Here is a 57,550-nt window from a genome sequence, read left to right on the forward strand (position 1 = left end):
CTGGACGGCCCGGTGGAGTGCAGGCGTCACAACCCGTTCGAACCACCTCACCGACCGGCGAGGGCCGGTGAGCTCCTTACAGGGGAATTAGGTGGGGTGTGGTGATCGCGCGCCAGCGAGCCTGGGCGGACTCGGCGAGCTTGAACACCATCGCCAGGGCCGCGGCCGGGCTGCCGACGCCGCGGGTGACCTTGGTCCGCAGCTTTACCGTGCTGGAGGTCGACTCGATCGGATTTGTCCGCCCGACACACCACCTCATGCTGCATCCCGTCCTGAACGTTCGGGGCTGAAAAACTCTCCGTCGCACCTCGTCTCACACATCTCTCACAGACGAGAGCGCACGGGAGCACACGAGAGCCTCTGACCTGGATAATCGCTGTCGCCACGGACCACGGCGGACCAGGTGGACATTACATAGGCTAGGGAGCATGGCCTACGAGATTCCGGTGACGCAAGCCCGAGCTGAGCTCGCCGAACTGATCAACCGCGTTGTCTACGGCGGCGAGCGAGTGGTCGTGACGCGGCACGGCAAGCCGCTCGTGGCGCTCGTTTCGGCAGCTGACCTGGAGCGACTCGAAAACGACGAGGCGGCTGCCGAGGAGCAGGTGATCAGCTCGGTCTCCTCGATCGGCTCCTCCGTGCCCGCTCCTGGCGAACGCCGGCGCTTCGGTATCGCGGCGGAACACAGGGGGCACCGCGAGCCGGGCAGCTGAGCGCCCCACTGACGTCCCGTAACGCGGAAATGCCGTGCACCCCCGCCCGTTGCGGCGGGGATGCACGGCATTCTCGAACGGGTCAGCCCGCCAGGACCGGCTCCGGGGTGCTGGGAGCGGGCGCGGCCGGAGGCCGGGCCCGGCGTCGGCCGCCGATGAGTACCGCTGTCAGCCCGAGCGCCGCCCACAGCGTGAGCGTGAGCAGCGCACCGCCCGCACCGCTGCCGTCGAAGAAGGCCACCGACCGCAGCAGTGAGCCGCCCGCACCCGGCGGCATCAGCCGGCCGATCGTCCCGATCGACCGGGGCAGCAGCTCGGGCGCGCTGGTCACGCCGGAGAACGGGTTTCCGAGCAGCACCATCAGCAGGGCGCCGATGCCGACGCCGGGCGGACCGATCAGTGCGGCGAGCCCCGCCACCGTCCCGCCGATGGCCAGGACGGTGAGGCCCAGCGTCCCTGCTTCGGCCCACCAGTCGCCGGTGATCACGCCGAGCCAGTTGTCGGTCAGTGCCGCCGCGCCGATCCCGACCAGCGTGGCCACGCCGATGAGCGCCAGTGCGGCCCGGTTCCCGCGCAGCCGCAGCATCGTGACCGCGGAGCCCGAGAGCACGCCGGCGATCGTCAGTGGCAGGAAGCTCGCACCGAGCGCGCTGCCGCGCGGATCCCCGGCGGGCGCCGCCACCACATCCGTGACCTGTACCTGAGTGCCCTCGGGGGCCTGGGCCGTGACCGCTTCGCGCAGCAGTTGGGCCACCACCGGGCTTGCCGCGGATGCGGTCAGCAGCTGCGGGCCCTGCGGGGTGACCACGACCGCGCCGTATACGGACCGGTCCTCTATAGCGCGGCGGGCATCGGCCGCGGAGGCGTAACGATGGACCTCGAAGGCGCCCTCGCGCTGCTCGAACTGCTGCTGGAGCCGATCGGCGACCGGTGCGGAACCGGCTACCCCGACGGGCAGATCGTGTGGTGCGATCCGGGCCGCGGGCCAGGCGAAGGCCCAGAGCGCGAGAATCACCACCACGGGGATCAGCAGGATGACCGCCACCATGCGGCGGTTCGGGGCAGCGGACACGAGAGGCCTCGATTCAAAAGAGAAGGATCGTTCGTTTTAGCTCATGGCCACACTGTCCGCCGGCGTTGGAATTTGTCAAGAAGGAACGTTCGTTTTAGTGTTGCGCCATGGCTCGCGTATCTCAGGAACACCTCGACGCCCGCCGTCGGCAGATCATCGACGGCGCGGCGCGCTGCTTCGCGCGCGACGGCTTCCACGGCACGTCGATGCAGGGGGTGCTGAAGGAGGTCGGCCTGTCGGCCGGTGCGGTCTACCGCTACTTCAGCGGGAAGGAAGACCTGATCGCGGCCATTGCCGATGAGGCGGTCGGCGGCGTCAGGCGGGCGTTCGAGGAGGCCGCCCGTGTTTCGCCGCCGCCTCCGCCCGATGTGCTGATCGGCCGTGTTGCCCGCTCGCTGTTCGAAAGTACCGGGCGGGGCATGGGCCGACAGGCCTATGCCGGGTTGATCGTGCAGGTGTGGTCCGAGACTCTGCGCAGTGAACGGCTGGCTGCCACGCTCGCCGAGGCCTTCGGGGGTCTGCGGGCGGTGTGGACGGAGCTGGTCGACGTGTACCGCGACATCGGCCTGCTCGGCTCCGATGTGTCCGCCGATCATGTGGCCCGCACGCTGATCGCCACCGCCCAGGGATTCATCGCCCAGTTGGCGATGTTCGGTGACGCCGAACCCGAAGTGCTGGAAAACGGCCTGCGCGGCCTGATGGCCATGGATCTGCAAAAGATCAGTTAACGCGCCGGAAAAACTTCGGCTCTAACGTGCAATACCTCGTCGCGAGAGACCGGTTCGGTGTTCAACAGTCTGTTGACGGCGGCTAGTGTCTCGCTGCGCCCAGGGCCGGTACTGGGCACAGGACTGTGAGGTGCAAGCATGCAACTGACCCCGCATGAGCAGGAACGCCTGCTCATCCATGTTGCTGCCGACGTGGCTCAGAAGCGTCGGGCGCGCGGACTGCGGCTCAACCACCCCGAGGCGGTCGCGCTGATCACCACCCATCTGCTGGAGGGCGCCCGCGACGGTCGTACGGTCTCCGAACTGATGGCATCGGGCCGCAAGGTGCTCTCCCGCGAGGATGTCATGGACGGGGTGCCCGAGATGATCCATGACGTCCAGGTCGAGGCCACCTTCCCGGACGGCACCAAGCTCGTGACCGTGCACGAGCCGATCGTCTGACGGGAGGTGTCACGGATGATTCCCGGAGAGATCCTGTACGGAGACGGGCCCGTACCGTTCAACGAGGGCCGGTCCGTCACCCGCCTCACCGTTCTCAACACGGCCGACCGGCCCGTCCAGGTCGGTTCGCACTATCACTTCGCCGAGGCCAACCCGGGCCTGGACTTCGACCGTTCGGCCGCCCGCGGGCTGAGGCTGAACATCGCCGCCGGGACCGCCGTGCGCTTCGAACCCGGCGTACCCGTCGACATCGAGCTCGTCCCCCTCGCCGGACGGCGCATCGTCCCCGGCCTGCGCGGCGAAACCGGAGGTGCCCTCGATGGCTGAACTCGACCGCGCGGTCTACGCCGACCTGTTCGGCCCCACGACCGGCGACCGCGTCCGACTCGCCGACACCGATCTGCTCGTCGAGATCGAGGAGGACCGCTCGGGCGGCCCCGGACTCGCGGGAGATGAGGCGGTTTTCGGCGGCGGCAAGGTGATCCGCGAGTCGATGGGCCAGGCTCGCACCACCCGCGCCGAAGGCGCCCCGGACACCGTCATCACCGGCGCCGTGATCATTGACCACTGGGGCATCGTCAAGGCGGACATCGGCATCCGCGACGGCCGGATCACCGGGATCGGCAAAGCCGGCAACCCGGACACCATGGACGGCGTCCACCCCGATCTGGTCATCGGCCCCGAGACCGAAATCATCGCGGGCAACGGCAAGTTCCTCACCGCGGGCGCCATCGACGCCCATGTCCACTTCATCTCCCCGACCATCGTCGACCAGGCGCTCTCCGCCGGTGTCACCACGCTCGTCGGAGGCGGCACCGGACCGGCCGAGGGCACGAAGGCGACCACGGTCACTCCGGGCGCCTGGCACCTCGCCCGGATGTTCGAGGCTCTGGAGGCCTACCCCGTCAACATCGGGCTGCTCGGCAAGGGCAACACGATGTCGGGCGATGCCATGCGCGCCCAACTGCGCGGCGGTGCCCTCGGATTCAAGATTCATGAGGACTGGGGTGCCACTCCCGCCGTCATCGACGCCTGTCTGAACGTGTGCGAGGAGAGCGGCGCGCAGCTCGCCATCCACACGGACACCCTCAACGAGGCCGGTTTCGTCGCCGATACGCTCGCGGCCATTGCCGGACGCTCCATCCACGCCTACCACACCGAGGGCGCCGGCGGCGGGCACGCCCCGGACATCATCACCGTGGTCTCGGAGTCGTACGTCCTGCCCAGTTCCACCAATCCGACCCGGCCGCACACCGTCAACACCATCGAGGAACACCTCGACATGCTGATGGTCTGTCACCACCTCAACCCCGCCGTGCCGGAGGACCTGGCCTTCGCCGAGTCCCGGATCCGTCCCTCCACCATCGCGGCCGAGGACATCCTCCACGACCTCGGGGCGATCTCGATCATCTCCTCCGACGCCCAGGCGATGGGCCGCGTCGGCGAGGTCGTCCTGCGCACCTGGCAGACCGCCCATGTGATGAAGAAGCGCCGCGGCGTCCTTCCTGGCGACGGTCGGGCCGACAACCACCGGGTTCGTCGTTATGTCGCCAAATACACCATCAACCCCGCGGTCGCCCAGGGCCTCGACCGGGAGATCGGTTCGGTCGAGACCGGCAAGCTCGCCGATCTGGTGCTGTGGGACCCGGCGTTCTTCGGCGTCAAGCCGCAGACCGTCATCAAGGGCGGGCAGATCGCGTACGCGCAGATGGGCGACGCCAACGCGTCCATCCCCACCCCGCAGCCGGTGATGCCGCGGCCGATGTTCGGCGCACTCGGCCGGGCGCCCGCCGCCAACTCGTTCAACTTCGTGGCGAGCGCGGCCATCGAGGACGGGCTGCCCGAACGCCTCGGTCTCGGCAAGCGGTTCGTTCCGATCACCAGCACGCGCGGCGTCACCAAGGCCGACATGCGGGAGAACGACACACTGCCGCAGGTCCACGTCGACCCCGACAGCTTCGCCGTGACGATCGACGGCGAACCGGTCGAACCGGCACCCGCCGCCGAACTGCCCATGGCCCAGCGCTACTTCCTCTTCTGATGCGGACCATGTGATGAGTCGCGCAGCTCTGCTCGTTCTCGCCGACGGCCGGTTCCCCGCAGGTGGCCACGCCCACTCCGGCGGCGCCGAACCGGCCGTGAAGGAAGGGCGTATCCGTAACGCCGAGGACCTCGCCGAGTTCTGCCGGGGCCGCCTCCACACCACCGGACTCACGGCCGCCGCACTCGCCGCGGCGGCCGCCCACGGCCATGACCCGCTCGCGCTCGACGAGGCCGCCGATGCCCGCACCCCGTCACCCGCGCTGCGGACCGTCGCGCGCAAACTCGGCCGGCAGCTGATGCGGGCGGCCCACGCCACCTGGCCCAGCCCCGAACTCGCCGCGCTCGCCCGGGCCCGGCCGCGCGGTGCCCACCAGCCCGTCGTGCTCGGCCTCACCGCACGCGCGGCGGGACTCGGGCCCGAGGACGCTGCGCACTGCGTCGCCTACGAGACCGTCAGCGGACCGGCCACCGCTGTCGTTCGGCTGCTCTCCCTCGACCCCTTCGAGGCCACCGCCGTCCTCGCCCGCCTCGCACCCGAACTCGACCGGATCGCCGAACAGGCCGCCGCTGCGGCGCACGGAACCATCGATGCGCTGCCCGCCGCCTCCGCCCCTCTCCTCGACATCACCGCCGAGGCGCACGCGGCCTGGCCTGTCCGCCTGTTCGCCTCGTAGACCTGCAAGAACCAGGAGCCGAACATCATGCACCTCGACCACGCCCAGCACGGGCCCGCCGCCGTGAGCGCCGATGCGGCCCGCCCCGACGGCACCCGCCGCGCTCTGCGCATCGGACTCGGCGGACCGGTCGGCTCCGGCAAGACCGCGACCGTCGCCGCCCTCTGCCGGGCCCTGCGCGACCAGCTCTCCATCGCTGTGGTCACCAACGACATCTACACCCGCGAGGACGCCGCCTTCCTGCTGCGCCATGCCGTCCTGCCGCCCGAGCGCATCCAGGCCGTGGAGACCGGCGCCTGCCCGCACACCGCGATCCGGGACGACATCTCCGCCAACCTCGAAGCCGTCGAGGACCTGGAGGACACCGTCGGGCCACTCGATCTGATCCTGGTCGAATCCGGCGGCGACAACCTCACCGCCACCTTCTCCAAAGGCCTGGTCGACGCCCAGATCTTCGTCATCGATGTGGCGGGCGGCGACGACATCCCGCGCAAGGGCGGCCCCGGCGTCACCACTTCCGACCTGCTCGTCATCAACAAGACCGACCTCGCCCCCTACGTCGGCTCCGATCTCGACCGGATGGCTCAGGACGCCGCACAGCAGCGCGGGCCGCTCCCCGTGGCCTTCACCTCACTCACCTCGGAGGAAGGTGCGGGGCCGGTCGCGGACTGGGTGCGGGGGCAGCTCGCCGCCTGGACCGCATGAGCGTCCAGGCCACCGCCCGGATCGCCGCGGTCCTCGACAGCCGGGGCGTCACCTCGCTCCCCGTGCTGGAGAGCGACGGGCCGCTCGCCCTGCGCCGCACCCGGGCCGCGAACGGCCCGAACGCCCGTGTCACCGTCGTCGGCGCCATGAGCGCGCCGCTCGGCGGCGACCGGCTCGCCATCGAGACACAGGTCGGGGAAGACGCCCGGCTCACCGTCGACTCGGCCGCGGCCACCGTCGCCCTGCCCGGACCGGGAGCGGTCGCCGGACCCGCCACATACGACATCAGGTTGAACGTGGGGGAGCGGGCCGGGCTCTGCTGGCTGCCGGAGCAACTCGTCTCGGCGCACGGCAGCGTCCTGCACATGACCACACGGGTCGAACTCGCACCCACCGCACGGCTGGTGCTGCGCGAGGAGCAGATTCTCGGACGCCACGGCGAGAGCACCGGCACCCTCACCAGCCGCCTCACAGTGCACCGCGCCGGCCGTCCGCTGATCGACCAGCAGGTGGCGTACGGGCCGGGAGCACCTGGCGGCTGGGACGGTGCGGCAGTCCTGGGCGGCCACCGGGCCGTCGGGCAGCTCCTCGTCGTGGACCCGTCGTTCGACGAAAAATGCCCCGAAGCACGCCTGCTGGGGCCGACCGCCGCCCTCACACCACTCGTCGGTCCGGCTGTGCTGGTGACAGCGGTCGCCCCCGATGCACGCCTGCTGCGCAGGGTCCTGGGCGACGCACTGAGCGACGTACTAGACACCCCGGCGGGGTGAATACCGCTCAGCGGGACACGGGTGTCCGGATATCGATTCGGTAAAGAAGTGAGTGTGTGGCCTGTTCTCAGGAACCTCACAGACGACAGGATCCGCAGGAGGTCTTGAATGAACTGCGCCGCCACCGGCGGCGCTTCAGATATGGGGGAGGTTCCACTTGAGACGCACAGCAGTGCTCGGCTCGGCCGGCGCTCTGATCGCGGGCACGCTCATAGCGGGCGCGGTGACCGCACCGGCGGCCACTGCCGAAGGCCGTCACCACCAAGGTTCCGAGGCGCGTGGCGTTCAGGTCGCCGCGGCACGGGCGGCCAGGTCCGGCATCGACTGGAAGGACTGTCCGGCCGACTGGGCCATAGCCAAGCCGATCAAGTGCGGCTGGGTGACCGTGCCGCTCGACTACGCCAGGCCCGACGGCAAGCAGATCAAGCTCGCCGTCGACCGGCACGTCAGCACCGGCACGGAGGACGAGCGACAGGGCGCTCTGCTCTACAACCCGGGCGGCCCCGGCGGTTCGGGCATGGCGTTCCCGAAGCGCATCATCAACAAGACCGCGATCTGGGCGAACGCGGCGAAGGCCTACGACTTTGTGGGCTTCGACCCTCGGGGCGTCGGCCACTCCGCGCCGATCTCCTGCATCGACCCCCAGGAGTACGCCAAGGCCCCCAAGGCCGACCCCGTACCCGACTCCGAGGCCGACAAGCGAGCCCAGCGGAAGCTCGCGGCCGAGTACGCGGACGGCTGCGCCGAACGCAGCGGCGACATGCTGCCGCACATGACCACGCCGAACACGGCACGCGACCTGGATGTCATCCGCGCCGCCCTCGGTGAGAAGCAGCTCAACTTCCTGGGTGTCTCCTACGGCACCTATCTGGGCGCGGTCTACGGCACGCTCTTCCCGACCCATGTCCGCCGCATGGTCGTCGACAGTGTCGTCAACCCGGCGAAGGACAACATCTGGTACCAGGCCAACCTCAACCAGGACATCGCCTTCCAGGGGCGTTGGGACGACTGGAAGGCATGGGTCGCCGAGAACGACTCCGCCTTCCACATCGGCGACACCCCCGAGAAGGTCGAGCAGGCGTGGCTGAAACTGCGCGCCGCCGCGAAGAAGAACCCGATCGGCGGCGTCGTCGGCCCCGCCGAGCTCATCGGCTTCTTCCAGAGCGCGCCCTACTACGACTCCGCCTGGGCGCGCGTCGCCCAGACCTGGAGCGACTACCTGGGCGGCGACACCCAGGCGCTGGTCAAGGCCGCGGGTCCGACCATGTCGGACATCGCGGGGAACATCTCCTCGGAGAACGGCAACGCCGTGTACACGGCGGTCGAGTGCGCGGACGCCAAGTGGCCCACCAGCTGGCAGAAGTGGGACCGCGACAACACCCGGCTGCACAAGGACTACCCGTTCATGACCTGGGCCAACGCCTGGATGAACCTGCCCTGTGCGACCTGGTCGGCCAAGCAGCAGACCCCGCTGGACGTGAAGACCGGCAAGGGCCTGCCGCCGGTGCTGATCATGCAGTCCACGCGTGACGCCGCAACCCCGTACGAGGGCGCTGTCGAACTGCACAAGCGCTTCAAGGGCTCGCGCCTCATCACGGAGCGGGACGCCGGTTCGCACGGTGTCACCGGCCTGGTCAACCCCTGCATCAACGAGCGGGTGGACGCCTACCTGCTCACCGGCAGGACCGACCGCAGCGACGTGACGTGCGCCCCGCACGCCACACCCAAGCCGTAACGGTCACACCTCACGGGCACGGGGGGGGGACCCCAACCTTCCCCTCGCCCGTCGTACACCCGAGCGCCTCCCCCCACCCGCTAAAAAAGTCCTCCCCCCCCGCCCTCCCACCAAATGGAAAGAGACACTAAAAGCGGGGGGCGGGCCCCCCCAAACCCAACAACCAATCCGAACAGACAAACCCCGGGGGGGGGGGGGGGGGGGTCCCCCCCCCCCCCCCCCCCCCCGTGCCCGCGTACGGGCTCCGCCTCACGCCTTCCGGTCGTACGTCTCCAGCCAGGCGTCCTCCGCCGCGTAGTCGAAGAGCTTCTTCCCGTATGCCCGCAGCATGAGGGGAAAGGCCTCCGTCCAGTCCTTGCCCTCCAGTTGCGCGCCGATCCACTCGACCGTCTCCGGAAGCGACTCCACATAGCCCGTCACCGGCCGGTACCCGAGTTCCCGCTCGGCGGCCGTCATGTCGTACACGATGGGATGGGCGGCGCTCCAGGGCGTCGAGCCGACGCCGTCGTCCCCGGGTGCGCCGGCCATCAGCAGGGTCTCGGTCCTCCGGCCGAGCACCGCGTCGACGGCCTCGCCGATCTCCGCGACCGTCGGCGCCTGCGGATCCCCGGCATTGAGCACCCGCGAACCGGGCCGCCCGGCGGCGAGCCGGATCAGCTCGGCCAGGTTGGATACATGGACCGGGTGGAAACGGGACGTCCCGCCGTACGAGAGGACCCGCCGCCCCCGGCCGTCCAGGAGCCGCTTCACGAAGTACAGCTCTCGGGGCGAGCGGCAGTACGCCCCGTGAATCGCCCCCGCACGCAGCAGCGTCACCGGCAGCGCGTCCCCCGCCGCGAGCAGATCCTGCTCCAGCTGTATCTTCCGCGTCCCGTACGTGGCATCGCCGGCCGGCACGGTGCGCTGTGTCTCCGGGACCGGCACGGGGTATCGCGGAGCTCCGTCGGGCTCGCCCTGTGTGTCGAAGCTGCGACCCTGATCGTCTTCGTACACCGCACCGCTGGAGATGACCACCGCCGAACCGATCAGGTCCGCCAGGCCGCTCAGCTGCCGGGCGTGATCCGCGCCGTACGCGACCATGTCGACCAGTACGTCACAACCGTCACCCAGCGACGCCGCCAGCGCCCCGTCCTCGTCCCGGTCGAGCGCCGTCGTGCGCACCGCGCCGTCCCATCGCGCGTCCCGGCTGCCGCCGCGTGAAGCGGCCGTCACCTCCCAGCCGTCCTCGACGAGCGCCTGCACGGCGACTCGCCCGATCTGTCCCGTCGCTCCCAGAACCCATGCGTTTCCCCTGCTCATGAGAGGCACGCTAGGACGAGGCCGTCGCCCGGACCAGTGGAGTTCACCCAGCGCGGATTCGCCGTCAGCGTCGCAGCTTCGGGAACTTCTTCGACTGCCCCACCTGCTCGGCCTGCGCGGCCTTCACCTTGGCCGCGTACTCGTCGACGTACTCCTGTCCGGAGAGGCCGAGGATCGCGTACATGATCTCGTCGGTGACTGCCCGGATCGCCGCCTTCTGGTTCTCAAGACCCGCGTAGCGGGAGAAGTCCAGTGGCTCACCGAAGCGGATGGTGACCCGCTTGATGCGCGGGACGACCTGTCCCGGCGGCTGGATCTCGAACGTACCGACCATCGCGCACGGCACCACCGGCACCTGCGCCCTGATCGCCATCACGGCCACGCCGACCTTGCCCTTGTACAGCCGGCCGTCGTGCGAACGGGTGCCCTCCGGATAGATCCCCAGCAGCTCGCCCCTGCTCAGCACCCCGAGCCCTTCGCGGATCGCCGCCTGCCCCGCGTCCTTGCCGGACCGGTTCACCGGAATCTGCCCGATGCTGCGGAAGAACGCGGCGGTCAGCCGACCCTTCACCCCTGGTCCGGTGAAGTACTCCGCCTTGGCGAGAAACGTGATGCGCCGTTTGAGGATCGTGGGCATCAGGAAATGGTCGGAGAACGACAGATGGTTACCGGCGACGATGGCCGCGCCGTCCTCCGGGATGTGTTCCAGGCCCTCGATCCTGGGGCGGAAGAACAGCCGGAGGAGCGGCCCGAGGATGACGTATTTGAGTACGTAATAGAACACGGGGCGGCTCCCAGCTCTGCCGGATCGGCTCCAGGGCTGCATTCTGTCAGGTGAGCGGATACCTGAGGGGAGGACAGCCCATGTGCAGCTGTCGTTCCGTGTAACCGTCTTTGGCCAGGTCAATGCTGACCCAATGCCGATTTTACTGGCAAGGCGTCAAGCCGGGCTCTCTGCGTCGGCGAGCCGAGCGTCGCGGCCGGGGTCTGGACATCGGCCGGCCACCGGACCACGACTCCGCGCAGCCTGCTGGACGCGGTCCTCTATGTGAACCGGACCAGGTTCCCCTGGGTCGCCGAGCTTCGCAACCGTTACGGCAGTGGCCACGGGCGGCTGGCCGCACCGACGGGCTCGGACCACGCCATGCGCGATTCGCGGTGGGTACCGCCTGTACGTGGTGCGAGCCCATGCTGGATACCCTCGCTGATCCCGCCGCGCCCTGGCGCAGGGCCGACGGCTCGCCGGGCTGTGCGCGACGCGCGGGGCCGGTCAGGTGGGAGGCCGGAGCCCGTTCGCCGACGACGAGTTGACGGGGCCCGGCCGCTCGGCGAGCTCCTTCACGGCCACGGTCTCGTCGCCCGCTCGCGCGTAGCGCACGATGCGCCGGGAGATGCCGCGGGGGAGCGGCACGAGGTACTCGTCGGGCCACTGCTCCAGGGGGATGTGTCAGGGCAGTTCGAGCAGGAGGGCCGGGTGTTCGGGGTTGGTGGCGCTGATCTGCAGAGTCATGCGGTCACAGTCACAGTCCCTGGGGCGCACGTCGGGTCGACGGATGGGCCGTTTCACGGTGGGGAACCCCGGAGGAGCCGTGCGGGTCAAGTCTTGGCGTCTCGACCCGCACCACTGTGTCTCCCTGTCCCCGTCGGGGTCCCGCCGCCCGCGGTCAGTCCTTCAGATGCTCCAGGATCCGGTGCATCCCGCTGTTCCAGTTCTCCTTGAGCGCCGCGACGGCCGCGTCGAGGTTGCCGCGCTGCAGGCACTCGGCGATCCGCTCGTGCTCCACCGCCGAACGCTCCAGGATGTCCTGGTCGCCCAGGGCCACCCGCTCGTAGCGGTGCATCGTCACCTTCAGGGAGGTGATCAGCTTCATCAGGCGGTCGTTCGTGCAGCCGGACAGGAGCAGGTCGTGCCACGCGTCGTCGTAACGCTCTATGACGTCGTGCGGCGCCTGCGGGGCCGAGAACGCACGCGCCTCCTCAAGGAGGCGGGGGGCTGTCGCCGCCAGGTGCTCGGGATCGCTGGACTCCAGGGCGAGCGCCTCCAGCGTCGCGACGATCGCGGACAGGTCACGGAACTCCTGCGCGCTGAGCGGTGTGAAGCGGAAGCCCTTGCCGCGCTCGCTGGTGATGACGCCCTCGCGCTCCAGCGTGATCAGTGCCTCGCGCAGCGGAGTGCGGCTGACGCCGAGTTCGGTGGCCAGCTGCCCCTCGTTGATCGGCTCGCTGGTTGCGATCGTGCCGCGCCCGAGGCGCTTGATCAGTTCCTCCTTGACCTGTTCGCGCAGCGGGCGATTTTCGATTGGCATGTGAGGCTGCCCTCCCCTTCGGTCCGGTCGATTATCCGCTACCGGCGGGTCACGCGGTACCGGCGCCGTCGACCGGGATGATCGCCCCGCTCAGGAACGCCGAGGCGTCGGAGGCGAGGAACGCCACGGTCTGGGCGATGTCGCGGGGCTGCCCGATCCGGCCGAGCGGCCGGTCGGCGGCGTCGGCGTAGAACGCGTCGGAGCTCTCGCCGAGCTGGCGGGCCTCCTCGGCGAGCATCCCGGTCGCCGTGTCACCGGGGCAGACACAGTTGACGCGGATGTTGTCGGGGCCGTGGTCGATGGCCATGGCGCGGGTCATGTTGACGACGGCGCCCTTCGACGCGCAGTACGAGACGGCCCGGCCGCCACCGCGGATGCCCCATCCGGAGCCGGTGTTGATGACGGAGCCGCCGCCCCGGGCCGCCATCCCCGGGATCACGAGGCGGCTCATCAGCATCACCGAGCGGATGTTCACGGCCATCACCAGGTCCCAGTCGTCCTCGGTGATCTCGCAGACCGTGGAGCGGCGGATGATGCCGGCGTTGTTGAAGAGGACGTCCACGCCGCCGAATTGCTCCTGCGCCGTGTGCACGACGGCCTCGCAGTCCTCGCGCCGTGACACGTCGCAGCGTACGAAGGTCCCTCCGGTGTCCTTCGCGGTGCGTTCGCCGCCGTCCGTGTCGATGTCGGCGATCACCACGCGGGCGCCGAGCTCCGCGAGGACCTGGGCGGTGGCGCGGCCGATTCCGGCTCCGCCGCCGGTCACGATGGCACGCTTGCCGTCAAGGGAGATCATCTTTGGCTCCTTCTGGGGGTGATGGGTGGCATAAGGGGTCATCCGGCCAGGCGGTACAGCGATGTGCGCCGCCTGCCGGTGATGACGGGCAGATGGCCGGACAGCTCCGCGTTGAGCGCGTCGTCGCCGGTGTCGAGGAGAAGAGGGCGGCCGCCGAGCGCGGCCAGTTTCTGTTCCGTGCACAGCACGAGCAGGCGCTCGCGGCCGCCCGCCGCGCGCAGGACGCGCGGCGAGATCTGCTGGTTGCCGCGGCCGAGAAGGAAGCCCTGGCCGCCGATGGGGGAGAGGGCGATCCAGGCCGGGCCGACGGAGAGGAGGGTGTCCTCGCCCGCGTCGCGGGCCACGATTCGCGGCCGGTGGCCGGGCCGCAGGCGGAGCACGTCGACCCCGGTGAGGGAGACGTCCGCGCCGAGCGCCGCCGCGACCGCCCTGGTGGTGCTGCCGGGGCCGAGCACGAGCAGTCCGTCCCCGACGCGCTCGGCGACCTCGGTCGCGATGCCGCCGACCGCATCGGGCGCGGTAGCGGTGCTGCCGGTCTTGCGCTGCTGTACGCGGGCCGGTACGTCGGGAACACGCAGCCACCCGAAGAGCTGTGAGGCGACGCGGCCCTCACTCAGGGCGTCCTCGTCGCGGTCCATCACCTCGGCGTCCCGCAGCCGAACAGTGCTCCTGCGGGCGAGCCACGCCGCCGCGACCTCACCTGCGGCGCGCGGGCTGATGGCGAAGACGGCCGAGTGCATCTTCACGCCGGTCGGTACGCCGAGGACCGGGCAGGGCACGTCGCAAAGGGCGCCGAGCACATCCCGTGCGGTGCCGTCGCCGCCGGCGAAGAGCAGGAGGTCGACGCCCTCGGCGACGACGGCCCGCACCGCGGCGGCCGTGTCCGCAGCCGAGGTGTCCCGCCCGGCCCCGGCGGCGTACACGACCCGCCCCGCAAGCCCTGCGGCGGCGACGGAGTCAGCGCCCAGGGGCCCGGCGGCGGTCACGACGAGGAGTCCGGAACCCGGCGGGTGACCGACCGGAGCGATGGCCGCCGCCCCGGCCTGTGTGTCGCTGAGTTCGTTCGGCGCGCGATCCCCGGTGGCGTCGGCCCGGTGGCCGGGCACGGGGTGTGGCGTGCGCCCCCGCGTGGTTGCGGGGGCGTACGCCGTGCCCTCCGACGCATCGGGGTGGCCATCCGGTGCGGAGGCCGTCGGAGCGGCGCTCGCCTGTGTGCGCCGGCTGGGTGCGGGGCGCGCCGCCGCTGTCGACCCACTGCCTCGCCCCTCCCACGCAGGACGGCCGGCCTCTGTCAACTGGCCCGAACGCGCAGCCAGTTCACCCAAGGCCGCAGCGGCGCGCGCCCCCGCCAAGGGGCGTGCGCCCAGCGAGAGTGCCGCGCGGGTCCGGTCCGGGCCGTCGGTACCGCCCAGGCCCACCCGGCCGCCGAGGCCGGCGACCGGGTTGACCACCAGGCCGATCCTCGTCACCGGCCGGCCTCACCGAGCACCTTGCGGCGGTAGGCGCGCCAGGAGACCGCCCAGGTCGCCGGGGAGTCCAGGGCTTCCGGGCGGACCCGGTGGATGGTCGAGCGGTGCGGCGCCGTGCGTACGGTCTCCGGGTCCTCGTACGCCTCACGGGCGATCTCCGCGAGGATCGCCGCGTACTCGTCGAGGTCGGCGCGCGTGTAGGACTCGGTCGGCTCCAGCGTCATGGGTTCCGGCACGACGTACGGGTGGTGGCTGGTCCAGTAGTGCGTACCGAAGTCCGCGGCACGCAGGCCGATGTCCTCGGAGTGCAGGCCGGTGTCCTCGTGGAGTTTCTCCCAGCTGTAGCGGACCTGCTCGACGCGCGGGCGCCCCGCCGCGTAGGGGATGGAGACGCCCCGGATCTGCCGGACCTTGTGGAGCAGGTAGTTGTTGTTGAGGACGGCCGTCTCGGCGGCGGCCCGCAGGCCCTGTGCGCCGAGCGACATGATCCAGGCGTAGGCACGGACCAGGTTCGGCACGACGCCGTAGAACGGCCGCATCTTGCCGACCGACTCGGGCCGGTCGTCGTCCAGCCGGTAGGCCGAACCGTCGAACTCGACGGTGGGGCGCGGCAGATACGGGGCGAGGTCCTCGGAGACCGCGCAGGCACCCGCCGCCGGGCCGCCGCACGCATGCGGCGTCGAGAACGTCTTGTGCAGATTGAAGTGGCACAGGTCGAAGCCCGCGTCCCGGGCGCGCGTGATGCCGAGGATGCCGTTCGCGTTGGCCTGGTCGTACGAGCACAGGCCGCCCGCTTCGTGCACGATCCGTACGAACTCCTCGATGCGCGGGTTGTAGATGCCCGTGTCCTCGGGGTTCGTGATGAGGAGCGCCGCCGTGCGCGGGCCGACCGCCGCCTTGAGGGCCTCGATGTCCGGGTAGCCGTCCGCGTCCGGGTGGAGCGTGATGACCTTGAAGCCCGCCGTCTTCGCGCAAGCCGCGTTCGACGGGTGGGAGAAGATCGTCGTGATGACCTCGTCGCGCTGCTCCAGCTCGCCGCGCGCGGCGAAGTAGGCGCGGATCATGGCGACGTTCGTGTAGATCGCGGCGGAGCCGGCGCCCGGCTGGAGCGAGACCCGGTCCATGCCGGAGATCTCCTTCAGGAGCTGCTCCAGGCTGTGGATGATCCCGAGGACGCCCTGGACCGTGTCCTCGTCCTGGAGGGGGTGCAGCGCCGCGATCCGCGGGTCACGGACGAACTGGTCGTTGACCTTGGGGCTGTACTTCATGGTGCAGGTGCCCTGGCCGACGTCGATGTTGAGATCGGCGCCCAGATTCTCCTGTGACAGGCGCAAGTAGTGGCGCAGTACCTGTTGTTGGGACATCTCCGGCAGTGCGGGCGGTTCGGCGCGGCGCAGGGCGGCGGGTATCTCGGCCTTCCCGATGGACGGGTCCGTGGCCGGTACGAGGACGCCTCGCTCGCCCGGCGAACCGAGCTCGAAGATCAGCTTCTCGTCCCAGGAGGCCTGCTGGAAACGGCGGAGGCGCGGCTTGTCGGCGATGCGCGCCTCCTCGGGGGAGACGGACACGGGCGCGTGCGGGGCGGTCACTTGACGATCTCCTCCAGGGTTGCGGCCAGCCGGTCGATGTCGGCCTTGGTGTGGACTTCGGTGACGCAGTACGCGGCCTCGTGCTCGCCGGTCGGTACGCCGCCGAAGATGCCCCGCTCCTTCAGGTCGGCGCGGATCTCGGCGGCGGTCCTGCCGCCCGTGTAGCGGATGGTGAAGTCGGCGAAGTGCAGGGCACCGCCGTACGGGACCTCGATGCCGGGTACCTCGGCGAGGCGCCTGCGGGCGTACGCGGTGAGCGCGAGGATCGTGTCGCCGATCTCCCGCATGCCCTGCGGTCCCATCAGCGCGAGATAGACCCCGGCGCCGATACCGTGCAGCGCGGCGGCCGTGCCGACCCACTCCTTGCCCTCCTCGCGCAGCGCGAACGAGGTCCGCTCGTAGGCGACGTCGCCGAAGCCGTACTCGCCCTCGACGATCGTCGGCACGAGGCCGAACAGGCGTGACGGGTACTCGGCGACCAGCGTCTCCTCGTCGCGCGTGGCGATGAAGCCCGCGTTGCCGCCGCCGAAGCTCTGGTGGAGGCCGAGTGGCTGGATGTCGCCGCACGCGATGTCGGCGCCGTACGCGGAGGGCGGTGCGAGCACGCCGAGCGTGAGTGGATTGCAGCCCACGACGAACAACGCCCCCGCTTCGTGGGCGAGTTCGGCGAGGCGGGGCAGCGCCTCGTCGACGATGCCGAGCGCGGAGGGCGTGTCCGCGTACACCGCCGCCGTGGCGCCGGCGGTGAGCGCTTCACGCACCGCGTCGAGGTCGGCGCAGCCGGTGTCCGGATCGACCGGGACCACCGTGACGTCGTGGTCGGGGCGTACGTAGTCGCGTATGCGGGAGAGCTTGTCGGCGTCGATCGCGGTGGCGACGAGCACGCGGCGGCGGCCCGTGATCCGGCCGGCCATGCGCAGGGCGGTTCCTGAGGCCTGGAAGCCGTCGTACACCGGGACGTTGACGATCTCGACGTCGAGCAGCTCGGCCATCATCGACTGGTATTCCCACAGTGCCTGGAAGCGGCCGTGGTCCTCGTAGGGCTCGCCCGCGTACGCCGTGAGGAACTCGCTGCGGTTGACCACTTCGTCCACGACCGCCGGTACGTGGTGTTGGTAGCAGCCGGAGCCGAGGAAGCTGAGCGCCTGGCGTGTTGAGGTGTTGCGGCTGAGCAACTCCTCCATGTGGCGGGTGAGTTCGGCTTCCGAACGCAGTGGGGCCGGCAGGTCGAGGGGGCGGTGCAGCCGGATGCCGTCCGGGATGTCGGCGTAGAAGTCCTCGACGCTCGCCGCGCCGATCTCCTCGAGCATGGCCTGCCGCACGGCCGGGACCGCGTTCGGGATGTAGGGGTGGGCGTAGGGGTGGACGGAGTCCTGGGATGACGTCATGCCGCGCCTTTCGCGTGAGCCGACTCAGTCAGGTCAGTCATGAACCACAGCAACAAAAGTCTTTGGGTGTACACCTCTTGACGGCGGGCTCCGTCATTCAGTGTTCTGAATACAGCATTAGGCATTCAGGCTCCAGGAGGCAAGAGTGTCAACAAGACCCACCCGACGGGTTGTTCTGGCCACAGGTCTCGCGACCGCGGCATCGCCACTGGTCAGCGGATGTGCCATGGGCGGCACGGGCGGCGGAGGCGCCCGTGACATCGGCGGCGGGAAGGATGACGAAGGGGGCAAGGTCAGCGGGAAGATCACCGTCTGGTCGTGGGACGTGGCCGCCAAGGCCATGAAGCGCTTCGCCCGCACCTTCGAGGAGCGCCACCCCGGCACCACCGTCGACGTCGTCGACATCGGCTACGACAACGCCTACGACAAGATCACCGTGGGCCTGCGCGGCGGCTCGGGCCTCGCCGACGTCCTCACGGTCGAGGGCAGCCACATGCCGCGCTACATAGGCAACTTCCCCAGCGGCTTCTACGACCTGACGAGCCTCGGCGGCCGCTACGGGGGCGACTTCGACCGCGCCGCGTGGCGCACCGTCACCGGCAAGGGCGGCGCGGTCTTCGCCCTGCCCTGGGACATCGGCCCCTGCGCGCTCTACTACCGCACGGACCACTTCCGCGCCGCCGGAGTCGACCCCAAGTCGCTGCTGACCTGGGACGACTACGTAGCGGCGGGCGTCCGCATCAAGAAGGCCACCGGCCGCAAGCTGCTCATCATGGACTCCTCGAACACGGACGCCGGGATCCTGCCGATGCTGCTCCAGCAGCAGGGCCAGTCCTACTTCAAGGGCGGCCGGGTCGCGGTCGACACCCCGGAGGCCGTCAAGGCCCTGACGCTGATGAAGACCCTCCACGACAAGGGGCTCGTCGACTACGAGAAGGGCTGGGACGGGCTCGTCACCGGCACCAAGGAGGGCAAGGCCACCACCACGCCCACCGCCGCCTGGTGGACGGGCACGCTCAGCGACGAGATGCCCGAACTGAAGGGAAAGTTCGGGGTGGTGCCACTGCCCGGATTCACCGACGACGGCATCCGCACCTCGAACATCGGCGGCTCCACGCTCTGCGTCCCAGGACAGAGCAAGAACCCCCGTCTGGCCTGGGCGTTCATCCAGTTCCTGCTCACCGGCAAGGCGAACCAGGTCTCCATGCTCAAGCGAGAGGGCCTGTTCCCCGCCTATCTGCCCGCGCTCGACGACTCGTATCTGAGCGCGAAACAGGAGTACTTCGGCGGACAGGCTGCCCTCGACGTGTTCGCCCGGCTCGCCCGCAACATCCCGCCGGTCGAGAACAACAAGGACGACGCGAAGGCCACCGACATCATGATCTCCGCCGTCACCGGCGTGATGCTCCGGGGCAAGGACCCGCGCGCCGCCCTGAACTCGGCCGCGCGGCAGCTCGCCACGGCCACCGGCCGCGAAAGGGTGAAGTAACCCGATGGCCGCCCACACCACCTACGACCGGCCGGTCGCCCCCGCCCGTGCCCCGGCCGGGGCACGCCGCAGGCGCCGACGTCCCACCGCCTGGATATTCGCCGGACCCGCAGCCGCCCTTTTCGCGCTCTTCTTCGCCTATCCGCTGGGCGCGAGCCTCCTGCAGAGCTTCACCACCGAGGACGCCGGCGCCACCCACTGGGTCGGACTCGACCAGTACCGGCGCATGATCCACGACCCCGCGTTCCTGGAGTCCCTGTTCAACACCGGGATCATCCTCGTCGTGCAGGTCCCCGTGATGATCGGCCTGGCACTCGTCCTCGCCGTCCTGCTCAACCAGTCCTGGCTGCGCTTCCGCGGCACCTGGCGAGCGGTCTATTTCCTGCCCGCCGTCACCACACTCGTCGCGTACGCCGTCGTCTTCCAGGTCCTCCTCAAGACCGACGGCGGCCTCGTCAACCAGATGCTCGGTGCCGTCGGCATCGGCCAGGTCGACTGGCTCAACAGCCCCACCTGGGCCCGCGTATCGCTGATCGCGTCCCTGACCTGGCGCTGGACCGGCTACAACGCCGTCATCCTGCTCGCCGGACTCCAGTCCATCGGCAAGGAACAGTACGAGGCCGCCGCCATCGACGGCGCCACCACCCTCTCCACGTACACCCGCGTGATCCTGCCGCAGCTGCGCCCGGTCGTCCTGTTCTGCGTGATCACCTCCACCATCGGAACACTCCAGCTCTTCGACGAGAACTACGTCCTCACCCGCGGCGGCCCCGACGACGCGACCCTCACCCCGGTCGTCTACCTCTACAAAGTCGGCTTCCAGCAGCTCGACTTCGGCTACGCCGCCGCCATCGCCTGGGTCGTCGTGGCCCTCATCGCCGCGATCTCCGCCCTCCAGTACGTCGCCTTCGGAAGGGAGCGCCGCCGGTGACCACCCTCCAGCAGGCCCCCGTACGTGTCCACCCGGCCCGGCGCGCCGGCCGGTACGCCGTACGCCTGTTCCTCGCGGCCGGCGCCGTCGTCAGCCTGGTGCCGTTCCTCTGGATGGCGATCGCCGCGACGCACTCCACGTCGGACCTGTTCCGCTCGCCGCCGCCGTTCCTGCCCGGTGGCCGTCTGCTCGACAACCTCGCGCGGCTCCAGGACACCATCGGCTTCGGGAGGGTCCTCCTCAACAGCGTCGGTATCGCCGTCGTGCACACCGTGCTCAGCTCGCTGATCTCCGCCATGTGCGGCTACGGGCTCGCCAAGTACCGCTTCCGCGGCCGGGGCCTGCTGCTCGGCGCCGTGCTCGCCACGATGATGATCCCGTTCCAGGTGCTGCTCGTGCCGCTGTTCCAGATGATGGCGAGCGTCGGCTGGATCGACTCCTACCAAGCGGTCGTCCTGCCGTTCCTGGCGAACTCCTTCGGTATCCTGCTGATGCGGCAGGGCTTCGTCGACTTCCCCGACGAGCTCCTCGAATCGGCCCGTATCGACGGCTCCGGCGAGCTGCGCACCTTCTACCAAGTCGTGCTGCCGTGCGTGCGCCCGCAGCTCGGCGCCCTGGTCATCTTCACGTTCATGGCGCAGTGGAACAGCTTCATCTGGCCACTGCTCATGCTCAACTCCGAGGACAAATACACCGTGCCTGTCGCGCTCAACACCCTCACCGGGCTCTCCCGTGTCGACTACTCGGGACTGATGCTCGGCTCACTCCTCGCCACCCTCCCGCTGATGGCCCTCTTCCTTCTCTTCCAGCGGCAGTTCGTGGCCGGACTCCTCGGCGGGGCGGTGAAGGGATGAGCCGCCTGACCCGAGTCCCGGGCGTCCTCTACGGCGGTGACTACAACCCCGAACAGTGGCCCGAGGACGTCTGGGCCGAGGACGCCAAGCTGATGCGCGAAGCCGGCGTCACGATGGTGACGGTCGGCGTCTTCTCCTGGGCGCGGCTCCAACCTGGCCCGGACACATGGGACTTCGCCTGGTTCGACCGACTTCTCGACCTGCTGCACGCCCACGGCATCGCCGTCGACCTGGCCACCGCGACCGCGTCACCGCCCGCGTGGCTGGTCCGCGCCCAACCCGGGATCCTGCCGGTCACGGCCGATGGCGTACGACTCGAATTCGGCTCGCGCCAGCACTACTGTCCGTCCTCGCACGAGTACCGTGCCGCTGCCCTCCGCCTCACTCGAGCCCTCGCCGAACGCTACGCACACCATCCGGCCCTCGCTCTGTGGCACATCCACAACGAGTACGGCGACCATGTCACCGAGTGCTTCTGCGCACGCTCCGCCGACCACTTCCGCGCCTGGCTCACCGACCGATACGGCACGATCGGCGGCCTCAACCACGCCTGGGGCACGGCCTTCTGGTCGCAGCGCTACGGCACGTACGACGAGATCGAACCGCCGCGCACCGCTCCGGGACCCGTCAACCCGACGCAACTCCTGGACTGGCGGCGCTTCTGCTCCGACGCCCTCCTCGAATGCCACCGCGCCGAGCGCGAGGCACTCAGGGAACTCAGCCCGGACATCCCGGCCACCACCAACTTCATGTCGATGTTCAAGGCACTCGACTACTGGAAATGGGCCGAGCACGAGGACCTCGTCTCCGACGACGCCTACCCCGACCCCGCCGACCCGCGCGCCCACGTCAACGCCTCGCTCAACTACGACCTGATGCGCTCCCTCAAGGGCGGCCGGCCCTGGCTGCTCCTCGAACAGGCGCCGTCCGCCGTCAGCTGGCGGCCGGTCAACGTCCCCAAGAAGCCCGGCCTGCAACGGCTCTGGTCCCTCCAGGCTCTGGCCCGCGGCGCCGACGGCATCATGTACTTCCAGTGGCGCGCCTCCCGCGCCGGCGCCGAGAAGTACCACAGCGCGCTGCTCCCGCACCGCGGCACCCTCTCCCGCGGCTGGCGCGAGACCGTGCGCTTCGGCGCCGAACTCGCACGGCTCGGCGAAGTCACCGGCGCCACCACCCGGGCCGACGTGGCGATCGTCCTGGACTGGGACTCCTGGTGGGCCCTCGAGGCCGACGACCACCCCTCCGCCCGCATGCGCTGGCCCGACCTCCTGCGCCCCTGGTACGCGGCTCTCCACGCCCGTGCCGTCACCGCCGACTTCGTGCCCCCGCACGCGGACCTCGACGGCTACCGGGCGGTGCTCGCGCCCAACCTCCACCTTCTGCGGCCCGAGAACGCCGTACGCATCGCCGCGTACGTACGCGGCGGCGGCCACCTCGTGTGCGGCCCCTTCAGCGGCGTCGTCGACGGCCACGACCACATCCACGACGGCGGCGCACCGGGACCGCTGCGGGACGTACTCGGCGTGTCCGTCGACGAGTTCTGGCCGATCCCCGACGGTGAGGCGGTGCGGCTCGACTCCGGTGCCGAGGCCACCCGGTGGAGCGAGTGGATCGAACCCGACGCCCTGGACACCGAGGTCGTCGACTCGTACGCGTCCGGAGAACTGACCGGCCGCCCCGCCGTCACCCGCCATCCCCACGGCGCCGGCACCGCGTGGTACGTGAGCGCCCACCTCGGCGACGGCATCGCAGCCGTGCTCGACGACGTGCTCCGGGCAGCGGGCGTACGCCCCGTGCTCGACGTCCCCGAAGGAGTCGAGGCGACCGTGCGCTCCGGCACGCAGGGCACGTACCTCTTCGTTCTCAATCACAGTGACCACGACACTCGGACGCAACTTACCGGCCCCTACGCGGCCGGCGGCACCGACCTGCTCACCGGAGCCGCCGTCCGCGACCACATCGGACTCGGCCCGCTCGGCGCCGCAGTCCTGCGCATCGCCACCGACTCCCTTGGAGAGACCGACCAGTGACCAGACACCGGCCCCTGTGCGCCCTGACCGCACTCCTCCTCGCCGGCGGCGCCCTCGCCGTGCCGCAGACGGCCTCCGCCCATCCGCACCCGAAGCCACCCTCCTCGTACGCCGACGTCCTCGACCTGCACGGCACCCCCGCTGCCGCCCAGCCGGGCGACGACGAGGACAACAACCCCGTCACCGTCTTCGCCGACCAGGGAGCCTGGCACGCCTACGCCCTGCCGAAGGCCGGCGACAAGGACGCCTACGGCGGCTTCTCCGGGCCCCTCTACATCGCACAGGAATACCCCTGGTGGCTCAGCAAGTCCTTCAGCCGCATCAGCCTCACCGAACACGGCCGCACCCTGGACCTGGCCGGGGGCGGCGCGCCACGCTTCACCTCGCTCCCAGGCCGGCTCCTCCAGTCGTACGACCTCGGCCGCGGCCTGCGCCTCACCCTCGAACTCCGCTTCGCCACCGGCCGCAGCGCCCTGGTGCGGGCCGAGGTCCGCAACACCGGCCCGGCGCCCCGCACGCTGGGTGCCGACTGGACGGGCAGCCTGTTGCGGCCCGCCGACCGGCCCATGCGCGACGCGCCCTCGCTGACCGCCACCGGCTCCGGTGTCGGCGTCGGCTTCGCGAGGGTCCGTGAGACCTGGGACTACCTGACCGACGGCACGGAACGCTTCGACGTCACGCACAAGGACGCCGTCCGCACGACGGTGGACGGCGACACGTACCGCACCGAGGCCGTGGAACCGGTGACCCTCGCGCCGGGCCGCTCGCACAGCTTCGACTGGACCGAGTCCTACACCTTCACCGCCGCCGAGCGCGCGAAGGAGAAGGCGAAGATCCGTGACGTACTCGCACACCCCGATGCCGTCGTCTCCGCCTCCGACGCCCGCTGGCGGGGCTATGTCGCCGGGGTGACCCGGGGCGTGCCGGCGGATCGGCGGCGCACGGCCGTGAAGTCGCTGGAGACCCTCGTCACCAACTGGCGAGGCGCGGCAGGGCAGATCAAGCACGACGGCATCACGCCGTCGATCTCCTACAAGTGGTTCACCGGTGGCATCTGGGCCTGGGACACCTGGAAGCAGGCTGTGGGCACGGCACGTTTTGCGCCCGACCTGGCAGAGTCGCAGATCCGCGCCATGTTCGACTGGCAGATAGGCCCGGACTCCACGACCCGCCCGCAGGACGCCGGGATGATCCCCGACGTCATTTTCTACAACGACCCCTCGCGCGGCGGCGGCAACTGGAACGAGCGCAACTCCAAGCCCCCGCTGGCCGCCTGGGCAGTCTGGGAGGTGTACGCGAAGAGCGGGGACAAGGCCTTCCTGCGTGAGATGTACCCGAAACTCTCCGCCTACCAAGCCTGGTGGTACCGCAACCGCGACCACGACCACAACGGCCTCGCCGAGTACGGCGCCACCGTCGACCCCGCCAACAACTCGCCCGAGGAGCGGCGCCTCGCCGCGGCCTGGGAGAGCGGCATGGACAACGCGCCCCGCTTCGACGCCGCCCTCGGCACCGGCATCGTCGCCAACCGAGCGGCCGACGGAACACTCCTCGGCCACTCCCTCAACCAGGAGTCCGTCGACCTGAACTCCTATCTCGCCGCTGACCAGGGCTACTTGGCGCGTATCGCGGGCACGCTGGGCCGCGGCGCCGACGCCAAGCGGTGGAAGCAGCGGTCCGCCGCCACGTCCGCCGTCGTCCGCACGAGGATGTACGACCCCGCGGACGGCTGGTTCCACGACACCGCGCTCGGCACCGGCGCACCGCTCACGGCCCGTGGACGCGGCATCGAGGGCGCCGTCCCGCTGTGGACCGGCACAGCGTCCGAGGCACAGGCCCGTGCCGTGCGCGACAAGCTGACGGACCCGGGGGAGTTCGCCACCACCGTCCCGTTCCCGACCGTGGCGAAGAGCTCCGCCTACTTCTCGCCGACCGCGTACTGGCGCGGCCCCGTCTGGCTCGACCAGGCATACTTCGCCCTCGGCGGCCTACGCCGCTACGGCTACGCCAAGGATGCGGACGCCCTGGCGGACCAGCTCCTCACCCACGCGTCGGGCCTCGCCGGCAACGGACCGATCATGGAGAACTACGACCCGACCACAGGGGCGCCGCTCAACGCGCCCAACTTCAGCTGGTCCGCGGCGCTGCTGCTGCCGATGCTGACAAGACAGCAGTAGGAGGCAGGCGGCCGCCGTCCGCACGGGGCGCCGCTCGGCGGGCGCCCCGATGCGTGAACTGGCGCTGTCCCGCCCCGGGCAGCGCTCCGGACAAGTTGGTCTCCACCTGGGCGCGGGCGCCATCGACCGGGCCCCGCGGATCACGGAGCGCCGGGTGAAGTTCCTCGAGTCCGGCGCGACTGTGTCCACCGGGGAGGGCGAAAAGGCCCACAGCGGCCCCGCCCGGTCTGCTGCCGGGCGGCGCCCGCCCTCAGCTGCGTTTGAAGAACTCGACCTCCCCGACCGCGATCGGCCGCCCCTCGCCCTGGCCGGACGCGGCCCTCAGTACGAGCCGGACGGAGACGACATCGCTGATGCCGGTCCGTACCGTCTGCGGGCCCGGCTTGTCGGCGAGTGTCAACGCCTTCTCGCTGACCTCGCCATCCGCCGTGGTGACGATCAGATCGGCCCGGGTGGGCCTGGCTCCCTGCCGGAATTCCTCGGGCTCCGTCGACACACCGGGGTACACCACGACGCCGACCAGCCGGAAGGGCTTGTCGAAGGTGCACGTCAGCGACGAGCCGAGCGTGGGTGCCCCCCAGTATTTATTGGTCAGTCCGTCGACGGCGGCGGACGCCGGATGGCCGGGAGCGTGTGCGCTCGCGGTGACGCCGGTCGGGCTGATGTCCGCCGTTCCGCCGAGCTTGTCCCGCACGTCCTCGAAGACGTAGCGCCCGGCCGGCAGGAGCAGGAAGCCCGCGAACAGCAGCCCGACGACCACCAGCACCAGCACGGTCCGCCGCAGCGCCCGGCCCGATCCTCTTCTCACCCGGCGGCGGAACGGCCACACCGTACGCCACCACGGCAGCGGCGCGGGCTGCTCCCTGGTCTGCAACGGTGCGGCGCAGCGGCGGCAGAACTTGCATCCCGGCAGGTTTGGGGTGCCGCATGCCGGGCACGGCGGCCCGTCCGGCTCCTCGTCCTTTGTCACGGGCCTCACGACGGGCCGCCGGGCGATCGGCTTGGCCGGCTGCACCGCGACCACGGGCGCGTCCGGGGCCGGTGGTTGCGGCCGTACGGGGGCGGGCTGCGCCGGTCGCGGGGACGGATCCGGGACCGGCGCGGGCTGCGCGGGGGGCGGCCCGGCAGGTTCCGATGTGCGCGACCGCGGCGGTTCCACCGGCGGCTCGGGGCGCGGGGAGGGCGGGGCCTCGGCCGGGGGACCCGCGGTCTCCGGGGCGGTACCGGTCGCGGGACCGGCTGGAGCACCGGTCGTGGGCTCGGCTGCCGCGCCTGCCGCGCCTGCTGGTTCCGCTGGTTCCGCTGGGCCTTCAGGTTCCGCAGCGGCGGGAGGATTCCGCGACGCCCCGGAGGACCAGCCCAGATAGGAACCGCAGTTCCCGCAGAAGTCGTCGTCCTCGCCGTTGGCCGTACCGCACGCCGGACACGAGCGCATCGCGTCAGCCTCCTGTCTCGTCTGGCGGGCCCGGCAGGATCTCCACCCGGCACGTGAGGTGTACGGGGCACGAGGCCGCGACGACGTCCCGGACGCGGCTCGCGTCCACCGGCCCCCCGCGCACCGCCCAGACCCGCACCAGCAGCTCTCCGGTCGGGGCCGGGGGCAGTTCCGCGCCCGGCTCGGCCGACCACGCGACGCCGCCGCCGTCTTGGACATCGGCATGCACGCCGAAGCAGAGCCGGAGGTGTTCGACCAGGCCGCGGCGGGTGCCGCGCCACCGGTGCAGCTCGACGGCGCGGGCGACGACGGCCCGCCGCAGCCCCTCGGGCCACGCCGGATCGATGTCGGCGCCCACCCAGGTCGACAGCCAGGGCAGGAAGTCGGCCGGGGCCAGCGACGGGTCGAAGTAGGCCGGGAGGTTGTCCAGGGTGGACAGGACAGGCGCCAGGACGGTGTCGAGGCCCGCCGTGAACCGCTGGGCCAGGTCGTCGTCCGCGTACAGCGCGGGCAGCAGCCCGCCGATCGGATAGCGGCTGGCGAGCCCGGGTATCGCAGCCCTCGTCATGAGCCGTCACCGGCCCCGCTCGCGGTGACCACGACCTGGTGCTGGTGCGAGAAGACCAGGGCGCCCGGGGCGACGTCGATCCGCTCCACCGCCGCCCCGCGCCGGCCGGTGATCGGGTCCGCGGGGAACAGCCGTACCTCCTCCACCAGGCCCACCCCCCGCACGCCCTGGAGTACGGCGAAGACCTCGCCGTACTGCACCGGCCTGCCGAACGGCCACCCGGTCCCCTCCGCTCCGCCTCGCAGCGGGTCGATGTGGCGGAACAGCGCCGCAAGCGCCTCCGTGCGGACCCGGTCCACGTCACCACCGGCCGTCACCAGCCTGGCGACCACGGTGACGCCCTGGTACGCGGGCGGTTCCACCACCAGCCGGGTGCCGACCAGCCGCCGTTCGTCGAGCCGCGCCGCGACCGTCGAGAGCACGGAGTCCGACGGGATCAGCTGCTCGAACCGCAGTTGCCCACCCTCGTCGGCGACCGCGTCGGGCACCACCAGGACCCGTACCGCACCACCCTCGCCCGCAACGGCGGGCAGGCATCGGACCCTGCGCAGGGAGGGCGCGGCCTCGCGGGCGATGACCTCGTAGTCCTCGGCCGTGACCGCCCGCTCCTGCACCCGAAGGATGTTGGGCGCCCGGACCTTCGCGTTCTCCACGGTCTCGCCGTCGACCCCGCCCCGGGCCGCCTCGCGGTTGTCCACGCCGGCCACGTACGGCGCCGAGCTGCGCAGCACACTGATCGCGCCCCGGGCGACGTTCCCGGCCGCGCCGCCGCCGGTCCGGTAGCGCGGGACCCGCAGCTGTGCGCCCTTCTCGGGCACCGCTCCGTAGGCGCGCATCGTTCCGTCCGGTTCGCGTACCTCCGGCGGGAACGCGAACTCTCCGGAGACGGCGTCGATCCGCACATGCCGGTCGTGCGGCAAGGAGGTGCCGAAGTGCTCCACCGTGGTCCAGTCCTGCCAGCCGTCCGCTGAGGACACCTGGACGACCGGCGGCTCCCCGTCCAGCAGCAGCGGTGCCCGGCTCACGGAGAACCGCTGCCCGGCGACGCCTTCGGAGGTGCCGAGCGGGACGTCGAGGATGGTCTCCGCGTGTTCGACGTCCGCCGTGCCGCCGACGGTGAACACCTCGGCCTCCCGGATCGTCGGCGACTCGGAGTAGAACGGCTGGCCCGGTTCCGGCGCGGTGACCCGGCAGCGCAGCCATCCCGCCCGGGTCCCCGCGGTCACCGACGTGGTGTGTCCGGCAGGGACGAACACGATCACCTCGCCGGGCCTGTTCAGCCCGCCGGTGCTGTCGGTGCCGGTCTGGCAGGTGACCCAGCGGGCACCGTCCCACGCCTCCCACACCAGCGGGGGCTGGCGCGGGTCGACGCCGACGCCCTCCACCCGGCTGTCCAGGCGTACGGCGACGATGCAGCGGGGCACGGCGGTGGGCAGCCCGAACAGCAGGGCGTCACCGGGCTCCGGGCGGGGCTGGAAGCACGGGATGTCCTTGCCGGCGCCGAGCGGTGCGGTGCGGTCGGTCTGGTCGCCGGACACCGGCGCGGTGACCAGCCGGACCAGCGAACTCGGCACGATCGGCAGCTCTTCGGAGGTGGAGAACACCACCGCCTCCTCGGACTCGCCGCGTGAGGTGGCGACCTCCGTGCCCGCCGGGAGCCGTACGGTCTCCGGCTGCGGCGCGGACAGCCAGAAGTCGACCTCTGCCCGCGCCACCGACGGCGGGAACAGGGTGACGCCCAGCAGGTCGAGGAAGGCCGAGTAGTTCTTGTCCGGCACCCGGTTCAGCCGGTACAGCAGCTGGTCGACCATGTACGCGAACGTCTCGATGAGCGTGACCCCGGGGTCCGACACATTGTGGTCGGTCCACTCGGGTGAGCGCTGCTGGACGTAACGCTTGGCCTCGTCGACGAGCTGCTGGAAGCGGCGGTCGTCCAGGTTGGGTGAGGGCAGGGCCATCAGCGCACTCCCGATTCTTCGGAGCCCTCGGAGGACGGAATGGTGTAAAAGGGGAAGACGAGGTTGCGCAGGTCGTTCGTGGCCCGCACGGTGTAGTGCACGTCGATGTACAAGGTGCCCTCCTCGATGGCGTCGAACGCGATCACCACGTCGGTCACCTCGATGCGTGGCTCCCACCGCTCCAGCGAGGTGCGGACTTCGTGGGCGATGCGCCCGGCGGTGGCGCCGTCACCGGGTGCGAAGACGTAGTCGTGGATGCCGCAGCCGAACTCCGGGCGCATCGGCCGCTCGCCCGGTGCCGTGCCGAGCACCAGTCCGATCGCCTCCTCGATCTCCTTGTCCCGCTCGACCATGCCGATGCCGCCCGTGGCGCCGACCCGCAGCGGGAAGCCCCAGCCGCGTCCGATGAATCCGCCGCCGCTCACATCGGGCCCCCGATCAGTACGTTCAGCGCACCACTGATGATGGGCGCGCCGCAGCTGGTGTTGTCCCGCATCCGGGCGGCGGGCAGCCCGCCGATCAGGACCTGACCGGTGACCGCGGCGGCCGGGTTGGGCATGATCACATTCCCCGGCCCGAGCGCGGCGTGCGGGGGAACGACGCACACGTGCAGGCTCCCGGTGACGGCCGCGGGCCGGCCGCCGATCAGCACGGTGGCGACGGCCACCGCACCCGGGGGCGGGGTGCCGATGAGGCCGCCGTGGGCGGTGCTGTCGCCCGTGCGGGCTGCGGGGGGCATGGTCGGTGTTCTCCTTGCTGGGAAAGGGACTTCTGGAGGTGTCGGACGGTTGGTGGGGCGTCAGTTGATCCTGATGAGCTTGGCCTTGAGCACGCCGAGCAGTCCGCCGTCGATCGTGACCCCCGTCTTGCCGTTGACGGTCACCGAGCTGCCCTTGATGTTCACGTCGCCCGTTCCGGCGTCGAGTGTGATCCCGGACGCGGAGAGCGTCACGGAGCTCAGCGCCCGGGTGCCACCGCGGGCGTACACCGTCAGCGCGATCTCGTTCCGCCGCTCGTCCAGGGTGACTTCGAGCCGTTTGTCACCGGTGGCCAGCCGGACACCGGACGGTCCGCGCGGGGCGTCCAGCAGCTCCAGCCGGTTGCCCGAACGGGACACCAGGGAACGGCGGTTGACCTTTCCGCTGGTCGGGTCGACCAGCGGCACGTCGTGCGGCGAGGGCTTGTCGACCCCGTTGTAGAGACCGCCGAGCACATACGGGCTGTCCAGCAGCCCCTGCTCGAACCCGACCAGCACCTCGTCGTTCACCTCGGGGCTGAACACCCCGCCGCCGCCCTGGCCGCCCCACTGCACCGTACGGACCCAGTCGGTCACGTAGGTGTCGTCGAGCCAGGGGAACTTCAGCCGGACCCAGCCCCGTTCGGCCTTGCCCTCGCGGATGTCGGTGACCACGCCGATCGCGAGACCCGGCATGCGCGGGCCGCGCGAGGGTGCGTTCGCGCCGCTGGTCAGCCCCGCCAGGGAGCGGTCGGGGGCCGCGCTCACCAGCACGGTCGTGCGGTAGCCACCGTTCGGTTCGAGTACGTGGTGCGCGGCGGTCGCCGTGTAGCGCCCGGCGAACGCGGGCCCGACGTTGCCGAGGGCCACCGGCTCGCCCGCCCGCAGTTGGGGATTGCCCTCGGCGACCGCCTCGATCTCGCCGAATCCGGCGCTCACCGAGGCGGCCACCGAACCGGCCACGGCCCTGGCCTCGGCCTGCGTCCGGTACGGGGTGTCGGTGACCGTCATCCGGGCGTTCGGGCCGAACGCCCCGGCCGCCAGCGACGGGCTCATCCCGGGGGTCACCGTGTCGCTGCGGACGGACTGCTCGCGGGCGACCAGCCGGGTCTTGGTGTCGACGTTCCAGCCGCGCACCTCCACACTGCCCGCCCCGTCCGCACCGGTCAGCACGGCTCGCAGGGCCAGCAGGTTGCGCCCGTACTCCAGGACCATCGGGTGCCGGGTGGCGGAGGTGGCGGGCGAGGGGGCGGAAGCGGCGGGCTTCGGCTTCACGAACTGCAACAGGCCCTTGTCGTCCACCCGCACCTGCGCGCCGCTCTCGCCCGCGAGGTACTGGAGGAACTCCCAGTCCGAGACATTGGGCTGGGTCAGCTGCTTGTACGTGATGGGCGCGGCCTCGATCTTCCCGCACGCCAGCCCGGCGCCCGCGGCGACCTTGCGGACGATGTCCGCGGTCTTCATGTTGCGGAAGGCCACCACCTTCCGTCCGCGCTGGAGCCGGTGGGCCTTGGAGAAGGCGCGGACGACCGTGAACGAACCGGTGGTGTCGCTGTCCAGCTCGACCGCCGTGACCTCACCGGTGAACAGCCGCTCGCGCACCCGCTCCTGCACGGTGACCACGGATATCTTCAGCGGGGTGCCGATGGTGAGCCCGGTGGCGGTGAGCAGCTTGTGATCGGGGTCGCGGTACGTCAGCACGGCGGTGTCCGGCAGGCCGACGTTCTCGTCCACCACGCAGCTCACCAGCTGGGCGGCCCAGGCCGCCGGCAGCTCACCTGGGGCCTCGACGATGGGGTCCGCGGCGAAGGAGCGGCCGGGGGCGGTCACCGGCTGCCCTCCGGGGCGTGGTCTTCCAGTCCGGGCACGACCAGCTCCGTGCCGGGGATCAACTGCATCGGGTCGTCAACGTCGTTGGCCTCGGCGATCGTGCGCCAAGCGGTGGCGTCGCCGTACTCCCGCCAGGCCAGCAACGGCAGGCTGTCACCGGCGACGACCCGGTGCGTACGACGTGCCTCCCGCGAGCCGGACGTGGGGTTCTGGCCCGCCGGGTCCACGCTCGCCTCCTCGATCGACAGGGCGCAGGTGGCGCGCAACGGCTTCCCGTCGACGTCGAACAGGGTGTACGAGACGGAGAGGTTGGACATCACGCCGTCGAACGAGGTCGTCTTCGACGTGCCCCAGTCGAAGCGGACCCAAGGGCTGGCGGGCGTCTTGCGGGCCAGGCTGCTGGGGGTGGGCACACATGCCAGCATCAGCTGCTCCACCGCCTTCTCCACCGAGTTGTCATGGGTGGCGGTGGAGTCCAGGAAGACCTCCAGGGACAGCGCCCGGGGCCCGCTGCCCACGAACTCGGGCAGTGCGGACTGCCCGGCCATCCGGGACGGCGTACGCCGCCACTCGGTGCTCTTGCTCAGCGACAGCTTCGCGGGGTTGAACTGCAGGGTGATCCGGGCGAGGTTCCCGCCCGGTTTGGCGCCGACGGTCGTCGGCGGTTCCATGATGGTCAGCTGGGCGCGAGCACGGCTGGTACGGACAGCGGGTGACATGGCGCTCCTCCTTCCCGGTCTTCTCTGATACCTGTATCTGCTAAGCAATATGATGATTCATCAGGAAGGCTCAAGGCCCTCGTGTGCGATCTCCAGCGTCTCGATCGCCGCCTGGGAGTTGGCGGGGTCGAAGGACGGCCCCTGCCAGCGGACCGGCACGATTCCTTGCACCTGCCAGCTGATGATGCGACTGAGGTCCGGGCGGAGTGCGACGATCTCGCCGTCCTTGGGCTCGACCCGCTGGATCGTCTCGTTCAGCCACCGTGCGATCTTGAGCGTGTCGGCGGTGACGGGGCGGGTCAGTGTGATGTTGGTCCAGGTGATCCGCCCCGGCAGCTGCCAGGTGAAACCGTTGTTGCCGCCCTCGGCGTACTGCTCCATCTCCACCTCGGCGCCCAGACCCGAGCAGGTGTGGAAGGCCCCCAGATCGCTGCCCCCGATGACGAGCTTGAAGAAGACGCTCGTCGCGAAGATGTTGTCCGTCATGTGCTTCTCTTCTTCTCTGGTGTATCCAAGTACCGTGCGGTGGGGCCGTTCGGTCCGCTGTCAGCGACGTCCGTCGTACAGCCGCCCGGTACGCTCCCGCCCTCTGCGCATGTCCGCCCGGATCAGCCGGCTCACCGGGTCGAGCAGACGGCGGGCCAGTTCCTCGATGTCCGCCGCGGTGACCCGGTTCGCGGCCGGAGCTTCCTCAGAGGGCGAGTCGGCCGATCCGGCCGGTCCGGTCCTTCCCGGTTGCTGGGCGGCCTTCACCGGGGCCGCCCGCACCGGAACACCGGTGATCCCGGCGGCGGCCGCCGCGCGCTGAAGCACCTCGGCCGTGGGCCCGGAGGCACCAGAAGTTCCGGAGGCACCAGAGGCTCCGGCTGCCGGAGCCGGTGCGCGTTGCGGAACCCGTACCGCAAGGCTTGGCGGCCCGGGGAAGGGGGACTCGGCTCCCTCCATCGGTCCGGTGGCCACCGGAGCGGCGGACTCGGGCACCACCGGCAGCGGCATCCGCTGTACGGGCACGACGGTCGCTCCCGGCCGGTGCGGGCCCGGCGGATCCGGGCGTACAACCGGAACCGGCTGAGCGGCGGACGGCACGGACGACGCGGACGGGGTGGCGGGTGCGGGCCGTGGTGCCGGGGGCGGCGGAACGGGACGGTGGGCGGGGAGTGGCTCCGCGAGCTGCTGCTCCGGCCGGCGGGGCTCGGGGCGGGACGGTGACGTTGTCGCACCGCCGCGGACTGCACGTTGTACGAGCCGCACGAGGGGGCCGCCGCCCGCCGACCTTCGCACCTTCCGGTCGGCGGCTGGCCCTGCATCGGGTGTGGCTCCGGTTTTGGCCTCGGGTGCTGCACCTGCTGCCCGTCCGGTCCCCGGAACGCGAACAGGTTCACCAGCGGGCGTCCGGCCCGAAGACGTCCCGCTCCGCGCGGGGACGGGAGGCGGGTTTCCGGGCACGAGGCGTTGGACGGTGCCGCCGGGTGTCGGCCTCTCGGGCACCGCACCCCCGGACGTCGGCCCCGGACCGGTTGCACGGGGCCGGTGCGGTGCAGCGGGTTCGGCGGGACGGGAACTGCCGCGCCCCGACGACGGCGACGGCGGTGCTGCGGGTTCGGCGGGACGGGAACTGCCGCGCCCCGACGACGGCGACGGCGGTGCAGCGGGTTCGGCGGGACGGGAACTGCCGCGCCCCGACGACAGCGACGGCGGCCAAGACGCATCGGGCCCCGGCTGCTGGACATCGCGACGCCAGGTGGGCACCACGACCGGCCGCGCAGCGCTGCCTGCCGTCGGCCCCGAGAAGCCCTCGCCGGAGCCGGTGCTCACCTTCAGGGACCTGCCCGCGAGGAGAGCCCTCGACCGCTGAACGACGGGCGTCGTCGGCTTCCCGACGGCACCGGCGGCCGGCCCGGCTGCCTGTCCCTTCCCCCGCTCCGGGATGATCCTGCGGACACGTACCGGCGCAACAGGAGCCGGCGCGGAAGAGGCAGCGATGGTGACCGGTGTGCCCGCACGCGAGGCGTCCACCACACGCTGGACGGCTGCGGATTGCGGTGCGGACTCACCGGGCGGGGCAGATACGACGGATGAGCGCACCGGCATCTCGGAAGGCGCGTTCGGGGGGTTCGACATCGGCATGACCGGTGCGGCGGGCGCAGTCTGCTGCGACGCGCCCTGCTGCGGGCCTGCGGCTCCCGGCTGGGGTGTCCGACGGCGGTCGCCGAGCAGCGGAGCATCGTTCCGGAGCCGGGCCGTCGACGGAAGCGCGGGAAGAGGGGTGCCGATCCCGCCGCGGGCCCGAGCCTGTGAGCCGGGTCTGTCGGGCTGTGACGGCTGCGGGGCGCGAGTCTCCGGGGCCCGGGCTTCCGACGGGGGCGACGGCTGAGGTTGCGACGGCTTCGTCGCATCCGGCGCAGGCACGGTCACCGCGGGGGCCACCGCGGGGGTTGCCGCGTCCGTTTCCTGGCGCTGAAGTACCGGCATGTCTGACGGCTGTTGACCTGCCGGGGCGGACGGGACGACCCCGCTCCGCGCTGCCGGGCCGGAGGGCATGGCCCCGGTGGGCAGTTCCCGTAGGGGCTTGCCCAGGGCGGGGCGTACCGGGGCGGCAGCGGGACCGTCAGCGGTGGGACGGTCGGTGGTGGGACGGTCGATGGTGGAACTGTCAGTGGTGCGGTCCGACGACGGAGTGACCCCCGGCAGCGCGGCGGGCGCAGTCTGCTGCGACGCGCCCTGCCGCACGGTGGAGGTGGTGACGGAAGTGCCCGGTGCGGAGGCCGTGGGCGGCAGGATTCCGGCGATGTGCCGCAGTGCCATCGCCGGACGCCGGGCAACGATCAGCGGCGGGGCGGTCCGCCGAGGACGTACGGCCGCGGGCTTGGCCCGCTGGAGCGAGACCGGTGCCGGTGCGGTGTCCGCCGGATGCTGCGACGCCGACGTGGCGGCCCGTTCCGAAGCCGGGCCCGGAGTCGCGGCCGGTGCCGTGCTCGTCGCCGGGGCCGCGCCTGCCGCGGCTTCCGGAGTGGTCGCGCCGTCCCCGCCGGTCCGCCGCCCCGGTGCCCCGCTTCCGGAGGAGCGGGGGGACGAGGGGCGGGCGGACGGGGCGCGGGAGGACGTCTTGGTGCTCGTCCGCTGGACGGTCGCGGGCGTCGGGCCCGCCGCAGCTTCCGCTTCCTCGTCCGCACCGGTCCGGGCGGCACGCAGCAGCAGCGGTCCACCGGCAGACTCGGAACGCGGTCCGCCCGGACGGGCGACGCCATGGATGAGGCCCACCGGCGCGGACGGCAGTACGGCATGGCCGAGCTCGCTGCCGAACGCGAGGTTCTGCCAAGAGGCGAGGCCGTCCCTGAACCGCAGTCCGTCGCTCACCCCGATCGAGGACCGGGCGACGGTCACCGTGGGCGGCGCGACCTGCCGCCAGCCGCCGTCCCAGTCGCCGCCCCGACCACCGTTCCGCTGATCGGCCCCGCCGTCGCTCCGGTCGGCTTCCGGTTCCGGGCTGCGCCCGGTGTCGGCCCCGGCCGGAGACGGCGTTCCGGGCTGCTGCCGGCCCCCTCGGCGGAACCAGTCTCCGAACCCCACACGATCACCCGCCTTCGTTGACGCGGGTGTTGATCCGCGCTATCTCCCGCACCCACTCCTGACGCTCGCCGTGGGTGAGGTCGAGGATGTCCTCTCGCTGCCAATGGAAGTGGTAGGCGACGTACGCGATCTCCTCCCGCAAACGGGAGGGTGCGTACGTCACGATTCCCCCAGGCGCCCACCCGACAAGTCCACCTCGAACGACCCGTGGCACAGCGGGCAGGTCACCGCGGCGTGCGTGTGGCCCTCGCTGTTGATCCGGCGGTAGAAGTCCTGGAGGAACGCCACATCCGTGGCGTACATCCGCTCGACGACCCCGGCGTGCACATCGGTGATGGTGCCGAGCTGGGTGATCACCTGGCTCAGCAGCACCACGGACAGATACGCCGGGTTCTCCTTCACCCGCAGGTCGATCTGCGGGCGCAGCTCGTCCCGCGCCGTCGCGAGCCGCATCGAGCCGCGCCGGTGGACCTGGCCCTCGTCGTCGACGTAGCCGCGCGGGAGCTCGAACTCGAACTCCGAACGCATTCCCTGCTGTTCACGGGCCGGAGGCTGCGCGGGAGCAGCCTCCTCCCGTGCGGCGGGCGGGGCGGACGCCAGGCTGTCGAGGACTTCGTCGAGCCCGCCCGACGTAACGGTCCTGCGCCTCATTCGACCACGATCTCCTCGAAGGTGATGGTCACCGACTCCGTGGCGGCACTGGATTCGCCGGCCTTCAGCGAGGGGCCCTCCCACTTGCTGGCCCAGCCCTGCATCAGCTGGATACGCCGGACCGTCTCACCCTTCGAGTCCTTGATCTCGATGGTCAGGTTCTGGCGCGCGGTGTCGACCGCACCGTTGTTGAGCGTCTCCTTGATCCATTTGGTGAACTCGCTGCTCTTGTCGAGTCCTCGGGTGATCGTCACCTCGCCCGCCTGACGCGCGCCGGGCTGCTTGCGGATGATCTGCTTGCCCTCGGCGGTCACCTGACGGACCTCGACGACTTCCTCCTCGACGGTCAGGCCGCTGATCTCTTGGATCGACTCGACGAGATAGCCGCCGAGCTGCACGCCGAAGACGTGGGTGGAAAGAGCATCGCCCTCTGCCATGACTCTGTGTCACCTGTTCCGTTTGCGGACCCTGTCGGGTCACTCGTTGACAAGGCTGGTGCTGTCGGAGAACTGCGCGAGGCGGAAGATCACGAACTCCGCGGGCTTCACCGGAGCGACGCCGATCTCGCACACGACCTGACCGAGGTCGATCGACTCCTGCGGGTTGTTGTCACGGTCGCACTTGACGTAGAACGCCTCCTCGGCCGTGCGGCCGAACAGGGCGCCCCGACGCCACTCCTCGGTGAGGAAGGCGGTGACATTGCGCCGGATGCTCGACCACAGACGGTCGTCGTTCGGCTCGAACACCACCCACTGGGTGCCCAGGAGGATCGACTCCTCCAGGTAGTTGAAGAGGCGGCGCACATTGAGGTAGCGCCAGGCCGGGTCGGACGAGAGGGTGCGTGCGCCCCAGATCCGGATGCCGCGCCCGGGGAAGGCGCGTACGCAGTTGACACCGATCGGGTTGAGCAGGTCCTGCTCGCCCTTGCTGAGGCGGATCTCCAGGTCCAGCGCGCCGCGGATGACCTCGTTGGCGGGGGCCTTGTGCACACCGCGCTCGCCGTCGCTGCGTGCCCAGACACCGGCGACGTGGCCGCTCGGGGGTACCAGGGCGTTCTGGCCGGTCGCCGGGTCGAAGACCTTGAGCCAGGGGTAGTACACGGTCGCGTAGCGCGAGTCGTATCCGGCGTCGTCGTTGCGCCAGGTGCGGACGCGCTGGGCGTTCATGCCCGGCGGGGTGTCCAGGACGGCGACCCGGTCGCCCATCTGCTCGCAGTGCGAAATCACCGCCAGCTGGACGGCCTTGACGCCCTCGGCGTCGATGTCCCCGCGCTGGTATGCGCTCATCAGGTCCGGCACGGCGACCATGGTGATCTCGTCGATCGCTTCGAGGCCCGCGAACCCCGTGCGGGCGGCGGCGTCGCCGACGTACTCGGCCGGGTCGACGCGTGCGACGCCGGTTCCGGGGGCGGCGGCGGTGGGCGCCAGGGCGAGGGTCTGGTTCTCGGGGCGGGTCTGGGCCGCGCCGGGCTGCTCGGTGACCTGGATGAGCTTGGACTGGCGGGTCTGGGCGACCAGATAGCCCTTGACGTTCTTGCGGGTGGAGACGTCGTAGGTCTCCACCACCTTGCCGGCCTGCCGCACCAGCAGCCGGAACCGGTCCTCCGGAGGGTTCTCGCCCTCGGCGTCGGCGACCTCCACGGAGAGGTCCCCGCTCGTGCCGGGCCGTGCGGAGACCAGGAACCCCCCGATGGCGGCGGGCGGGGCCACCTCGGCGGCGGATCCCTGCGCCGAGTCCTGCGCGGGGCCGCCGATGCGCACGATGTAGGCCGCGCCGCCGCCGTTGGCGAAGTAGCCGTAGACCGCGGGCGTCAGATACGTGTCGGCGGTGAAGGTACCGAAGATCTGGACGTACTGGTCCCAGTTCGTCACCAGCGTCGGCTGGTGGAAGGGGCCGGACTCCGCGAAACCGACGAAGGCTGCGACCGCGGTGCCGACTCCCTCGATGGGCCTGGCTCCGGACTGCACCTCCTCCACGTATACACCGGGGGTGAGGTACGACGGCATACTCGCTCCTTCGCGTGGTCGTTCGTTCGCCGCCGAGTCTTCCTCGGCGGCCGTGGCGGGCAGTAGGTCTCAAAGTCCTGGACACGGGGCAACGGTGCTGCCTCCCCAGGCACCCGAGCGACGGAAATGTTTCCCCTTGCGGACCGGTCGCGGCGGTCGCCACATTTCCCGGTCCGGTCATGTGACAGCTGGTGTACTGCGGATTTCCGGAAGATGTCCGCCGGCAGGGGGCAGGCGGAAATCAGCCAGAATTCGGGGGCAGCGACTATCCGCTCAGGACCGGGAACCCGAATCCGAAGGCCGCTCCACGTGCCCTTCCGGAGTTCTCCGAGGGGCCCGTGGCCGGAAACTCCACACCCACTGCCGACACCACGGAACCCGGACGGTCCGGATGGCCTCAAGTGTGCACGGGAGAAGGAAACTGCCAACGACCGGCAAGCCGGGTTTCCCTCGGCCGGGATTTCTGCTGTTCTCATCCTCCGTGAGGGAAGCAGGGGGCCAGGAGTCTTGTTCCTACGGTGCGAGATCGCTCAGCACACCGCTGACATTGAGCACCTGATGGCATTCAGAAGCCTGGGTTCCGGTCGCCGGTGTGCCGGGTTTGGCACAGGTGACGGACGCGGTGACCGTGTCGTTCTCCTGGATCTGGATGGGGGTGACCCAGTGATAGTCCTGGTTGCGAAAGGTCTCCAGCGCGATGGTGGTGATCTTCCGTTCCCCGAAGGAGATGGTCAGTACTCCTTCGTCGCCCTGGAAGTTCGCCACCACGATGTCCGTGATTCCGAATACCTTCCCCTGCGGAACCCGGTACGTCCCGTTCTTCTTGGCCCCGGATCCGGTCTGCACATCGATCGTCGCCGAGCTCTGCTGGGTGCCGCCCGTTCCCCCGCCCGTTCCCGAACCGGAGCCGCCCGAACCGGAGCCTCCGGACCCGTTCGGCTTGCCCTGACCCTTGTCGTCTCCCTGGCCACCGTCCGGGTCTCCCGTACCGCCCCCTGTAGCCGAACCCTGTTGCCCGCCGGGGGGTGTCTTCTCCTGCGCGGCCTCGTGCGCCGCCTGTTTCGCGGTGCTCCGTACGGCGGGCCGGACCAGCGCGAACCACGCGAGCAGCAGGGCGAGCAGCGCGGCGAGCACGATCAGCAACCACCGTGGCAGAACGGGCAGTTGGGCGAACTCGCCCGGCAGTGCCTCGGCCCTGCCGGGCTGCTCGCGGTCGGTGTCCCCTTCGGTGCTTTCGGCGGCCTCGACCTCGAACGGCCAGGTGACCGGCGTACCGAACCAGATCAGTTTCCGGGTCCGTACCCGCAGGCCCATCTCGGCGGACTCGCCCGGTTCCAGGCGCCGTTGGCCCGGGGTGAAGGCCAGTCGCAGCTCCTCCCCGGCCTGTTTGCCGGTGAGGGCGATGTCGACTGCGGTGTTCCCCTTGTTCTGCACCGAGGTGCGGAACCGGGCGCCCAGCCAGCCGGAGCGCCGGCGCGGGTCGAGCTCCGCCCGGAGCTCGTGAAAGGGCCCGACGACCACCGTGGCCTCGGGGACCGCCACCGACTCGGGGTGCTCCGTGGGCAGAACGCGGACACCCAGGGGTATCTCGCCGGCCCGCACCTCGTGGGACCGGGGCGGGGTGAGCCGTACGGTCACCACTTCGGAGGTGCCCGGGTAGAGGGACACCCGTGCCGGCTCGACGGTGCTCCAGGCGGCGCAGTCGCCGACCACTTCGAACGTGTACGCCTCGACGATGTCGCCGTCGTTGCGCACGGTCAGGGTCGTCGTCGCTTCGGCACCGGGCGACACCGTCACCGTGGGCATTTCGAGTTCGGCAGATGTGGTCACCCTGCGACGTTAAGCCGCACCGACGGCCGCGCAGCAGAGACGCGAGGGCAACGATCGGGCACGAGTGGTGCCCCATGGGCACAACGGCGCGATGTCCCGGCGACCCCTCCGCGGGCCCGCTCGCCGTGCCGGAGGGCGGTGCGGTCGAGTGCGGAGACAGACGTATCGGACGGAAGCAACGACGGAAGTATCTGAGGAAGACAGGCACGCAGAAGAATGACGACGACAGCAGAAATGAAGAACACGGCCGTTGAACGAGGCCATTACCGCAGGCCCACCACGGCGGAACGATCCGCCGAAGTCCGGGCCAAGGAGACTTCCCGGGGCAGGGTCTCCGTCGCCGTGTACGCGGAGGACCTGATCCTGCGGACCGGTGTGGAGCACCAGATTCGCCCGCGGCCCGAGATGGAGCTGATAGCCGACGCCGAGGCGGACCGGGCTCAAGTCTCCTTAGTAGTAGTGGACATGGTGGACGAACGCACCGTCCAACTCCTTCAGCGTCTCCAGCGCAACACCACGACCCGCACCGGTCTCGTCGTCGGTTTCTTCGAATCGGGCGCGCTCCAGACCATGATCGAGTGCGGGGTCGCCGCTGTCCTCAGGCGCGGGGAGGCGAACCAGGACAGTCTTGTGCACCTGGTGACGGCCATGGCGAACGGCGAGGGAGTACTGCCGGGCGATCTGCTCGGCAAACTCCTCGACCATGTCAGCGGCCTCCAGCGCACGGTCCTCGACCCCCGGGGACTTTCGCTCTCCACTCTCACGACGCGGGAGGCGGAGATGATCAGGCTGGTGTCGGAGGGCTACGGCACCGCGGAGATCGCGCAGAAGACCTCGTACTCCGAACGCACCGTCAAGAACGTTCTGCACGAGGTGGTGACGCGGCTCGAACTGCGCAATCGGGCCCACGCCGTCGGCTACACCATGCGGCACGGACTCATCTGAGTGCTGTCCCTGGGCTCCCGTGCGGACGGCGTGCGGACGTCGCCGCGCGGGGGTGTGCCGGTGTTCCTGGCCCTAACGGCCGGGGAGGCGCCGCAAAGGGCAACAGTCGCTTCCCCCTCTCCGGGTACTCCGGACCTGTTCTCGGCCCCGCCCACGCACGATGCTTGTCTTGGAGAGTCATCAAAAGGACTGTGAGGTGGGCCGTGACCGGCACTGCTGGCCCTGCGAGGCATACCCGGCTGGGCCGACTGACTGGCGCTGTGGTGCTGTTGGCGCCGCTGCTGGTGGCGGGTTCCGCGACCGCGCCCCAAAGTGCGCCGAGACTCGCCGCGGCGGCTGACGAAAGCCCGGCGGATGCCGGGCGCATCGCCTACGCCGGTACCGAACACCGCAGTCTCGGGCGGGTCGCCGACCCGTCCACCAGCGCCCCGCTGTTCGGTCCCGGACCGGCCCACTACGACCAGGACCCCTTCGCGCGCGGTGAGGTGCTGGTCTTCACCAGCCTGCGCGACAGCCTGCGGCCGCAGGTGTACGTGCGGGATGCGGGCGGAGCGGTGCGCAGGCTCACCACCGACCGGGACGCCGCACATCCCGAACTCTCCCCGGACGGACGGACCGTGGTGTTCGACTCCGCGGAGCCCGGGTCGGACGGTGTGGTCCAGCGTGAACTGTGGATCGTCGGGATCGACGGCTCCGGTCTGCGGCGGCTGACGGACACCCCCAACAACGAGACCTCCCCGACCTTCTCCCCGGACGGCTCACGGATCGCGTACTCCTGTGACTCCGGTCCCGGGCGGACCGGTCTGATCTACGAACTGGCCGTGGCCGGCGGCGCGGCGAGGGCGATCAGTGACGGCCCGCCCGGCGACGCGACCGATCCGGAGTGGAACCCGGTGGACGACGACACCCACCGTGCTCGTGTCGCGTACACCCTCACCACGGACGAGACGACGGGTCCCCGGCTCCGGGTGACCGAGGGAATCGGAGCCGACCGTCCGCTGCTGGCCGGTGTCCAGGCCGACTGGCGCACCCGCTCGGCCGCCTGGCTGCCGGACGGGAACGGCCTGCTCTTCCTCAGCCCCGACACGACCTGCGGGTGCAAGGACTACGACCACGTCTACCGGACGACCGCCTTCGACGGGAACGAGCCGGGCCTGACGCTCGGCGAGGACCGTGCGGTCCAATCGCCCACCTGGCTCGGGCCCGCGGACTCCGGGACCCCCGTCGTGGCACGGCGGACCCCCCGCGAGGCGAACGACGTGACGCTCCAGGACGTCAGGCAGGACGGATCGGACCCGCGTGACCTCGGGCTCTCCATCCTGAAGGAGGACCCGGAGGCCAATACCAACACCGACCCCGCCAAGGACCCGCTGTTCAACCCGGCGGAGGCCTACGACCCCTGGACCGAGCGGCAGAACTACACACCGGACGGCAGGCGCATCGTCCTGACCCGCTTCGAGGGGCCGGAGAAGGAGCGCGTCGAGCGGATCTGGCTGGCCGACGCCGACGGCACCCACGAGGCGGCGATGCCGCTCGCCGGGCGCGGTCCCCGTGACTGGGACACCGACCCCACGTTCTCGCCCGACGGCACCAAACTGGCGTTCACCAGGACCTCACCCGGCCGGGTCGACGGGCAGCCGGGGCCGAGCAGCATCCTCATCGCGGACGTCGCCACAGGGGCGATCGAAGGCCGGATCATGCCGCCGGCAGGGCAGTTGACCGGAGGCGACGCGCAGCCGACCTGGTCGTCGGACGGAACCACCCTCGCCTTCACCCGCAACCACGTGATCCGGGGCCTGGGCGGCATCAAGCACGTCTGGACCGTGCCGGTGGCGGCACTCGACCAGCAGCGGGACCTCAGCGTCACCATCTGCCCCGGTGAATGCAAGGTGATCGACGACAGCCCCGCGTTCTCCCCCGACGGCGGCACGCTCGCCTTCAACCGCAAGGACGGCGGCGGCCGGGTCAACGAGCGCGACGGAATCCTCGTGACCTCGCTGACCGGCGGCGAGTGCCGGGTCGTGCTTCCGTCCGTCCAGCGGGACAACCCCGACGCATGCCATCAGGACATCCCCGACACCTCGCAGACCGGGCCCTTCCAGCCCCGCGACGTGGCCTGGTCGCCGGACGCGGGACGGCTGGTGCTGAGCTCACGCAGAGCGCTCGCGCCGAACTCCCCGGAGCAGCTGTCCGTGCTCGACCTCTCCTCCGGCACGCTGACGCCGTTCGGCGGCAGACTCACCGGGCGGCAGAAGGAGCCCGCCTTCCAGCAGTCGGTCGACCTGTCCCTGACCGCACCGCCCACCGGACCCGCGGTGGAGGTCGGTTCCTCCGTGTCGGTGACGGTCACCGTCACCAACCACGGCCCCGCACCCTCGCCCGGCACCACGTTCACCGTCGACGCCCCGCCCGGCGTGCGCCTGGAGGAGCTCACCACCCCGGCCGGGCCCTGCGCCACCGGGTCGCCTCAGTGCGACCTGGGCGTGCTTCGGCCCGGGACCAGTGTGGAGGTCACCGCCCGGCTGACCGGCGTGACGAGGGGAGACCAGCAGATCGGCTGGTCGGTCACCGGAGCCGTGGTGGACCCGAACCCCACGGACAACGCCACCGGGACGACCGTCCCGGTCCAGGACGTACCTCCGACACCGACGCCCACCCCGTCTCCTTCGACCTCGCCGCCCCGGCCTCCGGCGCCCCAGCCGCCCGAACCCGAGGCGGGGCCCGGCGTCACGGTGCGGGCACAGCCCAGCCCCGGCTTCGTCGGCGGCCGGGTCGTGGTGACGTACACCGTGCGCAACGGCAAGAACGCGCTCGCCACCGGCCTGCGGCTGAGGCTCGGACTGCCCGCGCGGATCCCGGCGGGTCCGCTTCCGGCGGGCTGCGCCGCCGGGGTGTGCGCACTGCCCGACCTGACACCGGGAGCCTCTACGGTCGTCCGCGTCGTGCTCAAGCCGGACCGGGCGCTGAGGACGACCATCACCGGAACGCTGACCACGACCGGTACCGACGCCGACACCGGCGACAACGTCGCCAGGATCCCGCTGCGCATCCTTCAACCCCGTATCGTCGCGGTGCCCGCCGTCGGCAAACCCGGGTTCGTCACCTCCGTACGAGGCAGGGACTTCCCGCCCGGAGCACCGGTGAAGCTCACCTGGAAGCCCGGGATCACGGCAACCGCACCGCCCACGGTCCCGCGCGGGGACCGGACGTTCATCGCGCAGTTGCTGATCCTGGCGAAGGACCAGACAGGGCCGCGCACGATCACCGCCGAGGGACCGGGGTTCAGCCCGGTCACCACACCCTTCCTGGTGGTCAGCGGCACCATCGTCCCGCCGGACGAGGTGGGGCGCCGGTGATCCACGAAGTGGACGAGGGGCTGCGGCTGTTGCTGATCGACGCCGGCCTCCAGGAGAGCGGTGTCGACCTGGTCTTCGACGCACCGACGAAGGACTGGTCCGCCCGGCGCAACGCCCCCACGATCAGCGTCTTCCTCCACGGCATCCGTGAGGACGCGGCCCGCCGCCGTACCGGCACGGCCGAGGAGTACGACGACCAAGGAGTGGTCATCGGCTGGCGGACCCCGCCGCGCTGGTTCGAGCTGACCTATCTGGTGACCGCCTGGACCAACCGCCCGCAGGACGAACACCGCCTTCTCTCCGAGGTGTTGCGCTGCCTCGTACGATCGGACGTCCTGCCCGCCCGTATGCACACGGGCAGCCTCGCAGAGCTGGGGCTGACCGTGGAGATCGAGGCGGCGGGTCCGGGCACCGACGGGCCGTCCGCCTCGGACGTGTGGTCCGCGCTCGGCGGTGAGCTCAAGGCGGCGATCGACCTGCGTGTGTGGGCACCGCTGGCCGGTGAAAGGACTTCCGCCGGTCCGCCGGTCACCGAAGGGCTGGTGGTGAAGGCCGAGCCCGCACGGGACGGCGACGCGGCGGCACCGGGGCGTCGGCTGCGCTACGAGGGGGCGTCCGACCCCGGGGGGCAGGGCTTCGCCGCGGCACGTGAACGGCAGTTGCCGCCCGGTCGGCGCAGGCGCGGGGGCGCGGCTCGATGACCACGACACAGGGCACCCATGCCGTCCGCGAGCTGCCGGGCACGCCGACGGCGGGCATCGAGGACCTCTGGGAGCGGTTGACCCATGTCGAGCAGCGGGTCAGGCACGCCGTGGCGGCCCGGCGGGCCGTCGACCCGCAACCGGACGATCCGTACCGGGGGCAGTACCTCACCCCCGAGGCGGCCGAGCGGATCGTGGCGTCCCGCGACGCGTTCGCGCCTGTGCCGGCGTACGGCTCCGAGCCTCCGCCCCACTCCCCGCCCGGGAGCCGGATCCGGCAGCTCGCCGAGAACTTCGGCCTGGTACCGCTGGACGTCGACCTCCTGCTGGTCGCGATGGCCCCGGACATCGACATCCGGTTCGAGCGGCTCTACGGCTACCTCAACGACGACCTCACCCGGCGAAGGCCGACCATCGGCCTGGCACTTGAACTCTGCGGGCTGCCCGCCGCGAGCTCCGGCCGTTTCCGGTTCTCGCCGTCCGCCCCGCTGGTCGCGGGCGGGCTGCTGGAGGTCGGGGAAGCCGACCGCCCACTGCTCTCGCGGGTGCTGCGAGTGCCGGACCGGATCACCGCACATCTGCTCGGCGACGACGAGACCGATGGGAGGCTGCGCGGCCTCGTCCGGGTGGTCGGGCCCGAGGAGGAGCCGGACACAGGACCCGAAGTCCTGTGGGTCGCGGCGGCGTTGGGCACGGGCAGCGGCTTGGTACATCTGCTCGACCGGGGAGGCGACCCCGGCAGACTGGCGGTCGAGGCGCTCCTCGCCGCGGGGTGTCGTGCGCTGGTGGTCGACATCGCGGCACTCGCCGCCGCTCCCGAACCGGCGGAGCTCGTACGGACCTTGGCGGCCGAGGCCCGGCTGAGCAGTGGCGGGGTCGTCCTCGGGCCGCTCGAAGCGCTCGCCCCCGAGCGGCCCGAGAGAGCCGGGCTGCTCGGTGGCCTCTGCGCGGCGGTCAGCGGTACCCCCCTGATCGTGTACGGGAAGAAGAACTGGGACCCCCTGTGGACCAGGGAGAGCCCGGTTCCGGTCCGCGTCCTGCCCCCCGGCCCCGCGGGTGTGGCGCGGCAGTGGCGTCGGGCGCTCACCGAGGCCGGCACGGCTGTCGGGTTGCCCGCCGAGAGCGTGCCGGCCGACGAGGGACTCATCGAGGCCACCGCCTCCTACCGGCTCGACTCCGAGCAGGTGCGCAAGGCCGCGGCCGTCGCCTCCCGGCTGGCCGTCCTGGAGGAGCGTCCGGTGGACGCGCAGGACCTGCGCACAGCGGTCCGGGCACAGAACGGCGCGGGGCTGGAACGGCTCGCCCGTCGCATCGAGCCCGCGGTCGGCTGGGACGACCTCGTGCTGCCTTCCGCGACCCGCCGCCAGCTGTCCGAACTCGCGCTGCGCGCACGCCACCGCGAGCAGGTGCTCGGGCAGTGGCGGATGCGGCCGGGTGGCGGCCGGGGGCGGGGGGTCATCGCGTTGTTCGCCGGTGAGTCCGGCACCGGCAAGACCATGTCCGCCGAGGTGGTGGCGTCGGAGCTCGGCATGGAGCTCTACGTCGTCGATCTGTCCACCGTGGTGGACAAGTACATCGGTGAGACCGAGAAAAATCTCGAAAGGATCTTCGTTGAGGCGTCCGACGTCAACGGCATCCTGCTGTTCGACGAGGCGGACGCCATCTTCGGGAAGCGCTCACAGGTCAAGGACGCGCAGGACCGCCACGCCAACGTGGAGTCGGCCTACCTGCTGCAACGGATGGAGTCCTTCGACGGGATCGCGGTGCTCACCACCAATCTGCGGGCCAATCTCGACGAGGCTTTCACCCGCCGCCTCGACGTGATCGCGGAGTTCCCCATGCCGGACGCCCAGCAGCGACTGGCCCTGTGGGACCGCTGCCTCGGGACGGCGATCCCACGCGACGCGGAACTCGACCTGGAATTCTGCGCGGGACGCTTCGAGTTGGCGGGAGGGTCGATCCGGGCCTGCGCGGTGACCGCCGCCTATCTGGCGGCGGAATCCGGGAGACCGCTCGGTATGGAGCAGCTCGCCTCGGCCGTGTTCCAGGAGTACCGCAAACTCGGCCGACTGGTCCGGGAAAGCGAGTTCGGCCCTTGGCTGGACCGTGCGCGGGGACGTGACGGAGGTTAGCGCCTCCGGGAAATCTCGGCCGTACCTCTCCCGGCCGACGGTGTGCGCCGGGGGTGAGGGTGTGCGTCCCGGAGGCCGTCAGACGCTGCCCTCCGGGACAAGACGCCTGCCCTGCAAGGCTCTTCTTCCTGCCGCGTGCGTCGATAGGCTCGTACGGGTGAAGCCCACAGGGTGAGCGGTGTCCGATCCGTCGTCGTCGCCCCCGGTCGCGGTGGAAGGGGCCAGTAGCCGTGTACGCGTACGAACGGTCGGCAAAGGCGGTGCGCCTGGGGCCTTCGGAGCGAGCAGCCGGACGTGCGGAGTCGGTGTTCCGGCCCGGCCTTGGCCGTCTGACGCCTGCGCGGGCGATGAGCCTGCAGCGCACCATCGGCAATGCCGCCGTGGCGCGCATGGTCGAGGAAGAGGGCGAGTACAGCGCATTCGGGCCGGAGAACCCGCAGCCCGTCCAGCGCGCCACGGTGCACGCGGTGCTCCGCTCGCCGGGGCGGCCGCTGGACGAACCGGTCCGTACCGAGATGGAGGCCCGCCTCGGCTCCGACTTCTCCGACGTCCGCGTGCACGACGACAGTGCGGCCCGTACCTCCGCCGCGGAGGTGGGTGCCCGTGCCTACACCTCGGGCAATCACGTTGTGATCGGTGCGGGCGGGGCCGACCCGCACACCCTGGCCCATGAACTCACCCATGTCATCCAACAGCGCAAGGGACGAGTTGCCGGCACGGACAACGGTGACGGCCTCAGGGTCTCGGACCCGTCCGACCGTTTCGAACGCGAGGCGGAGGCCAACGCGAGGCGGGCCATGGCCGCTCCGCTGGAGAGCGCGAGCGCACCTTCTCCGGGGCACGGGCGCGGCACGGACGCGGGCGCCGGAACCATGTTGCAGCGGATGCCCAAGCGCCGAAGAGAAGCCGTATCCAGTGGTGACAGCCCCCCGCCGCAACGCCGGAACACCCGGGGCAGCAAGAAGGTCTTCGACCTCAACAAGCCGAGACTGACCTTCACGTCCGCGTACGAAGGTCCGGCTAACCAGCAACTCAACGCCGACCAGAGCATCGGGTTCGGGCAGGCTGCCACGTTGCACAACCCGGACGGCGCCCCGCTGTCGGCCGCCACCAACTACCACTTCTGGCAGCAGGTCACCGACAGCAATGTGCAGATCGTTACCGACCACAGCGCGACGGGCCAGGCAAGTCAACGGCCGTGGCAGCAGGACGGCCCGTACCGGCCGCCCTACAACAACGCCGTGATCGAGAACGCCAGGAACGGCATCACGTTCAACGACAACCCGGGCTTCTCCACCTCCGCGAAGATGTCCTCCGGCTACTGGCTGGAGTCGTACAGCGTCAGCTTCCGCTGGAAGGTCGCGAGGAACACGGGCACCTTCAACGCCAACACCACGGCATGGATGAGCGATGTCGTCACTCACACGCTGACGTCCGCCTACGACCCCGACAATCCGGTCGCGCCCGCGCGGATCGTGGCCACCGCCGCCGGCCAGCGTTCGTGGGACATCGATCTGTCCACCCTGGCAGCTGACGAGTGAGACATGAGCCCGGTGCTGTCGGTGGCGGGTACACGCTTCGGAGATCTGTCCTCAGCACTCGAGAAGAGGTCCTCACCGAGGACCTGCGGACAGCACTTCAGCGCTGCCGCTCGTTCTTCAACCGCCTGCTCAGTACGTGACCGCAACAACTGCCGCGTCACGTCGTCCTTGACGGTCGTGCAGCCGCTCACACCTTCAGGGGCGGATCCAACAGCCGGAACCGCAGTCGGCAGATCACCGCGTCCGTCTCGTGGCGGACGGCGTGCGCGACGACCGCGCCTCGCTGGTTCTGCAGTAGCCGCTGCCACATGTGGGCCGGCTCGACCTCGGGGATGAGCACGGTGATCCGTACGCCCGGATCAGTGGCCGCCACCTCGCGTACATACGCGGCGACCGGGCGGCCGACCGAACGGCGCTGTGAGGTCACACGCACCAGAGGGACGCCCGGATTCCACAGTGCCCAGTCCCGTTCCAGCGCTTCGGTCTGGATACGGTCCTCGGCATCGGGGTGGCAGACCGTCACCGCACGGACCTCGTCGCCGAGGGACACAGCGGCGGTGAGGGCCTCGCTGGTGAGCCGGGTGAGGGAGGAGACCGGAACCACGACCAGCGAGCGGTCGCGGTGCGGAGGCTCCGGGATGCGGCCGACGCCCAGCCGCTCGCCGATCCTGGCGTAGGCACGGTGGACACACTCGAAGCCGGCGACCAGCAACGGCAGGGCGACCACGATCAGCCAGGCGCCGTCGTGGAACTTGGTGGCCGTGACCACGACCGCGCCGACCCCCGTCAGGAACGCGCCCAGGCCGTTCAGCAACGCCTTGCCGACCCACTTGGGCCCGCGCACACCGTGCCAGTGGATGACCATCCCGGTCTGGGCGATGGTGAAGCCGACGAAGACGCCGATCGCGAAGAGGGGGACGAGGGTGTTGGTGTCGCCCCCGGAGAAGGCCAGGAGCGCGGCGGAGACGGCCGCGAGCGTGAGGACCCCGTGGCGGTGGACCTGCCGGTCGGCCTTGAGCCCGAAGACATGCGGCAGGTAGTTGTCGCGAGCCAGCAGCTTGAGCAGCACCGGCAGACCGCCGAACGACGTGTTCGCGGACAGCGCCAGCAGCACCATGGTGGCGAACTGCACGACATAGAAGGCGAGATTGTGCCCGAAGGACGCGTCGGCGAGCTGCGCCAGCACGGTGACGCCCTCGACCGGCTGCAGCCCGAACCGGGAGATCAGCACGGACAGACCGATCAGCATCACACCCAGCAGTGCGCCGAGTGCGACCTCCGCGCGCTGGGCGCGGCGGACGGCTGGGGCGCGGAAGGACGGAACGGCGTTGGCGATGGCCTCGACACCGGTGAGCGCCGAGCAGCCCGAGGCGAAGGCTTTGAGGAGGAGCAACGCACCGACTGTGGTGGCGTTGGTGCCGAGTACGGAGGCATGGCCGGCGGCCGCTTCCGTGCTCACCGGGGCGTCGCGGAACAGTCCGACCAGGATGAGGACGAAGATCGCTCCGACGAACACCGCGGTCGGCACGATGAACGCGCGTGCCGAGTCCACGATCCCGCGCAGATTCACGGCGGTGATCAGGACCAGAACCGCCAGGCACAGCCACAAGCGATCCCCGTACAGCTCCGGGAAAGCGGAGGTCAGCGCTGCCACGCCCGCGGTCACGGCGACGGCCACGTTCAGGACGTAGTCCAGAACCAGGGACGCAGCGGCGATCAGGCTGGTGCGGCGGCCCAGATGCGTCTTGGCGACCGCGTAGCTTCCGCCACCGTCCGGGAAGGCCGCGATGACCTGGCGGTACGAGGCCACGAGGACGGCCAGGAGGACGGCGATCGCCAGCGTGACGGGGAGCGTGAAGCCGAGCCCGTGGCCGCCGGCCGCTGCCAGGACCAGGACGATCGCCTCGGGCCCGTACGCCACCGATGCCATTGCGTCGAGAGAGAGCGCGGCGAGGCCGGTGAGGGTGGTGAGCTTGTGTCGGGCCCCGGTATCGGGGGGTTCCTCGGCACTTGGTGCCGTACCGGGGTCCGAGGTGAGAAGAGACATGTGCTTCGCAGTCCTTTGATCGGGTCCGCTCAGGGTGTTCCCGCTTCTGGCCGGTGACGGCAGCCAATGGCGCGTTCTTGGCGTGAAACGGTGATCTCTTCACGTGTTTTTGACGGGCTGGTCGGGGCGACGAAAGCGGGGTGGCCGCGACGACGTCGACAGGGGGAGGTCAGGACGGTGTCAAAGCTGCCCCTGACCTCCGTCGGAACCACCGACCCGCAGCCGTACGGGACCCAGCAAGCCGCTGACACGCTGGCCCGGGAAGACGAAGTGGGTCGGGCTCGTCGCGTCCAGGTACGGTGCCAGCGTCCCGAACACGGTGATGTCGAGGGTATTGGCGCCGGGCCCGATCAGACCTGTCAGATCGAAGACGTAAGAGCACACTCGCACCCCCGCGGCGACGCCACCGACCCGCACCTCCGCCGTCCCGCGGACCCGTCCGAGGTCGAGCGACACCTGTCCCGGGGCGACCTCGGCAGGCACGGTCACCACGCGGCGGTACCGCACACCGCCGCTGTACTCGGCGAGGCCGTGCGTCTCCCAGTCGCCGACGCGAATCCGCCCGGGCCCCACCTCACAGCGCACGGGCCCGGCCAGCGCGGCGCCACCCTCGTACCCGGGGCGCGTCCGGACGCGCAGGGCCGCGGTCCGGGGCCCGGAAGGGCCACCGGCCGAAAGACCGACGGTCACGGTCAGCACGTCCCGCGAGTCCCGCGCGTCGACGGCGGTGACGGGCCCAGTGCACTCGGAGCCGTCCACGAAGACAGTCGTCTCGCCGCGCACGAGCGCGGTCAACCTGGTGGCGCCCGGCGGCAGTTCGCACCACAGCCACTCCACCGCTCCCAGGCTCCCCGGGACCGCGAACCGGACCGGCACCACCGTGCCGTCGTCCGCGGTCGGATCCAGCCAGGCGGCGCCCGGCAGCGGATGCGGGCGGCGGCGCAGATACAGTGCGGCCGGGTCACCCATCGGCGCGCGACGTACCGCGACCGGCACACGTCCGTCCGCGCTCCCGGCCCACCAGCGGGCGTCGCTGTGCAGGGTCGCGACACGGTTGCCGTACCCGTCGTCGAATACCGCATCCACCAGGACCGCGCGGTCGCCGCCCCCGGACGTCTGCACCGTGATGTCGTTGTCACCGATGCGCAGGGCCACCGCCACGTCATGCCGTCGCACGCGCGGGACCGCGTGTTCGGCGTACGGGTCGAATCCGCCCTGCCTGCCCACCACTTGTCCATTGACGCGCAGTACGCAGGGCAAGCGCGCGGCCACCTGGACGACGGCCCGGACGGGGAGGTCCGAGAGACGCAGTGTCGTGCCCATCGTCCCGGAGGCATGAATCCATTCCGGACGCCGGTAGCGCTCCGGATCGCGTACGAGCGCCACATGCGCCCGCAGATCACAATCCTGATCAGGTGTCAGCTCCAGTTCGAGCAGACGGCGGCCCGCTGCCACTTCTACCGGGCCCATCGCAAGGTGGCCCCCGTCGTCCAGGGAGACGGGGGCGCCGTCGAGCCGGGCCCGCTTCGCCGCCGCGGCCCCGATCGCGAGGTGTCCGTCGAAGGCCTCGTCGAGGAGCAGTTCCATGCGCAGCCGCACCACCTCTTCGGCGGCGGTGGGGCCGATGTGTACGAACTCCTCCGGCACATGCCCCTTGGGCCCCAGAACGGCACGGTGGATCGGGTCCTTGTACACGCCCAGGGTGTCGGACCATTCGAGGGCCGACAGGACATCGTGGCCGGGGCCGCCGCCGAGCACGACCGCGTGCGGGCCGAACGTCGCGTGGACCGTGGCCGCGACCGGCTCATCGGCGCGGTCCGGCACGGCCCATCCATCGCGTACGCCGTCCTCCCCGGCCTCTTCCACGCGGTGCCGGAAGGTCCGGCATTCGGTGACGGCAGGGCCGGCGGGCGGGCCGGTCGAGGGGCGGGCGAAGTCGCCCCAGGTGTTGTCGAGGGTCGGCACGAGCGTCATATCCCAGTCCGCGTCCGGAGGGATCTCGATGGTGGTGACGTCCGGTGCGGGTGCGTCGGCCGCTATGGGCATGGCCGTCTCTCGGATACCTGCCGGAAAGACCAGCACCGCTGCGGGGCCCGTATCGAAGGTGACATCGACCTCCACGGCCCGGACGTCGTCATCGGCGGGCCGCACCGGAAGCGTCCGGGGAGCGCCGCCGAACGGATCCAGCAGGACCGCCGGGCCCACCACGTCCCGCACTCGCACCCGTGCGCCGCGCGCGTAGCGGTCCGGATCGAAGTCGTATCGGGCATCCAGCCAGCCCAGTGCGGCGCCCCGCTCGTCGGGGGCCGCGACGGCCGCTCGGGTTGCCCGTGGGGCGGCGGCGGTCAGGAGCACCACCGTGGCGCCGTCCACACGGCGCGCGAGTGCGGGGACCGGGGCCCGGACCACGGGGTGCGCCCCGGCGAGCGCCGCGGCGAGCGAGTCGGCCGGATCGTCCGTCATGGGGACGGCAATGGCCCGGCCGTCCGCGAAGCACGCGCGCAGCTCGGCAAGCACGGTCGCCGATCCGGGGCCGACGACGTGTTCGGGAAGGGCGCCGACCGCGATCAACTTGCCGCCGGAGGAAACGAATTCGATGAGCCGGCGTGCTGTGTCCCGTTCCAGGACTGTGCACGAGGGCAGCACGACCGTGGCGTACGCCTCGTCCGCGACCCTCAGCCGTACACCGCCGTCGGACGGAGCGATCCGGGCACGCGCCAGGGACGCGTCGTCGATGACGTCGGCGTCGAGACCGAGACGGTCCATGATGCCCGGCCGGGTACGGAACCAGGCCATGTCACCGGTGAGTTGGAGATACGTCGACTGGGCCCGCGCCGCAGCATCCGTGACCCCGTCCAGAGCGGTACCGGCCTGGGCTGTGGTGGTGGGCAGCAGGATCGCGATGTCGCACAGGTGGTGGCCGAGGCTCAGGATCGCGCACAGCCGGGTCACGGCGTCGGCGAAGACGCGGTGGTGGCGCCAGTACGGCTGACGCCAGTCGGTCGCGGGTGGCGCCCACTCCCACCAGCCGCCCTTGGTCGTGTAGTAGACGGCATGCGGGTTGTAGAGGGTCGCGCCCGCGCGGAGCCACGGCAGCAGCCAGTCGAAGGTCTCCTCCGGTGTGCCGCCCCAGCCGGTGGAGTGGAAGGCCTCGATCCAGGTGCGGGGGCGGCCATAGAGGTGGGCGAGCGAGGAATGGATGCGGGCGTCCCCGTGGTGGTCGGAGCCGGGGGCCGAGAACCAGCGGTGGGTGCGGGCGTAGTCGGCGTACAACTCCACGCCCGCGACGGGGTGTCCGGCACGGGCCGGGTCCTGCTGGTCGCAGCCGATGAGCAGGCCGTGGCGGTCGTGCCAGGCGGCCAGCGGCCGGAAGAAAGCCTCCTCGGCCAGCTCGGCACGGGTCACCTGAAAGTCGCGCCGGACCCGGTGGGCGTCCGGATCCGTGCTGTCGTCGTACAGGGCGTCGAGCCGCGCAGTGATGTCGTACCCGCGACGGCGCACGAAGGCGTCGGTGAAACCGGTGGACCAGGTGGGCAGGGAAGGCAGCTCGTCCTGGAAGGAGCCGACGACGACGGTCCCGAGCCGGTCGCCGAGCCGGCGCTCGAACTCCCCGTGCACCCGGTCCAGCAGTGCTGCACACGCCCGAGTACCGAGGTAGTCGAAGCCGAGCGGAATATGATGATGGAGCGTCAGGCGCCAGCGTCCAGGGCTCGGCGCCCGTACGACTCCGTCGGCCACCGCGACCGGGACCGCCGGGCCGACTGTCCGGCCGCCGGCGTCGACCGGTTCGGCGCGGCCCGCGAGCGGCCGGCCGTCCGGGGGACACCGCAGCTCTCCGGCCCGTATCGCTGTGGAGTCGACGACGGCACGCAGGCGGTCGAGCCGACGTCCCGCGTGGGCGGGCTGTTCGTCGACGAGGCGCGCCTGGAGGTCGGCACCGGAGAAGCCGAGCTGATCGTAGAACCACAGGCTGACGCCGAGTTCGCGGGCGTCGTCGCACACACCGTCGAGCAGGGCCCACCACGCGTCGGACATGAAAGGCGGATCGTCGGCGTCGGAGCCGAACAGGGGGCCCGACGGCGCCAGGTTGAGGAGCACGAGGTTGTGCACCCCGCCCTCCGCGAACCGCTCCAGCTGCGCCCGCAGCCGCGCGTGGTCGAGCCGTTCGCCGCTCCACCACCAGATGGCGGTGGGCGAGAAGGCACGCGGGGGCTCGGCGAGTACCGCCGCGATGCTCGGGGGGAGTGGTGGGTGCGCCGGGTGTGTCATGAGATGCCCTCAGCCCTTGAGACCGCCCGCGAAGCCCTTGATCACATATCGCTGGAGGACCACGAACACCACCAGGATCGGCAGGGCGGCCAGCACGAGTCCGGCGAAGACGAGTCCGTAGTCGGAGACGTACTGGCCGACGAACGCGAACACACCGACGGGCACGGTCTCCTTGTCGGAGCCGCCCAGGTACAGCAGCGGGGTGAAGAAGTCGTTCCAGATGAACACGGCGTTCAGGATGATCACGGTGCCGGTGATGGGGCGCAGCAGAGGGAAGACGATCCGGGTGAACGCCTGCCGGTGGGTGCAGCCGTCGATGAGCGCGGCCTGTGCGTAGTCCTGCGGCAGGGCCCGGATGAATCCGGTGTAGAGGAAGACGGTGAACGGCAGTTGGATGCCCGTGTAGAAGAGCACCATCCCCTGGTAGGTGCCGAGCCAGCCCAGGTCGTCGACGAGTTCGTAGAGCGGGATCATGCCGAGCTGGAAGGGCAGCACGATGCCCAGCAGGAACAGGATGTACAGGCCGTAGCCGATGCCGCGGGCGCGGCGCGCGAGGTAGTAGGCCCCCGTGGAACCCAGGACGACGAGGATCAGCAGACTGACAGCGGTGATGACCGTGCTGTTGAGCAGGGCGGGCCCCAGCGACGCGGAGGACCAGGCGTTGCCGAAGTTGGCGAAGGTGGGCGGGGAGGGCGGGGAGAGGGGCGAGTCGGAGATCTGCTGGGGGTCCTTCATCGCCAGGGTGATCAGGGCGTACACCGGGAACAGGAACACGACGGCGACCGCGATCAAGACCAGTTCGAGGGCGTACTGCCCGAACCGTGGCCTGCGGCCTCTGCGTTCGGGTTTCTGTTCGGCGGGTCCGCGGGACGTGTCGGTGATCACGCGGTGACCTCCCTCGCGCGCAGACAGCGAAGCTGGACCAGGGAGACCGCGGCGACGAACAGCGCGAGGACGAGGGCGACGGCAGTGCTGTAGCCGAACTTCCCGTAGACGAACGCTTCCTTGTACAGCACGGTCGACAGGGTCTCGCTGGAGGTGCCGGGTCCGCCGTTGGTGGCGGCGTAGACCTGGTCGAATAGTTTGAGTCCGCCGATGGTCGACAGCATGAGGTTGATCGTCAGGGCCGGGGCCAGCAGCGGCCAGGTGACATAGCGGAAGCGCTGCCAGGAGCCGGCGCCGTCGATTCTCGCGGCCTCGTGGAGTTCGGCGGGTACGCCCTGCAGGCCGGCCAGGAAGACGACCATCGAGTATCCGGCGTACTGCCATACGACCATCGCCGCGACGGACCACAGGGCGAGCGAGGGATTGCCGAGCCAGTCCTGACGCAGACCGCCGAGTCCGACCGCGCCGAGGACACCGTTGAGGCCTGCGCCGTTCTCGGGGTTGTAGACGTACTTCCACAGGATCGCGACCATGACGGGGCTGACGACGGCGGGCGCGAGGAAGACCAGCCGCAGTAGAGCGCGGGACTTGATGTCGGCGTGGACGCCGAGCGCGAGCAGCAGGCCGACGCCGTTCTGGACGACGACTACGGCGACGGTGAGCAGCAGCGTGTTGCTGACGGACTCCAGTGCCCGGCTGTCGTCGAGCAGGGCCCGGAAGTTGTCCAGGCCGGTGAAGGAGAAGCCGCCGATGCCGGACCAGTCGGTGAAGGCGTACATCACCCCGGCGAGGCTGGGGTACAGGACGACGACGCCGTAGACGACGAGCGCCGGAACTACGAAGAACCAGGGTGGGACGGTGTGATCGCGGCGCCGGACCGGGCGGCCGGAGCCGGCCCGCGGCCCGCCTCCGGCCTTGCCGACCGTGCCGGAGGCGGCCTTCTCGGACGTGGTCGTCACGATTTCTTCCCGTACGCCTCGTCCATCTGTCCCAGGGCGCCGTCGACGTCCGTCCTTCCCGCGAGCAGGTTCTGTACGGCGGCGAAATGGGCGGGCTGGACCTCGGCGTTGGGCCAGCTCTGGTCCATGAAGGGGACGGCCCGGTTGTCGTCGATGATGGGCAGGAAGTCATTGAGGACGGGGTCGATCTCGGTGGAAGCATC

At 70.8% G+C, this 57,550-nt stretch carries 48 protein-coding genes and 2 pseudogenes (1 of these 50 cut by a window edge); 21 read left to right on the forward strand and 29 right to left on the reverse strand.

Translation table 11 applies throughout. The annotated features are described in order from the left end of the window. Positions 1–76: 76 nt before the first annotated feature. A pseudogene (locus ACZ7IB_RS32325) lies at positions 77–238 on the reverse strand (IS256 family transposase); the annotation flags it as partial. A gap of 190 nt (positions 239–428) precedes the next feature. Between ACZ7IB_RS32325 and ACZ7IB_RS32330 the strand changes: the two are divergent. Then, the gene (locus tag ACZ7IB_RS32330; RefSeq protein ID WP_470917446.1) at positions 429–713 is read left to right on the forward strand and encodes a type II toxin-antitoxin system Phd/YefM family antitoxin; all 285 of its coding nucleotides are present in this window, start codon (positions 429–431) and stop codon (positions 711–713) included. An 82-nt stretch (positions 714–795) separates the two neighbouring features. On the opposite strand, the gene ACZ7IB_RS32335 is transcribed toward ACZ7IB_RS32330, so the two are convergent. Then, positions 796–1,785, reverse strand: coding sequence for an ABC transporter permease (locus tag ACZ7IB_RS32335; protein ID WP_470917447.1), 990 nt, complete (start codon positions 1,783–1,785; stop codon positions 796–798). Positions 1,786–1,892: 107 nt separating this feature from the next. On the opposite strand from ACZ7IB_RS32335, the gene ACZ7IB_RS32340 reads away from it, so the two are divergent. The 8 genes from ACZ7IB_RS32340 (at position 1,893) to ACZ7IB_RS32375 (ending at position 8,881) form a co-directional block, all read left to right on the forward strand. Continuing rightward, positions 1,893–2,513, forward strand: coding sequence for a TetR/AcrR family transcriptional regulator (locus ACZ7IB_RS32340; protein WP_470917448.1), 621 nt, complete (start codon positions 1,893–1,895; stop codon positions 2,511–2,513). A gap of 138 nt (positions 2,514–2,651) precedes the next feature. Beyond that, positions 2,652–2,954 (forward strand): urease subunit gamma, encoded by a 303-nt coding sequence (locus ACZ7IB_RS32345; protein WP_189280153.1) that lies wholly within the window; start codon positions 2,652–2,654, stop codon positions 2,952–2,954. 15 nt (positions 2,955–2,969) lie between these two features. Further along, entirely contained in the window at positions 2,970–3,281 is a 312-nt protein-coding gene (locus ACZ7IB_RS32350) for an urease subunit beta (protein WP_470917449.1), read from the forward strand. After that, complete coding sequence (locus ACZ7IB_RS32355; protein ID WP_470917451.1) at positions 3,274–4,995, forward strand: urease subunit alpha; 1,722 nt, start codon at positions 3,274–3,276, stop codon at positions 4,993–4,995. Before ACZ7IB_RS32350 ends, ACZ7IB_RS32355 begins: the two co-directional genes overlap by 8 nt. A gap of 13 nt (positions 4,996–5,008) precedes the next feature. Then, complete coding sequence (locus ACZ7IB_RS32360) at positions 5,009–5,671, forward strand: urease accessory protein UreF (RefSeq protein WP_470917452.1); 663 nt, start codon at positions 5,009–5,011, stop codon at positions 5,669–5,671. Positions 5,672–5,698: 27 nt separating this feature from the next. After that, positions 5,699–6,376, forward strand: a complete 678-nt coding sequence (gene ureG, locus ACZ7IB_RS32365; RefSeq protein WP_383960001.1) for an urease accessory protein UreG — start codon at positions 5,699–5,701, stop codon at positions 6,374–6,376. Next, positions 6,373–7,146, forward strand: a complete 774-nt coding sequence (locus ACZ7IB_RS32370; protein WP_470917453.1) for an urease accessory protein UreD — start codon at positions 6,373–6,375, stop codon at positions 7,144–7,146. Before ureG ends, ACZ7IB_RS32370 begins: the two co-directional genes overlap by 4 nt. A gap of 157 nt (positions 7,147–7,303) precedes the next feature. Next, the gene (locus ACZ7IB_RS32375; protein WP_470917455.1) at positions 7,304–8,881 is read left to right on the forward strand and encodes an alpha/beta hydrolase; all 1,578 of its coding nucleotides are present in this window, start codon (positions 7,304–7,306) and stop codon (positions 8,879–8,881) included. A gap of 249 nt (positions 8,882–9,130) precedes the next feature. On the opposite strand, the gene ACZ7IB_RS32380 is transcribed toward ACZ7IB_RS32375, so the two are convergent. The 8 genes and pseudogenes from ACZ7IB_RS32380 to gcvPA form a co-directional block, all read right to left on the reverse strand. After that, positions 9,131–10,180 carry an NAD-dependent epimerase/dehydratase family protein gene (locus ACZ7IB_RS32380; protein ID WP_470917456.1) on the reverse strand — a complete coding sequence of 350 codons (1,050 nt, stop codon included), beginning with the start codon at positions 10,178–10,180 and terminating at the stop codon, positions 9,131–9,133. Positions 10,181–10,244: 64 nt separating this feature from the next. Further along, a complete protein-coding gene (locus tag ACZ7IB_RS32385) occupies positions 10,245–10,964 on the reverse strand; it encodes a lysophospholipid acyltransferase family protein (protein ID WP_470917458.1) in 720 nt (239 codons plus the stop codon). Between the two features lie 534 nt (positions 10,965–11,498). After that, positions 11,499–11,720, reverse strand: a pseudogene (locus ACZ7IB_RS32390) (hypothetical protein); the annotation flags it as partial. Between the two features lie 124 nt (positions 11,721–11,844). Next, positions 11,845–12,486 carry a GntR family transcriptional regulator gene (locus ACZ7IB_RS32395; RefSeq protein WP_470917459.1) on the reverse strand — a complete coding sequence of 214 codons (642 nt, stop codon included), beginning with the start codon at positions 12,484–12,486 and terminating at the stop codon, positions 11,845–11,847. Positions 12,487–12,535: 49 nt separating this feature from the next. Continuing rightward, positions 12,536–13,282 (reverse strand): SDR family NAD(P)-dependent oxidoreductase, encoded by a 747-nt coding sequence (locus ACZ7IB_RS32400; RefSeq protein WP_389604791.1) that lies wholly within the window; start codon positions 13,280–13,282, stop codon positions 12,536–12,538. 38 nt (positions 13,283–13,320) lie between these two features. Beyond that, positions 13,321–14,751 carry an ATP-NAD kinase family protein gene (locus tag ACZ7IB_RS32405; RefSeq protein ID WP_470917461.1) on the reverse strand — a complete coding sequence of 477 codons (1,431 nt, stop codon included), beginning with the start codon at positions 14,749–14,751 and terminating at the stop codon, positions 13,321–13,323. Continuing rightward, positions 14,748–16,340, reverse strand: coding sequence for an aminomethyl-transferring glycine dehydrogenase subunit GcvPB (gcvPB, locus tag ACZ7IB_RS32410; RefSeq protein ID WP_470917463.1), 1,593 nt, complete (start codon positions 16,338–16,340; stop codon positions 14,748–14,750). The genes ACZ7IB_RS32405 and gcvPB overlap by 4 nt, the downstream gene beginning before the upstream one ends. After that, positions 16,337–17,728 carry an aminomethyl-transferring glycine dehydrogenase subunit GcvPA gene (gene gcvPA / locus ACZ7IB_RS32415; protein WP_470917465.1) on the reverse strand — a complete coding sequence of 464 codons (1,392 nt, stop codon included), beginning with the start codon at positions 17,726–17,728 and terminating at the stop codon, positions 16,337–16,339. Before gcvPA ends, gcvPB begins: the two co-directional genes overlap by 4 nt. A 145-nt stretch (positions 17,729–17,873) precedes the next feature. Here gcvPA and ACZ7IB_RS32420 point away from each other — a divergent pair, with 145 nt between their 5' ends. From ACZ7IB_RS32420 to ACZ7IB_RS32440, 5 genes are read left to right on the forward strand one after another with little or no spacing between them, the layout of a single operon-like run. Continuing rightward, a complete protein-coding gene (locus ACZ7IB_RS32420) occupies positions 17,874–19,217 on the forward strand; it encodes an ABC transporter substrate-binding protein (RefSeq protein WP_470917467.1) in 1,344 nt (447 codons plus the stop codon). 4 nt (positions 19,218–19,221) lie between these two features. After that, complete coding sequence (locus ACZ7IB_RS32425) at positions 19,222–20,148, forward strand: carbohydrate ABC transporter permease (RefSeq protein WP_470917469.1); 927 nt, start codon at positions 19,222–19,224, stop codon at positions 20,146–20,148. Continuing rightward, positions 20,145–21,002 carry a carbohydrate ABC transporter permease gene (locus ACZ7IB_RS32430; RefSeq protein ID WP_470917470.1) on the forward strand — a complete coding sequence of 286 codons (858 nt, stop codon included), beginning with the start codon at positions 20,145–20,147 and terminating at the stop codon, positions 21,000–21,002. Before ACZ7IB_RS32425 ends, ACZ7IB_RS32430 begins: the two co-directional genes overlap by 4 nt. Continuing rightward, positions 20,999–23,032, forward strand: coding sequence for a beta-galactosidase (locus ACZ7IB_RS32435; protein WP_470917471.1), 2,034 nt, complete (start codon positions 20,999–21,001; stop codon positions 23,030–23,032). Before ACZ7IB_RS32430 ends, ACZ7IB_RS32435 begins: the two co-directional genes overlap by 4 nt. Beyond that, entirely contained in the window at positions 23,029–25,209 is a 2,181-nt protein-coding gene (locus ACZ7IB_RS32440; RefSeq protein ID WP_470917473.1) for an MGH1-like glycoside hydrolase domain-containing protein, read from the forward strand. The genes ACZ7IB_RS32435 and ACZ7IB_RS32440 overlap by 4 nt, the downstream gene beginning before the upstream one ends. A 250-nt stretch (positions 25,210–25,459) precedes the next feature. On the opposite strand, the gene ACZ7IB_RS32445 is transcribed toward ACZ7IB_RS32440, so the two are convergent. The 9 genes from ACZ7IB_RS32445 to ACZ7IB_RS32485 all read right to left on the reverse strand — a co-directional run bounded on the left by ACZ7IB_RS32445 (position 25,460) and on the right by ACZ7IB_RS32485 (position 33,466). Continuing rightward, positions 25,460–26,179: an NADase-type glycan-binding domain-containing protein gene (locus ACZ7IB_RS32445; RefSeq protein WP_470917475.1), complete on the reverse strand. Its 720-nt coding sequence runs from the start codon at positions 26,177–26,179 to the stop codon at positions 25,460–25,462. A 469-nt stretch (positions 26,180–26,648) separates the two neighbouring features. Further along, entirely contained in the window at positions 26,649–27,212 is a 564-nt protein-coding gene (locus tag ACZ7IB_RS32450) for a phage tail protein I (protein WP_470917476.1), read from the reverse strand. Then, entirely contained in the window at positions 27,209–29,170 is a 1,962-nt protein-coding gene (locus tag ACZ7IB_RS32455; RefSeq protein WP_470917477.1) for a putative baseplate assembly protein, read from the reverse strand. The genes ACZ7IB_RS32450 and ACZ7IB_RS32455 overlap by 4 nt, the downstream gene beginning before the upstream one ends. After that, positions 29,170–29,595: a GPW/gp25 family protein gene (locus ACZ7IB_RS32460; RefSeq protein WP_072486905.1), complete on the reverse strand. Its 426-nt coding sequence runs from the start codon at positions 29,593–29,595 to the stop codon at positions 29,170–29,172. Before ACZ7IB_RS32460 ends, ACZ7IB_RS32455 begins: the two co-directional genes overlap by 1 nt. Then, entirely contained in the window at positions 29,592–29,909 is a 318-nt protein-coding gene (locus tag ACZ7IB_RS32465) for a PAAR domain-containing protein (RefSeq protein WP_329816656.1), read from the reverse strand. Before ACZ7IB_RS32465 ends, ACZ7IB_RS32460 begins: the two co-directional genes overlap by 4 nt. Positions 29,910–29,969: 60 nt before the next feature. Then, positions 29,970–31,736, reverse strand: coding sequence for a VgrG-related protein (locus tag ACZ7IB_RS32470; RefSeq protein WP_470917478.1), 1,767 nt, complete (start codon positions 31,734–31,736; stop codon positions 29,970–29,972). Further along, positions 31,733–32,455 (reverse strand): CIS tube protein, encoded by a 723-nt coding sequence (locus ACZ7IB_RS32475; RefSeq protein WP_329816658.1) that lies wholly within the window; start codon positions 32,453–32,455, stop codon positions 31,733–31,735. Before ACZ7IB_RS32475 ends, ACZ7IB_RS32470 begins: the two co-directional genes overlap by 4 nt. 60 nt (positions 32,456–32,515) lie before the next feature. After that, positions 32,516–32,941 (reverse strand): phage tail protein, encoded by a 426-nt coding sequence (locus ACZ7IB_RS32480; RefSeq protein WP_093544217.1) that lies wholly within the window; start codon positions 32,939–32,941, stop codon positions 32,516–32,518. A 60-nt stretch (positions 32,942–33,001) separates the two neighbouring features. After that, positions 33,002–33,466, reverse strand: coding sequence for a hypothetical protein (locus ACZ7IB_RS32485; RefSeq protein ID WP_470917480.1), 465 nt, complete (start codon positions 33,464–33,466; stop codon positions 33,002–33,004). 448 nt (positions 33,467–33,914) lie between these two features. On the opposite strand from ACZ7IB_RS32485, the gene ACZ7IB_RS32490 reads away from it, so the two are divergent. After that, positions 33,915–34,310, forward strand: a complete 396-nt coding sequence (locus ACZ7IB_RS32490) for a hypothetical protein (RefSeq protein WP_470917482.1) — start codon at positions 33,915–33,917, stop codon at positions 34,308–34,310. A 786-nt stretch (positions 34,311–35,096) separates the two neighbouring features. Continuing rightward, complete coding sequence (locus ACZ7IB_RS32495; RefSeq protein WP_470917483.1) at positions 35,097–35,903, forward strand: hypothetical protein; 807 nt, start codon at positions 35,097–35,099, stop codon at positions 35,901–35,903. 126 nt (positions 35,904–36,029) lie between these two features. On the opposite strand, the gene ACZ7IB_RS32500 is transcribed toward ACZ7IB_RS32495, so the two are convergent. From ACZ7IB_RS32500 to ACZ7IB_RS32520, 5 genes are all read right to left on the reverse strand, one after another. Further along, entirely contained in the window at positions 36,030–36,188 is a 159-nt protein-coding gene (locus ACZ7IB_RS32500) for a DUF6760 family protein (protein ID WP_177328192.1), read from the reverse strand. Next, positions 36,185–36,676, reverse strand: a complete 492-nt coding sequence (locus ACZ7IB_RS32505; RefSeq protein WP_329816662.1) for a hypothetical protein — start codon at positions 36,674–36,676, stop codon at positions 36,185–36,187. Before ACZ7IB_RS32505 ends, ACZ7IB_RS32500 begins: the two co-directional genes overlap by 4 nt. Then, the gene (locus ACZ7IB_RS32510) at positions 36,673–37,113 is read right to left on the reverse strand and encodes a phage tail protein (RefSeq protein ID WP_072486912.1); all 441 of its coding nucleotides are present in this window, start codon (positions 37,111–37,113) and stop codon (positions 36,673–36,675) included. The genes ACZ7IB_RS32505 and ACZ7IB_RS32510 overlap by 4 nt, the downstream gene beginning before the upstream one ends. Positions 37,114–37,152: 39 nt before the next feature. Beyond that, positions 37,153–38,682, reverse strand: coding sequence for a phage tail sheath family protein (locus tag ACZ7IB_RS32515; protein ID WP_470917484.1), 1,530 nt, complete (start codon positions 38,680–38,682; stop codon positions 37,153–37,155). Between the two features lie 513 nt (positions 38,683–39,195). Further along, a complete protein-coding gene (locus ACZ7IB_RS32520) occupies positions 39,196–40,488 on the reverse strand; it encodes a COG1470 family protein (RefSeq protein WP_470917561.1) in 1,293 nt (430 codons plus the stop codon). 258 nt (positions 40,489–40,746) lie between these two features. On the opposite strand from ACZ7IB_RS32520, the gene ACZ7IB_RS32525 reads away from it, so the two are divergent. The 5 genes from ACZ7IB_RS32525 to ACZ7IB_RS32545 all read left to right on the forward strand — a co-directional run bounded on the left by ACZ7IB_RS32525 (position 40,747) and on the right by ACZ7IB_RS32545 (position 49,187). Continuing rightward, positions 40,747–41,457 (forward strand): helix-turn-helix transcriptional regulator, encoded by a 711-nt coding sequence (locus ACZ7IB_RS32525; RefSeq protein ID WP_470917486.1) that lies wholly within the window; start codon positions 40,747–40,749, stop codon positions 41,455–41,457. Between the two features lie 203 nt (positions 41,458–41,660). Then, positions 41,661–44,813: a hypothetical protein gene (locus tag ACZ7IB_RS32530; protein WP_470917488.1), complete on the forward strand. Its 3,153-nt coding sequence runs from the start codon at positions 41,661–41,663 to the stop codon at positions 44,811–44,813. Then, positions 44,810–45,514 carry a Pvc16 family protein gene (locus ACZ7IB_RS32535; RefSeq protein ID WP_470917490.1) on the forward strand — a complete coding sequence of 235 codons (705 nt, stop codon included), beginning with the start codon at positions 44,810–44,812 and terminating at the stop codon, positions 45,512–45,514. Before ACZ7IB_RS32530 ends, ACZ7IB_RS32535 begins: the two co-directional genes overlap by 4 nt. Continuing rightward, positions 45,511–47,646, forward strand: a complete 2,136-nt coding sequence (locus ACZ7IB_RS32540) for an ATP-binding protein (protein ID WP_470917491.1) — start codon at positions 45,511–45,513, stop codon at positions 47,644–47,646. The genes ACZ7IB_RS32535 and ACZ7IB_RS32540 overlap by 4 nt, the downstream gene beginning before the upstream one ends. 230 nt (positions 47,647–47,876) lie before the next feature. Further along, a complete protein-coding gene (locus ACZ7IB_RS32545; RefSeq protein WP_470917493.1) occupies positions 47,877–49,187 on the forward strand; it encodes an eCIS core domain-containing protein in 1,311 nt (436 codons plus the stop codon). A gap of 187 nt (positions 49,188–49,374) precedes the next feature. On the opposite strand, the gene ACZ7IB_RS32550 is transcribed toward ACZ7IB_RS32545, so the two are convergent. The 5 genes from ACZ7IB_RS32550 to ACZ7IB_RS32570 form a co-directional block, all read right to left on the reverse strand. Continuing rightward, positions 49,375–51,234: an APC family permease gene (locus tag ACZ7IB_RS32550; RefSeq protein WP_470917494.1), complete on the reverse strand. Its 1,860-nt coding sequence runs from the start codon at positions 51,232–51,234 to the stop codon at positions 49,375–49,377. Positions 51,235–51,414: 180 nt separating this feature from the next. Then, on the reverse strand, positions 51,415–55,503 hold the full coding sequence (locus ACZ7IB_RS32555) for a hypothetical protein (protein WP_470917496.1): 4,089 nt from the start codon (positions 55,501–55,503) through the stop codon (positions 51,415–51,417). A 9-nt stretch (positions 55,504–55,512) separates the two neighbouring features. Next, entirely contained in the window at positions 55,513–56,388 is an 876-nt protein-coding gene (locus ACZ7IB_RS32560; protein ID WP_470917497.1) for a carbohydrate ABC transporter permease, read from the reverse strand. After that, a complete protein-coding gene (locus tag ACZ7IB_RS32565) occupies positions 56,385–57,347 on the reverse strand; it encodes a carbohydrate ABC transporter permease (RefSeq protein ID WP_470917499.1) in 963 nt (320 codons plus the stop codon). Before ACZ7IB_RS32565 ends, ACZ7IB_RS32560 begins: the two co-directional genes overlap by 4 nt. Continuing rightward, positions 57,344–57,550, reverse strand: partial view of an extracellular solute-binding protein gene (locus ACZ7IB_RS32570; protein WP_470917500.1) — the 3' portion only. The gene runs 1,101 nt beyond the window's last position; the window shows 207 of its 1,308 coding nt (coding positions 1,102–1,308); its start codon lies beyond the right edge, outside the window — the gene reads right to left on this strand; the stop codon is at positions 57,344–57,346. The genes ACZ7IB_RS32565 and ACZ7IB_RS32570 overlap by 4 nt, the downstream gene beginning before the upstream one ends.

The organism is Streptomyces sp. NPDC037301, assembly GCF_055602785.1.

What these genes read in the sequence shown, in the direction of transcription:
- ACZ7IB_RS32330 (WP_470917446.1), top strand. Translation starts at nt 429, where the DNA reads ATGGCCTACGAGATTCCGGTGACGCAAGCCCGAGCTGAGCTCGCCGAA.
- ACZ7IB_RS32340 (WP_470917448.1), top strand. Translation starts at nt 1,893, where the DNA reads ATGGCTCGCGTATCTCAGGAACACCTCGACGCCCGCCGTCGGCAGATC.
- ACZ7IB_RS32345 (WP_189280153.1), top strand. Translation starts at nt 2,652, where the DNA reads ATGCAACTGACCCCGCATGAGCAGGAACGCCTGCTCATCCATGTTGCT.
- ACZ7IB_RS32350 (WP_470917449.1), top strand. Translation starts at nt 2,970, where the DNA reads ATGATTCCCGGAGAGATCCTGTACGGAGACGGGCCCGTACCGTTCAAC.
- ACZ7IB_RS32355 (WP_470917451.1), top strand. Translation starts at nt 3,274, where the DNA reads ATGGCTGAACTCGACCGCGCGGTCTACGCCGACCTGTTCGGCCCCACG.
- ACZ7IB_RS32360 (WP_470917452.1), top strand. Translation starts at nt 5,009, where the DNA reads ATGAGTCGCGCAGCTCTGCTCGTTCTCGCCGACGGCCGGTTCCCCGCA.
- ureG (WP_383960001.1), top strand. Translation starts at nt 5,699, where the DNA reads ATGCACCTCGACCACGCCCAGCACGGGCCCGCCGCCGTGAGCGCCGAT.
- ACZ7IB_RS32370 (WP_470917453.1), top strand. Translation starts at nt 6,373, where the DNA reads ATGAGCGTCCAGGCCACCGCCCGGATCGCCGCGGTCCTCGACAGCCGG.
- ACZ7IB_RS32380 (WP_470917456.1), bottom strand. Translation starts at nt 10,180, where the DNA reads ATGAGCAGGGGAAACGCATGGGTTCTGGGAGCGACGGGACAGATCGGG.
- ACZ7IB_RS32395 (WP_470917459.1), bottom strand. Translation starts at nt 12,486, where the DNA reads ATGCCAATCGAAAATCGCCCGCTGCGCGAACAGGTCAAGGAGGAACTG.
- ACZ7IB_RS32400 (WP_389604791.1), bottom strand. Translation starts at nt 13,282, where the DNA reads ATGATCTCCCTTGACGGCAAGCGTGCCATCGTGACCGGCGGCGGAGCC.
- gcvPA (WP_470917465.1), bottom strand. Translation starts at nt 17,728, where the DNA reads ATGACGTCATCCCAGGACTCCGTCCACCCCTACGCCCACCCCTACATC.
- ACZ7IB_RS32425 (WP_470917469.1), top strand. Translation starts at nt 19,222, where the DNA reads ATGGCCGCCCACACCACCTACGACCGGCCGGTCGCCCCCGCCCGTGCC.
- ACZ7IB_RS32435 (WP_470917471.1), top strand. Translation starts at nt 20,999, where the DNA reads ATGAGCCGCCTGACCCGAGTCCCGGGCGTCCTCTACGGCGGTGACTAC.
- ACZ7IB_RS32450 (WP_470917476.1), bottom strand. Translation starts at nt 27,212, where the DNA reads ATGACGAGGGCTGCGATACCCGGGCTCGCCAGCCGCTATCCGATCGGC.
- ACZ7IB_RS32455 (WP_470917477.1), bottom strand. Translation starts at nt 29,170, where the DNA reads ATGGCCCTGCCCTCACCCAACCTGGACGACCGCCGCTTCCAGCAGCTC.
- ACZ7IB_RS32465 (WP_329816656.1), bottom strand. Translation starts at nt 29,909, where the DNA reads ATGCCCCCCGCAGCCCGCACGGGCGACAGCACCGCCCACGGCGGCCTC.
- ACZ7IB_RS32475 (WP_329816658.1), bottom strand. Translation starts at nt 32,455, where the DNA reads ATGTCACCCGCTGTCCGTACCAGCCGTGCTCGCGCCCAGCTGACCATC.
- ACZ7IB_RS32480 (WP_093544217.1), bottom strand. Translation starts at nt 32,941, where the DNA reads ATGACGGACAACATCTTCGCGACGAGCGTCTTCTTCAAGCTCGTCATC.
- ACZ7IB_RS32495 (WP_470917483.1), top strand. Translation starts at nt 35,097, where the DNA reads ATGGTGGAACTGTCAGTGGTGCGGTCCGACGACGGAGTGACCCCCGGC.
- ACZ7IB_RS32505 (WP_329816662.1), bottom strand. Translation starts at nt 36,676, where the DNA reads ATGAGGCGCAGGACCGTTACGTCGGGCGGGCTCGACGAAGTCCTCGAC.
- ACZ7IB_RS32510 (WP_072486912.1), bottom strand. Translation starts at nt 37,113, where the DNA reads ATGGCAGAGGGCGATGCTCTTTCCACCCACGTCTTCGGCGTGCAGCTC.
- ACZ7IB_RS32515 (WP_470917484.1), bottom strand. Translation starts at nt 38,682, where the DNA reads ATGCCGTCGTACCTCACCCCCGGTGTATACGTGGAGGAGGTGCAGTCC.
- ACZ7IB_RS32520 (WP_470917561.1), bottom strand. Translation starts at nt 40,488, where the DNA reads ATGCCCACGGTGACGGTGTCGCCCGGTGCCGAAGCGACGACGACCCTG.
- ACZ7IB_RS32525 (WP_470917486.1), top strand. Translation starts at nt 40,747, where the DNA reads ATGAAGAACACGGCCGTTGAACGAGGCCATTACCGCAGGCCCACCACG.
- ACZ7IB_RS32540 (WP_470917491.1), top strand. Translation starts at nt 45,511, where the DNA reads ATGACCACGACACAGGGCACCCATGCCGTCCGCGAGCTGCCGGGCACG.
- ACZ7IB_RS32550 (WP_470917494.1), bottom strand. Translation starts at nt 51,234, where the DNA reads ATGTCTCTTCTCACCTCGGACCCCGGTACGGCACCAAGTGCCGAGGAA.
- ACZ7IB_RS32555 (WP_470917496.1), bottom strand. Translation starts at nt 55,503, where the DNA reads ATGACACACCCGGCGCACCCACCACTCCCCCCGAGCATCGCGGCGGTA.